This is a genomic window from Dongia sp. agr-C8, from assembly GCF_054658695.1.
The window spans coordinates 829,945-887,161 of the sequence record NZ_BAAGHZ010000003.1; the positions used below are offsets into that span (position 1 = coordinate 829,945).

Below are 57,217 nucleotides of genomic sequence, written 5' to 3' on the forward strand. Positions count from 1 at the left end.
CCAGTACCAGGTCAGCGACCTCAAGATGCCGGGCGAGTTTGCGCTCAACGGCTTGGACGGCAAACCGGAAGCCAACGTCAAGTTCACGACCACCGCCTTCACCGCGACCTGGTCGAAGCCGCTGCAGAACTTCCTCAAGTTCGACTGGCAGGCGAAGGATATCGCCGTCAATTCGGCGACCGATCCCAGGGAGACCTTCACCGTCGCCAGCGCCACGATCACCGGCGACGGCAAGGAGAACGGCAAGGGCCTGCTGGACCAGGTCTCCACGATCACCCTGAACGCCTTGGCCGGCACCGATCCGGCGGACGGCACCACGGTGAAGCTCGACAAGCTGCTCGGCACCGTCACCGTCGCGCAACTCGACTTCCCCGCCTATCGCCAGATGATGGCGAAGATCAACGAATTCTCGGCGAAATACGCGCCGGCCGGCGAGCCGGCGCCGGACGCCGCCTTGAGCGATGAGGACCGCAAGGCATTGGCCGACCTGGTGCGCGGCTTCCCGAAACTGATGGCGGCCTACGGCTATGACTTCAGCGGCGAAGGCCTGACCGTGACCGATGCCAAGGGCGCGGTCACCGTGCAGCTCGCCCGCGGCGGGATGGCGTTGGGCTTGAAGGGCATCAACACCGATCAGGCGCAGGCGAACTTCAGCATCAGTCATGACGGCCTTGCCGTGAATGACCCCGCGTTCCAGGATCCGATCGCCAAGGCGGTGCTGCCGAAGAAGGGCAACCTCTCCCTGCTCGCGACCGACATCCCGGTGCCGAGCCTGGTCGAGGGCGTCGCCAAGGCCCTGCCCGAGATGACCTCCGGCGACCCGCAGGTCGCCCAGGGCGGCCAGTTCATGATGATGGGGGCGCTGATGTCGGCGCTCTCCCAATCGACCCTGAAGCTCACCATCGAGCCCTCGGGCCTCGAGACGGAGAAGGCCAAGCTCTCGGCCGACGGCGCGCTGAAGCTCGCGCTGGAGACGCCGCAGAAGGCGGTGGGCGTCGTCAACTTCGCGCTGCTCGGGCTCGACGACCTGATCGCGCTGGCCCAGGGCATGGCCGGGCAAAGCCCGGATGCGCAGCAGGCGATGGGCGTGCTCTCGATGCTGCAGGCCCTGGCGCAGCGCGAGACCGGCGCCGACGGCAAGCCGGTGGACAAGTACAAGGTCGATCTCACCGAGAGCGGCCAGGTCCTGGTCAACGGCAAGCCCCTGGATGGCATCGCGCCCTGAGACGGTCGCGGTGTCGGTAGCAATTAGCCTGCATTTGCAACAACATGATCCGGTTCGGTGCTAACGCCTTCTTCACTTCTCGGGCGTGGAATTGATCTCAATCAGCGGGTGCTCCCGCATGGAGGTTGAGATGTTGCGGCGTTCCAGGATGGCCTTCATCCGCATCGTGTTGCTTGCAGCCTGGACGACGCTGCTTGCCGGCTGCGGCGATCCGGTGAAGGAAGCAAAGACCGCGGCGCAGCTGCGCGGCCAGATCGAGAAGGCGCTCACGCGACTGGAGGCGACCGGCGCGGTGCCGGGCCTCGCGCATCGCCATGTCACCGTCGATCCGGATTCGGACGTCGATGGCTTCGCGATCAAGATCTACGACCTGAAGCTCGGCACGCCGGAGATCGGCTTCCAGGCATTCAGCGCCATGACCTTCAGCCTGTCGCGCAGCGGCGAGACGCATTTCATGGCATCGAACTTCAAGCTGATGCCGCCGCCGGTCGCCAATGGCCCGAAGACCAGCGCCGAGGCGCTGATCGAGAACCTGAAGAACGAGACGGCGATCCTCAAGGCCAACTAGCGCGTCCCGGCCGATCGCGCATGCCTCCGAAGCCTCGGAAAGGCCGTTTCCGCACCCGCCCTTCGCAAAAGGCAACGATCTCTCGTTCTGGCCAGGTCGGCGGCGCTTGACATAAGTGTATATACGCCTATATAAGCGTATATACACTTATGTCGGACCCGCAGAATGACACCTGAAGCCGCGATGAAGTTTGAGCAGTGCAATTGCCTGGCGATTCGCCAGGCAGCTCGCTACCTCACGCAATTTTACGATCAGTTTCTTGCGCCATCAGGGCTCCGCTCCACCCAATTCTCGATCCTCGGCAAGTTGAGAGGATATGGCCCCCTTTCGATCAACGCGCTGGCGAAGGAACTGGTAATGGATCGCACGACCTTGGGCCGGAACATGCTGCCCCTTCAGCGCGAAGGCCTGATCGAGATCGTTCCAGGCACTGCGGACCGTCGCACCAAGGAATTGCGGCTCACGGAAGCCGGCATTGAACGGCTGCGCGCCGCGACCCCTGGATGGAATGAGGCTCAATCGCGGTTCGAGCAAGCATTCGGGCGCAAGCGATCGTCGGAACTTCGCGCTCTGCTGGACGACGTCGTGGCCTCCGAGCTCTGAGCCGGGCCGTCCCTTCATCGAAGTCTCTGTGCGGCAGCAGCCAGAAACCCTGGCCTTGGAGAAAACCATGAACGCATATTCGGATAAAACGGCGATCGTTACCGGCGCCTCCGGCGGCATCGGCCGCGCCAGCGCCGAAGCTCTGGTGCGCGCCGGATTCACGGTGTTCGGCACCAGCCGCCGGAAACTGGACGACGGCCCCCGCGGGGTCTCCATGCTGACATGCGATGTCACCGACGCGGCGGCGGTCGCTGCACTGGTCTCGACGGTGCTCGCGCGGACCGGACAAATCGATGTTCTGGTCAACAATGCCGGGATGGGCCTGCTCGGCGGCGCCGAGGAATCCTCGATCAGCCAGGTTCAAGCGCTGTTCGACGTCAATCTGTTCGGCGCCATCCGCGTGACGAACGCGGTGCTGCCGTCGATGCGACAGCGCGGCCAGGGCCGGATCATCAACATCAGCTCGATCCTCGGCCGCATCCCCGCGCCCTATGCCGCGCATTATTCGGCGACCAAGCACGCCCTCGAAGGCTACTCGGAATCGCTCGATCACGAGACCCGCGCCTTCAATGTCCGCGTCTCGCTCATCGAGCCGGCTTATACCCGCGGCGTCTTCGAACAGAACGCGCTCGGGCCGGATTCGACGATGCCGGACTACGATGAGGCACGGGTCCGCGCCCGCAAGAATGAGCGGAACGCGGCGGCGACGGCCGAGCCCCCCGAGGTGGTGGCGGAAAAGGTCGTCCTGGCTGCCACCGCCGCGCGTCCCCGGTCGCGCTATGCCGCCGGCAAGCTGGCGCGGAAAGTCAGCATGCTGCGCCGCTTCGTGCCCGCCGACGCCTTCGACAAGAGCCTGCGCAAGCAGATGGGCTTGCCTGTCTGAGCCGCGACGCGATCGACGCAAAACCCGCCGAGGACTCTGCATTGACCTGTTCTGCCAAGCGCGCGCTTCTGACGCTGGGTGCCGTATCCGCCCTGTTTGTGGCCGGCTGCGACCAGCCGCTATCGGCACAGAAGACGCCCGAAACCCTGGTGCGAATCGTCTCGGTGGCGCCGGCCGCGGCCGCGGCAACGGCCTTCACCGGAACGGTCGCGGCCCGGGTGCAAAGCAACTTGGGATTCCGGATCAGCGGCAAGATCATCGAGCGTCTGGTCGATGCCGGTCAGGTGGTTCAGGCCGGGACTCCGCTCTATCGGATCGATCCGACCGACTACGATCATGCGATCGCCGCCCAGCTCGGCAATGTCGCGGCGGCCAAGGCGCGGCTCATTCAGGCCACGGCGGATGAAAAGCGCTATCGCAACCTGCTGCCGACCCGCGCTGTCTCGGCCTCGGACTACGATGCGGCCAAGGCGGCGATGGACAGCGCCCGCGCCCTGCTGGACGCGGCGCAAGCGCAGCTGCAGGTCGCGCAGGACGACCGACGCTACACCACTCTCGTCGCCGATGCGGATGGCACCCTGGTGGAGACGCTGGCCGAGCCGGGCCAGGTGGTCAGCGCCGGGCAGATCGTTGCGCGCATCGCGCATACCGGCCCGCGCGAGGCTTCCATAAGCCTGCCCGAAACCATGCGCCCCGCCATCGGCTCGGCAGCGCAGGCTCGGCTCTATGGCAGCGAGGGCCGATGGCCGGCGCATTTGCGGCAGCTCTCGGATTCGGCCGATCCGCAGACCCGGACCTTTGAGGCGCGCTATGTCCTCGAAGGCGATGCGGCGGCAGCGCCCTTAGGGGCCACCGTGACCATCTTTCTCCCCAACGGCGCGTCGGCTCAGCAGACATCCGTGCCGCTGGGCGCCCTGACCGACGAAGGAAAGGGGCCCGGGGTCTGGGTCTTCGACGGAAAGACGTCCACTGTGGCCTTCCGGCCGGTGCGGATCGATCAGCTCGGCGCCGAGACCGCCGTCCTTGATGGCGGGCTTTCAGTCGGCGAGTCGATCGTGGCACTCGGCGCGCATCTGCTGCAGGACGGGCAACGCGTCCGCACGGACCCGACGACCGGCGAAGCCCAGGCGAGCCTGCCGTGAGCCGGTTCAATCTCTCGGCCCTGGCGGTTCGGGAAGGCGCGATCACGCTGTTCCTCTTGATCGCCATCAGTGCCGCCGGCGCCTTCGCCTTCCTGCAGCTCGGCCGCGCCGAGGATCCCGCCTTTACGATCAAAGTGCTGACCGTGACCGCCGCCTGGCCGGGCGCCACCGCCGAAGAGATGCAGAATCTGGTCGCGGAGCCGATGGAGAAGCGGCTCCAGGAGCTGCGCTGGTATGATCGGGTGGAGACCTTCACCCGGCCCGGCCTCGCCTTCCTGACCCTGTCGCTCCAGGACAAGACCCCGCCGGCCGCGGTCGAAAGCGAGTTCTATCAGGCCCGCAAGAAGCTCGGTGACGAGGCACGCAATCTGCCCACCGGCGTGCTGGGGCCGTTCATCAATGACGAGTATTCTGACGTACAGTTCGCGCTCTATGCGCTCAAAGCCCAGGGCATGCCGCCGCGGCAGTTGACCCGGGAAGCGGAGTCCTTGCGCCAGCGCCTGCTCCATGTTCCCGGTGTGAAGAAGGTCGATCTCTTCGGCGAACGGCCGGAACGGATCTTCGTCGAGTTCTCCTATGCCCGGCTGGCCAACCTCGGCGTCAGCGCGCAGGAGATCTTCGATGGGTTGCAGCGCCAGAACCTGGTGACGCCCGCAGGCTCGATCGATACCAAGGGGCCGCAAGTCTTCATTCGTGTCGATGGCGCCTATGACGATCTGCGGAAAATCGCCGACACGCCCATCGTTGCCGCCGGACGGACGCTCAAGCTGTCGGATATCGCCGACGTGCGGCGCGGCTATGAGGATCCGGCAACCTTCCTGATCCGGCATGAAAGCGAGCCGGCGATGGCTCTCGGCGTCGTCATGAAGGAAGGGTGGAACGCCCTCGACCTCGGGAAGGCGCTCGATGCGGAGGAGGGCAACATCGCGGCAGAGCTGCCGGCGGGCCTTTCGTTCACCAAGATCAGCGACCAGGCGGTGAACGTCACCGAAGCGGTTGACGAGTTCATGCTCAAGTTCTTCGTCGCCTTGGGCGTGATCATGGTGGTGAGCCTGATCAGCCTCGGTTGGCGGGTCGGCATCGTGGTGGCGGCTGCCGTGCCGCTGACGTTGGCCGCCGTGTTCGTGATCATGCTGATCACCGACCGGGTGTTCGACCGCATCACCCTCGGCGCCCTCATCATCGCGCTCGGGCTCCTGGTCGATGACGCCATCATCGCCATCGAGGTGATGGTGGTGAAAATGGAAGAAGGGTGGGACCGGATCAAGGCCGCCGCCTATGCCTGGAGCCATACCGCAGCACCCATGCTTTCCGGCACCCTGGTCACCATCATCGGCTTCCTGCCGGTCGGTTTCGCGCGCTCGACCGCGGGCGAATATGCCGGCAACATCTTCTGGATCGTCGGCTTTGCCCTGATCGCCTCCTGGGTCGTGGCCGTGGTCTTCACGCCCTATCTGGGCGTGAAGCTGCTGCCCAATATCAAACCCGTTGCGGGCGGCCATGAGGCCATCTATGCGACGCCCCGGTATGAAAGGTTCCGGCGGGTGGTGACCTGGGCGGTCAATCACAAATTCCTGGTCGCCGGCGCCGTCATCGTCGCCTTCATGGCGGCCGGCGCGGGCATGGGACTGGTGAAGCAGCAATTCTTCCCGGCCTCGGACCGGCCGGAAGTGCTGGTCGAAGTGCAGATGCCCGAAGGGACCGGCATCGAGGCGACGATCGCCGCGGCGAAGAAGGTGGAGGACTGGCTGAAGCAGCAGCCGGAAGCGGAGATCGTCACCGCCTATATCGGCCAGGGCGCGCCGCGCTTCTTCTTCTCCTACAATCCCGAGCTCCCCGACGCGTCGTTTGCCAAGCTGATCGTGCTCACCCCGGATGCCGCGGCGCGCGAGCGCCTGAAGCTCCGGCTGCGGGCCGCCGGGGCGGAAGGCCTGGTCCCGGAAGGGCGGCTCCGGGTTACGCAGCTGGTGTTCGGGCCCTATTCACACTTTCCGGTCACCTTCCGGGTGATGGGAGCGGATCCGGCCAAGCTGCGCACCATCGCCAACCAGGTGCAGGCGGTGATGCGCGCCAACCCCAACACCCGCCAGGTCAATCAGGATTGGGGCGAGCGGGCGCCCACCGCGCGCTTCGTGCTCGACCAGGACCGGCTGCGCGCGATCGGCCTCAGCTCCACGGATGTGGCGCAGCAGCTTCAGTTCCTGCTGACCGGCGTGCCGGTCACCCAGATGCGCGAGGACATCCGCACCGTCGAGATCATGGCGCGGAGCTCCGGTCCGGAACGGCTCGATCCCGCCCGGCTCGGCGATCTCACCCTGACCAGCCAGGATGGCCGGATCATTCCTCTGAGCCAGATCGGCCACATCGAGGTCCAGCCGGAGGACCCTGTCCTCAGGCGGCGGGATCGCACGCCCACCATCACCGTCCAGTCGGACATCGACGAACGGCTGCAGCCGCCGGAAGTCTCGCAGGAGATCGAGGCGGCCCTGAAGCCGATCATCGATCGCCTGCCGGCTGGCTATCGCATCGAGATGGGCGGCAATATCGAGGACGCCGGCAAGGCGAACAGTGCGCTCGCTCCGGTCTTCCCCGTCATGATCGCCCTCACGCTGCTGGTCCTGGTCATTCAGGTCCGGTCGCTGTCCGCGATGATGATGGTCTTCCTGACGGCACCGCTCGGCTTGATTGGGACGGTGCCGATCCTGCTGCTGTTCCACCAGCCGTTCGGCTTCAACGCCATTCTCGGCCTGATCGGATTGTCGGGCATCCTGATGCGCAACACCTTGATCCTGATCGGGCAGATCCAAACCAATCGTGAGGAGGGTCTCGATCCTTATCGCGCGGTTATCGAGGCTACCGTGCAGCGCGCCCGCCCCGTCGGCCTGACGGCGCTGGCCGCCGTGCTTGCCTTCATGCCGCTGACCCAGTCCGTGTTCTGGGGCTCGATGGCCTACACGCTGATCGGCGGAACCGCCATTGGCACGATCCTGATCCTGCTCTTCCTGCCGGCGCTCTACGCCATCTGGTTCCGGATTCGCCCTGTCGTCGCGGATTCTTCTGGCGGGACAACGGGCGAGCTTCGCGCCGTCGCCCAGGTGTAGACTTTCCTCAACAAGGACCAGCGACGGTCGCTCGCCGAACCTTCGGTTTCGCTATCGGCGCCGCTCCGTTGACCGCTTCGACCTGCGAGCCAAGATCGGCTTTGCCTCGCCCCTCGATCGACTGATCGACCTGCCCCGCGATAGGTCTTCAACTACAGAGCAGATCGACTGCGGCGCCGACCTGTTGCACCCGTTCTGTTGCGCCAATGACTCACGCGCCGCCGTTTCGAGTCGGATCGGAAAGCGTTTGTTAACTTCGCAATGGATAAAAATAAAAAAATATGTTCACATCTGCGCAATATGCATATTGACCGAGTCGCAACGCTGCATTCCCTCGGACCGCTGGTCGCTTCAATGACGACGGAAGACGGACCGCTCGCCGCCTATCGCGCCTTGAAGTCGAGTGGTCGTCTGGAACATGACGCGGCGCAGGAGCTCGCGGCTGAGAAGCTGCAGTCGGTTGCCAATGCGCTGAAGGATTATCAGCCGAGCGGCAACGGCAACTGGCTGGAGCGCTGGGGCGCCCGTCTCGGCATCGGCCGCCGCCGCGACGATGTCGAGGGCGATCTGCCGAGCCAGGGCCTCTACATCTACGGCGCGGTCGGCCGCGGCAAGTCGATGCTGATGGATATCTTCTTCTCGACCGCTCCAGTCGAAAGGAAGCGCCGGGTCCATTTCCACGCCTTCATGCTGGAGGTGCACGAGAACCTGCACCGCTGGCGCCAGGAGAGGGCCAAGGATCTCGACCTCATTCCGGCTCTGGCCGACAAGATCGCCGGCGAGACCTGGCTGCTGTGCTTCGACGAATTCCATGTCACCAACATCGCCGACGCGATGATCCTGGGGCGGCTCTTCACCGAGCTGTTCGAGCGCGGCGTCGTCGTGGTCGCGACCTCGAACTGGGCGCCGGACGAACTCTATTCAGGCGGCTTGCAGCGCGACCGCTTCCTGCCCTTCATCGATCTTCTGAAGCAAAAGCTCGACGTGCTGGAATTGGACGGCGCCCGCGACTACCGGCTGGCGCGCCTGAAGGATCTCTCGCTCTATCACTCATCCCTCGGCGCGATGTCGGATGACAAGATGCGGGCGGCCTTCACCCGACTCTCCGGCGGCCTGGTGCCCGAGCCCGGTTCGTTGACCGTTCAGGGGCGTCGACTCGACGTGCCGCGGCAGGCGGGACCCGTCGCCTGGTTCGATTTCGAGGAGCTTTGCGCAAGGCCGCTGGGTGCCGCCGACTATATGGCGCTCGCCACCCATTATCCGGTGATCCTGATCGACCGCGTCCCGCGACTTTCGCCCGAGCTTCGGGACCAGGCGCGGCGCTTCATGACCTTGATCGACGAACTCTACGAACATCGCGTGACAGCCGTGATTTCAGCGGCTGATCGGCCGGAGCGGCTCTATCCGGAAGGCGATGGTTCGATCGAATTCCAGCGCACGGTTTCGCGCCTCAATGAGATGCAGTCTGCCGACTATCTGAGCCGACCGCATTTGACGTGACGAACGCCGTTGACGGTAGGTCGATGGCGGGATTGGAACAGACTCCGTTAATATGTCTTGTGCTTGTGGTGAAATGAGAGTATCTACTCTAGATCTAGGGTCATCTAATATGGGGCGATGTGCCTTGCCGTTTTGGGGATACGGCAATGCGTAAGCTGATCGGAATCAAACCCTAATGGCACGTAAGAAAATAGCGCTCATCGGCGCCGGACAAATCGGCGGCACCCTGGCGCTCCTCGCTGGCTTGAAGGAACTGGGCGACATCGTCCTCTTCGACGTTGTCGACGGTGTCCCCCAGGGCAAGGCGCTGGACATCGCCGAGGCTTCGCCGGTCGAAGGCTTCGACGCGGTCTATTCGGGCGGCAGCAACTACGCCGGTATCAAGGGTGCCGACGTGGTGATCGTCACCGCCGGCATTCCGCGCAAGCCGGGCATGAGCCGCGACGATCTCATTGCCACCAACGCGAAGGTGATGGATGCCGTCGGCGCGGCGATCAAGAAGCATTGCCCGAAGGCCTTCGTCATCTGCATCACCAATCCGCTCGACGTCATGGTCTATGTGTTGCAGCAGGCCTCCGGCCTGCCGACCAACCGTGTCGTCGGCATGGCGGGCGTGCTTGATTCCGCGCGCTTCCGCTACTTCCTCGCCGAGGAATTCAAGGTCTCCGTCGAAGACGTCACCGCCTTCGTGATGGGCGGGCATGGCGACACGATGGTGCCCTTGACGCGCTATTCCACGGTCGCCGGCATCCCGGTCCCCGATCTGGTGAAGATGGGCTGGACCACCAAGGAAAAGCTGGATGCGATCGTGCAGCGGACCCGCGACGGCGGGGCCGAGATCGTCAATCTCCTGAAGACGGGTTCGGCCTTCTACGCGCCGGCGGCGTCGGCGATCCAGATGGCCGAATCCTATCTGAAGGACAAGAGACGCGTGCTTCCCTGTGCCGCCTGGCTCGATGGCGAATACGGGGTGAAGGGACTCTATGTCGGCGTGCCGGTCGTGATCGGCGCTGGCGGCGTAGAGCGTGTGGTCGAAATCGACCTGAACAAGGCTGAGAAGGCCATGTTCGACAAGTCGGTTGCGGCCGTTAGGGGCCTCATCGATGTGGTGAGGAAGCTTCAAAGAGGAGAGAAGTAACATGGCAAAGTTGATGGAACTGGCGGCGAAGAAGGCTGCCAAGAAGTCGGGCAAGAAGGTGGCGAAGAAGGCTGCCAAGAAGTCCGCGAAGAAGAAGAAGAAGTAGTTCAGACGCGACGCCCCCCGCGAACGTAGGTCCGCTTACGTAAGGGGATAGGGCGTCGCACCTGCTTCGCGACGGCGACAGCCCTGCTATCCAAGAGGGCGGGTTCAAGTTCAATTGGCTTGAACCCGTCGGTCAAGGTGGTAGAGTGCGGCTTGCTGCACCACAGCATTCCGCCGGTTGTCGCCGTCGTTTGCTTTTGGGGCGACCCAGTTTGGGGAACGTGTCCCGCACGTCCCAAGGGGCACGTCCCCAGGGCACATCCTCGGCGGCAGTCCATCTCCGCTTCTCGGGAACCCGCACCGCATGAATATTCACGAGTATCAGGCCAAGGCCCTGATCAGTAAGTATGGCGTCGCGACGCCTCCGGGTCATGTCGCCTACACACCGGAAGAGGCGGTCCAGGCCGCCGAGAAGCTCGGCGGCAAAGTCTGGGTGGTGAAGGCCCAGATCCACGCCGGTGGCCGCGGCAAGGCGGGCGGCGTCAAGGTCGTGAAATCCGTCGCCGACGTCAAAGATGCCGCCCAGAAAATGCTCGGCATGACCCTGGTCACCCACCAGACCGGCCCGGCCGGCAAGGTGGTGAAGCGGATCTATGTCGAGGGCGGTTGCGACATCAAGCGCGAACTCTATCTCGGCATGCTGGTCGATCGCGCCACCTCGCGCATCACCATCATGGCCTCGGCCGAAGGCGGCGTGGAGATCGAAGAGGTCGCCGCCAAGACGCCGGAGAAGATCCTGAAAGTCGCGGTCGATCCCGCGACCGGCATCCAGCCGTTCCACACCCGCAAGATCGCGTTCTTCCTCGGCCTCGAAGGCAACCAGATCGCCTCGGCCGCGAAGTTCATCACCGCGATGTACAACGCCTTCAACGCGCTCGACTGCTCGATTGTCGAGATCAACCCGCTGGTCGTGACCGGGGCCGGCGACGTGCTGGCCTTGGACGCCAAGGTGAACTTCGACGACAACGCGCTGTTCCGCCACAAGGACGTCGAGGAGCTGCGTGATCCCGACGAAGAGGATCCGGCCGAGCTCGAGGCCGCCAAGCACAGCCTCAACTACATCAAATTGGACGGCTCGATCGGCTGCATGGTGAACGGCGCCGGCCTCGCCATGGCGACCATGGACATCATCAAGCTCTACGGCGGTGCTCCGGCCAACTTCCTCGACGTCGGCGGCGGCGCCACCAAGGAGCGCGTCACCGCGGCCTTCAAGATCATCCTCTCGGATTCCAACGTCGAAGGTATCCTGGTGAACATCTTCGGCGGCATCATGCGCTGCGACGTGATCGCCGAGGGCGTGGTCGCCGCGGCCCGAGAAGTCTCGCTGCACGTGCCGCTGGTCGTCCGCCTGGAAGGCACCAATGTAGAATTGGGCAAGAAGATCCTGGCGCAGTCCGGCTTGAAGATTCTCTCCGCCGACAACCTGGCGGACGCCGCTGAGAAAGTGGTCAAAGCGGTGAAGGAGGCCTAACGAATGTCGGTTCTGGTCGACAAGAATACCAAGGTCATCTGCCAGGGTTTCACCGGCGCGCAGGGCACCTTCCATTCCGAGCAGGCCATCGCCTACGGCACCAAGATGGTCGGCGGCGTCACCCCCGGCAAAGGCGGCACCAAACATCTCGACCTGCCGGTCTTCGACACCGTGGGCGAGGCGGTCGCCATGACCGGCGCCAATGCCAGCGTTATCTATGTTCCGCCGCCGTTCGCGGCCGACGCCATCCTCGAGGCGATCGACGCCAGGATCCCCCTGGTGGTCTGCATCACCGAGGGCATCCCGGTCCTCGACATGATCCGAGTGAAGCGGGCGCTCGGCAATTCCGGCACCCGCCTGATCGGCCCGAACTGCCCCGGCATCATCACGCCGGAAGAATGCAAGATCGGCATCATGCCCGGCCATATCCACAAGAAGGGCAAGATCGGCATCGTCTCCCGCTCCGGCACCCTCACCTATGAGGCGGTCGCCCAGACCACGGCCGCCGGCTTGGGGCAAAGCACCTGCATCGGCATCGGCGGCGATCCGGTGAACGGCACCAACTTCGTCGATTGCCTCGACCTGTTCCTCGGTGACCCTGAGACCCAGGGTATCGTCATGATCGGCGAGATCGGCGGCAGCGCCGAGGAGGAGGCCGCCGAGTTCCTAAAGTCGTCCAAGGTGAAGAAGCCGGTGGTCGGCTTCATCGCCGGCGTGACCGCCCCCCCGGGCCGGCGCATGGGCCATGCCGGGGCGATCATCTCCGGCGGCAAGGGCGGGGCCGGCGACAAGATCGCCGCCATGAAGTCGGCCGGCATCAGCGTCGCGGAAAGCCCCGCCTCGCTGGGCAGCGCCATGCTGAAGGCGCTCGGCAAGTAGCTCTGCCAAGCCCTCCCCATCCTTGGGGGAGGGTGGGGTGGGGGGCCGCAAGCTCGATGCGAGCAATCCGGGCTAATATCCCTCAGGACTGTCGAAAAACCGTCGCGATTTACCTATATTTAATCAAACCGCCGTCTTGTGACGTGCAGGGGTTGCATAGCTGTACGACCATTGGACCGATTGTCGGCCGGACCCCGACTGGCAATAAACGGGCCCGGCCATAACCGGTCTCCGACCGGAACTCACTGCCAACGCACGAGTGTCCTCATGAGCAACATTCCCGCCTCCTTCCTGTCCGGCCCCAACGCCCCCTTCATCGAAGAGCTATACGCCAAATATCTGGAGAACCCGAACACGGTCGATCCCAGCTGGCGCAAGTTCTTTGCCGAGCTTGAGGATGACAGCGCGATCGTCCTGCAGGACATCCGAGGCGCGTCCTGGGCGCCGCGCGAGCGCGACATCGAGATCGGCAACGGCCATGACGAGGACCTCGCCCCCAGCGACCGCCGCACCCAGCCGGCGCCCGCGGTCAAGGATCTGACCCGCGCCGCCCGCGATTCCCTCCGCGCCATGATGCTGATCCGTGCCTACCGCGTGCGCGGCCATCTGGAAGCCAATCTCGATCCCTTGGAATTGAAGCCGCGGCACAAGCATTCGGAACTGGATCCGCGCAGCTATGGATTCTCCGACGCCGACATGGACCGCGAGATCTACATCGACAACGTGTTCGGCTACCAGCACGCCACCCTGCGCCAGATCGTCCACGCCGTGCGCGAGACCTATTGCGGCTCGATCGGCGTGGAATACATGCATATCGAGAATCCCGAGCAGAAGAAGTGGCTGCAGCAGCGCATCGAGGGCACGCGCAACCAGCGCGAATTCACCCCGCGCGGCAAGCAGGCCATTCTCGAGCGTCTGACCGCGGCCGAGATGTTCGAAAAATTCCTCGACAAGAAATACACCGGCACCAAGCGCTTCGGCCTCGACGGCGGCGAGACCATGATTCCGGCGCTGGAGCAGATCATCAAGCGCGGCAGCCAGCTCGGCATCAAGGAAGTCGTCATCGGCATGGCGCATCGCGGGCGCCTGAACGTGCTCGCGAACTTCATGAACAAGCGCTTCGCCGCGATCTTCTCCGAGTTCCAGGGCAATGCCGCGAACCCCGAGGACGTCCAGGGCTCGGCCGACGTGAAGTATCATCTCGGCACCTCGGCCGACCGCGAGTTCGACGGCCGCGTGGTGCATCTCTCGCTGACCGCCAATCCCTCTCATCTGGAATGCGTGAACACGGTGGTGCTCGGCAAGGTCCGCGCCAAGCAGGAGCAGCGCAAGGACAGGAATCGCCAGGAGGTCATGGGCCTGCTGCTGCACGGCGACGCCTCTTTCGCCGGCCAGGGCCTGGTGCCCGAGAGCCTCGATCTCTCCGAGCTCGACGGCTACAAGACCGGCGGTACCATCCATTTCATCGTCAACAACCAGATCGGCTTCACCACCAACCCGGTGGCCTCGCGCTCCGGCCCCTATTGCTCGGACATCGCCAAGGGCGTGCAGGCGCCGATATTCCATGTGAACGCCGACGATCCGGAAGCGGTGCTGTTCTGCTCGGGCCTTGCCATGGAGTTCCGCCAGGAATTCCAGCGCGACGTGGTGATCGATCTCTTCTGCTACCGCCGCTTCGGCCATAACGAGAGCGACGAGCCGGCCTTCACCCAGCCGCTGATGTACCAGAAGATCGCCACCCACCCGACCACGCGGCAGATCTACGCCCAGCGCCTGCTGGAAGAGGGCTCGATCTCCCAGGAAGAGGCGGACAAGATCATCCAGGATTTTCAGGCACGCCTGGATTCCGAGCTCGAAGTCTCGCAGAGCTTCAAGCCGAACAAGGCCGACTGGCTGGAAGGCGCCTGGAGCGGCATGGAGATCGCGTCGGGCGATGATCGCCGCGGCGCCACCTCCGCCGAGACCGACAAGCTGGAGCTGGTCGGCAAGGCGCTGACCACGGTTCCCGCGACCTTCAACGCCAACCGCAAGATCGCCCGTCAGCTCGCCCAGAAGGAAGAGGCGCTGAAGAAGGGCGAGGGCATCGACTGGGCGACGGCGGAGGCGCTGGCTTTCGGCACTCTGCTCGACGAAGGCTACGCGGTGCGGCTCTCCGGCCAGGACTGCAAGCGCGGCACCTTCAGCCAGCGCCATGCGGTGCTGGTCGATCAGGAGACCGAGGACGAATACATCCCGCTGAACAACATCCGCGACGGCCAGGCGCAGCTCGAGATTATCAACTCGCCGCTCTCGGAAGCCGGCGTGCTCGGCTTCGAATACGGCTTCAGCCTCGCCGAGCCGAAGGCGCTGGTGCTCTGGGAAGCGCAGTTCGGCGACTTCGCCAACGGCGCCCAGGTGATCATCGACCAGTTCATCTCGTCGGGCGAAAGCAAGTGGCTGCGGATGAGCGGTCTCGTGATGCTGCTCCCGCACGGCTACGAAGGCCAGGGTCCGGAGCATTCCTCCGCCCGGCTCGAGCGCTATCTGCAGCTCTGCGCCGAGGACAACATGCAGGTGGTCAACGCGACCACCCCGGCCAACTATTTCCACGTGCTGCGGCGCCAGCTCCACCGCGCCTTCCGTAAGCCGCTGATCATGATGACGCCGAAATCCCTGCTGCGGCACAAGAGCGCCGTCAGCAAGCTCTCGGAGATGGGGCCGAACACCAGCTTCCACCGCGTGCTCTGGGACGACCGTGCGGGACTGGACGAGAAGCGCATCCGCCGCGTCGTGCTTTGCTCCGGCAAGGTCTATTACGACCTGCTGGCCGAAGCCGAGACTCGCGAGCAGGATCAGGTCTATCTCATGCGCGTGGAGCAGCTCTATCCCTTCCCGGCCAAGGCGCTGGCGGCCGAGCTCGCGCGCTTCCCCGGTGCCGAGATCGTCTGGTGCCAGGAAGAGCCGAAGAACATGGGGGCTTGGACTCACGTCATGCCCGAGATCGAATCCGTGATGGAGAGCCTGGGCTCGAAGCAGTCCCGCGTGCGCTATGTCGGCCGCCCCGCCGCCGCCTCGCCGGCGACCGGCCTCTTCAAGCGCCACGTCAAGGAACAGAACAAGCTGGTCAACGAAGCATTGACGCTGAGCTGATGCAGACCGATGGCCGAGGCCTTGCAGATTGTTGTTCCGGACCCGGGCGGCTCAGTCACCCGGGTGCAAATCCGCCGCTGGCTGAAGCAGGTCGGGGAGCCGATATTGGCCTTCGAGCCGTTGTTCGAGTTCGAAACCGCTCACCGAACAATGGAGTTCAGGTCGCCATCGGTCGGAACTCTGTCATCCGTAACGGCTCGACCGGGCGACTTCGTGCCGGTTGGGGCGGTAGTGGGGACCATAGCGCCGGGATCCGCGGACACAAAATGGACTGTGTATCGCGAAGCGAGTTGGAGAAACGATTTCCCGCTCTTGTCGCAGATAGCGGCTTGGTTGGGATGGAAGAGGTGATTCGATGAGCGTTCAGATCGTGGTGCCCGCCTTGGGCGAATCCGTCACCGAAGCGACGGTCTCCAAGTGGATGAAGAAGGTCGGCGACGCCGTGAAGGCCGACGAACCCTTGCTCGAGCTCGAGACCGACAAGGTGACCCAGGAGGTCTACGCGCCTTCCGCCGGCACGCTCGGCGCCATCAATGCCGAGACCGGAGCTGTCGTCCCGATCGGCGCGGTGCTCGGCGTTATCAGCGACGGTGGTGCTGCCGCAGCCGCGCCGGCGGCCGGTCGCAGCACCACCACCGTCTCGCCGGAAACCCCCGGCGCCACCGAGATCGCGAAGAAAGCGGCACCCGAGCCCGCCGAGCCGCCGGCGCCGCCGGCCGCGGTCGCACCGGCTGCGAACGACGACCGCAACGGCCCGGCCGTGCGCAAGATAACCGCCGAGGCCGGCATCAACCCGGCCGACGTGCCCGGCACCGGCAAGGACGGCCGCGTCACCAAGGCCGACGTGATCGACTTCAAGGCCAAGCCCGCGGCGCCGGTAGCACCGGCGCCCGCCGCGCGTCCCGCCGCCCCGGCTGCACCCGCCGAGCCCCATGTCCCGCGCCCGCTGGCCGAGCGCGAGGAACGGGTGCCGATGTCGCGGCTCCGCCGCCGCATCGCCGAGCGCCTGAAGCACGCCCAGAACACCGCCGCCATGCTCACCACCTTCAACGAGGTGGACATGGGTGCCGTCATGGCCTTGCGCGACAAGTACAAGGACAGCTTCGAGAAGCGCCACAAGGTGAAGCTCGGCTTCATGGGCTTCTTCGTGAAGGCCTGCCTTCAGGCCTTGAAGGAGATCCCGGCGGTCAACGGCGAGATCGACGGCAACGACATCATCTTCAAGAACCACTATGACATCGGCGTCGCGGTCGGCACCGAGCAGGGTCTTGTGGTCCCGGTGGTGCGCGATGTGGATCATCTGTCCCTGGCCGAGATCGAAGGCAAGATCGCCGAACTGGGCCGCCGCGCCCGCGAAGGCAAGCTCTCGATCGACGAGCTGACCGGCGGCACCTTCACCATCACCAATGGCGGCGTGTTCGGCTCGCTCATGTCGACGCCGATCCTCAACCCGCCGCAGTCGGGCATCCTCGGCATGCACAAGATCCAGCAGCGGCCGATGGCGGTCGATGGCAAGGTCGAGATCCGCCCGATGATGTACCTGGCGCTCTCCTACGATCACCGCATCATCGACGGCCGCGAAGCGGTCACCTTCCTCGTGCGAGTCAAGGAATGCCTCGAAGATCCGCAACGCCTGCTGCTCGAACTCTGAAATCAAAAGGCGCGACGCTTGTGGCTGGGGTCACCGGTCGCAAGCTCCCGTACTACAACCAGAGCACCGATTTCACCTGCGGGCCCTCGTCGCTGATGATGGCGATGACCGCGCTCGACAAGTCGCAGCCGATCGACCGCGCCCATGAGCTGCAATTGTGGCGCGAGGCCAACACCGTCTTCATGGGCCAGGGCCATCCTGGCTCCAGCCCCTATGGTCTGGCCTTGGCCGGCTGGCGGCGCGGTTTCCAGATCACGCTCTGGCTCAGCAAGCGCGGCCCCTATCTGCTGAAATACCAGAAGCTCGCCGAGCGCCGGAAGGTCTCGGACCTGATGCAGCGCGAGGACGAGAAGCTGGTGAAGGCGGCGCGGATCCCGATGCTGCTGAAGAAATGGACGATCGCCGACCTGAAGGCCGCGATCGAGGCGGGCGCTGTGCCGCTGGTCCTGGTCTCGACCAATGTCTTCCACGGCGACAACGGCCCGCATTGGGTCGCGATCGCCGGCGTCGATGACGAACACGTCTATATCAACGACCCCTGGATCACCCGCAAGAAGCGCCAGACCGCGAAGTCGCAGACCGCGCGCCCGGCGAGTCACACCGATTTCCTGAAGATGGCGATCTACGACGGCGAACGCGCCGTCGTGCTGGTTTCGAATTAGCAATGAACCGGGTGTCTCGCACCCCCACCCCAGCCCTCCCCCGAATCGGGGGAGGAGACTCTCTTCTCCCTCCCCCCGATTCGGGGGGAGGGTCGGGGAGGGGGGTGCGAATCACTCTCTCCAACACGGAACACTGAAATGGCCGAACAATCCTTCGACGTGGTGATCATCGGTGGCGGCCCGGGCGGCTATGTCTGCGCCATCAAGGCGGCGCAGCTCGGCCTCAAGACCGCCTGCATCGAGAATCGCGGCACATTGGGCGGCACCTGCCTCAACGTGGGCTGCATTCCCTCGAAGGCGCTGCTTTCCTCCTCGGAGGAATTCGACAAGGTCTCGCACCATCTTGCGGCCCATGGCATCACCGCCGAGAAGATCGGCCTCGACCTTGCGAAGATGATCGGCCGCAAGGACAAGGTCGTCGCCGATTTCACCAAGGGCGTCGAGTTCCTGTTCAAGAAATACAAGGTGACCTACCTCAAGGGCACCGGCCGCCTCCTGGGCGGCGGCCGCGTCGAGATCCTGTCGGCGCCGGGCCAAGCCGAGCAGGTCTCGGCCAAGCATATCGTCATCGCCACCGGCTCCGAGCCGACCCCGCTTCCCGGCATCGAGATCGACGAGAAGAAGATCGTCTCCTCGACCGGCGCGCTCACGCTGGAGAAGGTGCCGAACCACCTGGTGGTGATCGGCGCCGGCGTCATCGGACTGGAGCTGGGCTCGGTCTGGCGGCGCCTCGGCGCCAAGGTGACGGTGGTCGAGTTTCTCGACCGCATCACGCCCACCATGGACCTCGAGATCGGCGCGCAGTTCCAGAAGGTGCTGACCAAGCAGGGCCTCGCCTTCAAGCTCTCGACCAAGGTCACCGGCGTCAAACCGAACGGCGATACACTCGACGTCACGATCGAGCCGGCCAAAGGCGGCGCGCCTGAGACCCTGCAGGCCGATGTCGTGCTGGTCGCGATCGGTCGCCGCCCCTATGTCATGGGCGTCGGCCTGGAAATGGCCGGGGTCCAGCGCGACGACAAGGGCCGGGTGAAGACCGACGGCCATTTCCGCACCAACATCGACGGCATCTACGCGATCGGCGACGTGATCGCCGGCCCGATGCTGGCACACAAGGCCGAGGAGGAGGGCGTCGCCCTGGCCGAGATGCTGGCGGGTCAGGCGGGCCATGTGAACTACGACACCTGCCCCAACATCGTCTACACCGCGCCGGAACTCGCCTCGGTCGGCAAGACCGAGGAGGAGCTCAAAGCCGCCGGGATCGAATACAAGATCGGCAAGTTCCCCTTCATCGCCAACGGCCGCGCCAAGGCCGCGGGCGAGACCGACGGTTTGGTGAAACTCCTCGCCGACGCCAAGACCGACCGCCTGCTGGGCGCGCATATCCTCGGCCCCAATGCCGGCACGATGATCCACGAATGCGTCATGGCGATGGAATTCATGGGCTCCGCCGAGGACGTCGCGCGGGCCTTCCACGGCCACCCCACCCACAGCGAAGCCATCAAGGAAGCCGCGCTGGCGATCACCAGCTCGACGATTCATTTGTAGAGACCGAGCGACCCTCACCCCAGCCCTTTCCCGCACGCAAGGGGAGAGGGAGACTTCATCCGCGCTGCGCGCGTAAGAGTGTGATTCCGTCTCTCCCAGCGGCGAACAAAAACCCCCTCTCCCCTTGCGGGAGAGGGCGGGGTGAGGGGTCGAAGACTCTCACGGACTGCGCTACCATCGCCGCAGCATGCGCATCGCCACCTACAACATCAACGGCATCACCGCGCGCCTCGACAACCTGCTCGGCTGGTTGAAAGAGACCCAGCCGGACATCGCCTGCCTGCAGGAGCTGAAATGCCCGGACGACCGCTTCCCTGAGGCCGCGCTGAAGAAGGCCGGCTATGGCGCGGTCTGGCACGGCCAGAAGTCTTGGAACGGCGTCGCCATCCTCGCGCGCGGGCAGCACCCCGTTGAAATCCGCCGCGGCCTCCCCGGCGATCCACGCGACACCCACAGCCGCTATCTCGAAGCCAAGGTCAGCGGCCTCACCATTGCCTGCCTCTATCTGCCGAACGGCAATCCGGCGCCGGGCCCGAAATTCGACTACAAACTCATGTGGTTCGCCCGGCTGATCGTCCATGCCAAGGCACTGCTGAAGAGCAGGCAGCCGGTCGTTCTCGCAGGCGACTTCAACGTGATGCCGACCGATCTCGACGTCTACAAGCCGGAGAACTGGGAGGGCGACGCGCTGTTCCGCCCCGAGGTCCGCGAAGCCTACCGGCTGCTGCTGAAACAGGGCTGGACCGACTCCCTGCGCAAGAAGCACCCGAAGGAGCGCATCTACACCTTCTGGAAATACTGGCGGAATTCCTTCGCCCGCGACGCGGGCCTCCGCATCGACCATCTGCTGCTCACCCCGGACCTCGCGAAGAAGCTGAAAGCCGCCGGCGTCGACAGGGCGACCCGCGGCAAGCCGCACAGCAGCGACCACGCGCCCGCCTGGATCGAGCTCGGCGTGACGTCAAAGAAGGCGGCGCCTCGAGCGAAGAAGAAATCCGCGAAGGCGCCGGGCCGGAAGCGGGCGAAGCAGCGCTGATGCTCGACTTTCGGAACAAATCCGGTGCAATTTTCTCTATCGAGCAGAACTCATATTGCGCCGCAGCGCAGACAGGACGCAGACAGAGCAAAAAATCTGGACGCAGAAAAACAGGCCAAGCAGGCGTCTGTGTAGCCGGCATCTTGAGCGTCACAACACCTGCGCCAGATAGCCCGCCGTCCGGCTCCCCTTGGCGGCCGCCACCCTCGTCGGCGGACCGGCCGCCACCAGCTTGCCGCCTTCGTCGCCCGAGCCCGGGCCGATATCGATCACCCAGTCCGCCGCGGCGACCAGGCTCATGTCATGCTCGACCACGACCACCGTGTTGCCCGCGTCGACCAGTCGGCGCAGTTGCTCGATCAGCCGCACCACGTCCGAAGGGTGCAGCCCCGTGGTCGGCTCATCGAGCACATAGAGCGTGTTGCCGTGCTGGATCCGCTGTAGTTCGGTCGCGAGCTTGATGCGCTGCGCCTCGCCGCCGGAAAGCTCGGTCGCCGGCTGCCCCAGCCTGAGATAGCCGAGCCCGACCTCCTGCACGACGGCCAGCGCCCGGGCAAGCGTCGGCTCCGCGGCGAAGAAGGTCGCCGCTTCATCGACCCGCATGCCGAGGACCTCGGCGATGTTCTTGTTCCGGTATTGGATCTCGAGCGTCTGCTTGTTGTAGCGCGTGCCCGCGCAGACCGGGCAGGGCGCGTAGACGCTGGGCAGGAACAAGAGCTCCACCATCACCCAGCCCTCCCCCTTGCAATTCTCGCAGCGACCCTTGGCGACGTTGAACGAGAACCGCCCGGCATCGTAGCGCCTGGCCTTCGCCGCCTTGGTCGCGGCGAACAGCTTGCGCACATGGTCGAACAGGCCGGTATAGGTCGCCAGATTGGAGCGCGGCGTGCGCCCGATCGGCTTCTGGTCGACGACCACCAGCCGCTTCACCCGCTCGAGATCGCCGCCGATCCTGCCCTCGGTCGGGATCGTGGTCTCCCGCTCCAGCAGGTCGCCTTCCTCCTCTTCCGTCGCATGGCCAAGCCTGGCCGCCACCAGTTCCACCATCGCCTGGCTCACCAGGCTCGACTTGCCCGAGCCGGAAATGCCGGTCACCGCGGTCAGCACGCCGATAGGCACATCGACATCCAGTTTCTTGAGATTGTTCCGGGTGATGCCTTGCAGCTTCAGCCATTGCTGAGGCGCGATTGGCGCGCGGCCTTGCGGCACCCTCCCGGCGAACAGATAGCGCCGGGTCTGCGAAGCCTCGATCGCCTTCAACCCCTCAAGCGGCCCGCTGAAGAGAATCCGCCCGCCTTTCTCGCCCGCACCCGGCCCGACATCGACGATCCAGTCGGCGGCGCGCATGACATCGACCTCATGCTCGACCACGAACAGCGAATTGCCGGCGGCCTTCAGCTTGCCCAGCGCGCGGAGCAGCGATTCCGTATCGGCCGGATGTAGCCCGGCCGAGGGCTCGTCCAGCACATAGACCACGCCGAAGAGATTGGACTTCACCTGGGTTGCCAGCCGCAGCCGCTGCAGCTCGCCGGGCGAGAGGGTCGGCGTGCTGCGCTCCAGCGTGAGATAGCCGAGGCCGAGATCCAGGATGACGCCGACCCGCCCAACCAGGTCCTCGGCGATGCGCTGGACCACGGTCGCCTGTTCCGGATGGTCGTGCTGCATCTTGGGCACCGTCTTGCCCTCGGCATAGGGCGCGAACAGGGCAGCGACCCGCTTCAGTGGCAGCCGAGACATCTCGGTGATGTCGAGCCCGGCGAAAGTCACCGACAGCGCCTCGCGCTTCAGGCGCCTGCCGTGGCAGAGCTTGCATTCGCTGTTGATCATGTATTGCATCGCCCGCTTCTTCATCATCGGGCTTTCGGTATTGCTGAAGCTCCCCAGCACATGGCGCCGCGCGCTGGTGAAGGTGCCCATGTAGCTCGGCTCCTCCTTGCGCTTCAGTGCGCGCCGGGTCTCGGCCGGTGTGTATCCGGCATAGACCGGCACCACAGGCTGCTCGTCGGAGAACAGGAGGAAGTCGCGGTCCTTCTTCGGCAGGTCGCGCCAGGGAATATCGACGTCGATCCCCATGGTGACCGCGATATCGCGCTGATTCTGCCCGCCCCAGGCCAAGGGCCAGGCGGCGATCGCGCGCTCGCGGATGGTCTTCGAGGGATCCGGCACCATCGACTGCTCGGTGACGTCGTAGATCCGCCCCAGCCCATGGCATTTCGGGCAGGCGCCTTCCGCCGTGTTGGGCGAGAAACCCTCGGCATAGATCAGCGCCTGGCCCTTCGGATAATCGCCGGCCCGCGAATAGAGCATGCGCAAGAGATTGGACAGCGTGGTCACGCTGCCGACCGAGGAACGCGTGGTCGGCGAGCCGCGCTGCTGCTGCAGGGCGACGGCTGGCGGCAGCCCGTCGATCTCGTCCACCTCCGGCACCGACATCTGGTGGAACAGCCGCCGCGCATAGGGCGAAACCGATTCCAGATAGCGCCGCTGCGCCTCGGCATAGAGCGTCGAGAAGGCGAGCGACGACTTGCCCGAGCCCGAGACCCCGGTGAAGACCACCAGCTTCTCGCGCGGGATCTCGACGTCGATGTTTTTCAGATTGTGCTGCCGCGCGCCGCGCACGCGCACCATTCCGTGGTCCGACATTCGGGTCCTCTTATGCCCAGGATGAACGCCATTCCACCCGGGTCGTTGCCGTTGCGCGCTTTGCATAAGGCAAACCGCGCCGCTCCGACTAGTCTCTTGGACAAAGAAGGGGAGGATTTGCGTGCAAACGACACACAATCTGGAGCCGGCGCTGAAGACCCGGCCCGACCGCGCCGAATACGGGGCGCTCCGCATGACCGAGCTGCCGACCTGGGGCGCCGGCCTGCATTGGCCCCAGGCAATGCCTTCGCCGGGATTCCGATCGTGAATGCCGGGCCGTGGGGCCGCGACGATCACACCGTGCTCGAAAGGTTGCACGCGCCCTATGCCTTCACGATTCTCCCGGATCTCATCGGCGAGATCGTCATCGGGGTGCTGCGCGGCAAAAGGTAAGATCGCGATCCGATCATGGATTGCCTGAAATCGACGGCTGACGCTACGCTGCGCGTGACCGGCGCGCAACTTTTGGTATCGACACGCCACCACCTCTGATGGTATATTAAATAGAAGTCATCCCGCCGTCGAGGCCGCCACGGCGGATAAAATGTTGAAAAAATGAAATATTGCGGCAGTTTGGTCTCTCTCGACTCAACTCTTGGCGGTTGGAGGCAATGGCTCAAACAAGTTTGACGCCTGAAAGCCGGGCAGCGCTCGCGCGGGTCTTGGGTCCCCAATCTGATCGGATTGCGACCGCCAAGGCCCAGCCCTTCACCCTGCGGGTCGCGCGCGATGCATATTCCAGATTCATGTCCTGGAACGAAATTGCTCTAGAGGTGACCGCTGCGGATCATGCGCGCGGACCCGTTGATGGCTACGACCAGCTTGGCCCCCACAGGGCCAGTCGTGCCATGGCGATTGTCCATCTCGCGATGTATGACGCGGTAAACTCAATATCCAGGAAGTATCGCCTCTACTCTGCGGTGCCGGACGCCGACCCCGACGCTTGCTTGGACGCCGCCATATCGGAAGCGGCGCGCAACAGCTTGCTGGCCATGTTCCCGCGCGAGACGGCACGAATCAACGACGCCTATGACCGCGACGCGCCCTGGGCGACCGCTGCCTGCAATTCGGTTCGACTGAAGGTCGACAAAGGCAAAGCGGCGGGCGCCGCTGCGGCTAAGGCGATCCTGGACCTGCGGATCAACGACGGTTCGAAATTCGATGAAAGAGACGCAGGGACCGAGCAACAGGCGAAAGATCAGCCGGATAAGTACATCTTCTTCCCGGCAGGTCTCGGCAAATGGCAGCCCGACCCTGTCAGTAAGATCCCTGTCGCTCTAGGGTACGACTGGGGCAAGGTAAAGCCCTTCGTCATCACCGCTGTGGATGGGTATCTGCCGGGGCCCCGGGACATCGGCTCGCCGGAATACGCCGCACAGTTTCGCGAAGTGGAATCCCTCGGGGCGGCCAATTCCATGACGCGCAAAGAGTCCGAGACATTCTCCGGCATATTCTGGGCCTACGATGGCACTCCCGCGCTTTGTGCGCCGCCACGGCTCTACAATCAGTTCGCGCTCCAGGTGGTCGAGCAGAACCAGCTTCCCGCATCGCCGATCGCCGACGTGAGCGACCTCGCCCGCTTCCTTGCGCTCCTGAATGTGGCAATGGCGGATGCGGGGATTGCCGCGTGGAAGGCGAAGTGGGATTACTCGTTTTGGCGACCGATCACCGCAATCACCTATGCTGGCGACGATGGCAACCCGGGAACGACACCGCGCGCCGACTTCGTCCCGCTGGGCGCACCGGCGACCAACGGCCGTGGCCCGAACTTCACGCCGCCGTTTCCGGCATACCCGTCGGGTCACGCGGTGTTCGGGGGCGCGGTATTCGAGGTGCTGCGGGCGTTCTTTCCGGAGAACACCTCGGTCAAGTTCGTGTCCGACGAGTTCAATGGACTCAACAAGGACCCCATCACGGGGATCTCCCGAGATTACCGGCCCAAGGATTACTTCAACTTCAGCCAGGCCGAATGGGAAAATGCCCGCAGTCGTATCTGGCTTGGGATCCACTGGCAGATGGACGCGGACGACGGTGTGGCTATGGGAAACAAGATCGCCCAGGCCGTATTGAAAGGCGCCTTGTTGCCCCGTTAGGGCGCCTTCCCGCGGCGGTCACATTCGATCCTGCCGAGCTCGAAGGCGAAAACCTGCTGTGACGGCCGCCGATCACGGGCGGACTCGTTCTACAGTCCGGATCAGCGGAACTTCTCCGGCATCAAGCGGTTTCCCCTAGGCCGCCGCGCCGCAAGAGCGCGCCACCCACTGGGAGAATCGCCATGCTGCGCACCGCTTCGCTGCTCGCCGCTTCCCTTGCGCTCTCCGCCGCCCTCATCCACCCCGCGCAGGCCAAGGTCACCGTCTCGATCTCCTGCTCTTCGCTCGGCATCGAGATGGAGCTATGCCGTGACGGTGCGCAGGCCTGGGCGAAGCAGACCGGCAACGAAGTGAAGCTGGTCTCGACTCCCGCCGACGCGCAGGAGAGGCTGGCGCTCTACCAGAGCCTGCTGGCGGCGAAATCCGACAAGGTCGACGTGTTCCAGATCGACGTGGTCTGGCCCGGCATCCTCGCCAACCAGTTCCTCGATCTGAACCAGTTCATCGAGCCTGCCAAGCTCGACGGCTATTTCCAGACCCTGATCGCCAACAACACGGTCGACGGCAAGCTGGTCGCGGTCCCCTGGTTAGTCGATGCCGGCATGCTCTACTACCGCAAGGACCTGCTCGACAAATACGGCTTGGAGGCGCCGGAGACCTGGGCCGAGCTTGAGGCGGCCGCGAAGAAAGTGATGGAGAGCGAGAAGGGCATCCAGGGCTATGTCTTCCAGGGCCGCTCCTATGAGGGCCTGGTCTGCAACGCGCTGGAATGGATCGTGAGCAACGGCGGCGGCAGCCTGCTGGACAACAGCGGGCAGGCGAGCTTCAACAACCCGCAGGCCACGGCGGCGATCGACCGCGCCAGGACTTGGATCGGCACCATCGCGCCGCAGGGTGTGCTCGGTTATGACGAGGAGCAGGCCCGCGGCGCCTTCCAGTCCGGCAAGGCGGTCTTCATGCGCAACTGGCCCTATGCCTGGGCGCTGGTGAATGCGGCCGACTCTCCGGTCAAGGACAAGGTCGGCGTGGTGCCGCTGCCGAAGGGCGACGGAGACAACGCGGTGCATACCGGCACGCTGGGCGGCCAGTCGCTCGCGGTTTCGAAGTATTCGACGCATCCGAAGGAGGCGGTGGACCTGGTCCTCTACCTCACCGGCGCCGAGGAGGAGAAGCGACGGGCGGTGAAGGGCGCCTTCAATCCCTCGCTGAAGAGCGTCTACAACGAGCCCGAGCTCAAGGACGATCCCTTCTTCTCGACCTTCAGCAAGATCCTGGAAAGCGTCGCGACTCGTCCCGCCTCCGTGGCCGGCAAGAGCTACAATCAGTTCTCCAGCCAGTTCGTGCGCGCAGTCCATGCGACCCTGCAGGGCCAGGGCACGGCGGCCGACAACTTCGGTAGCATCCGCACCAGCTGGAAGTAGAGCGGATGCGCACGCTCGCACTCAGGCGGGCGCTCACCGCCTGGACGTTCCTGACGCCGATGCTGATCGTGCTGGCGCTGGTCGCCGGCTGGCCGCTCTTGCGCACGATCCTTCTGGGCTTCACCGATGCGGGGCTCGGCGATTTCGCGGAATCGCAGTTCGTCGGCCTCGCCAACTACCGCGGCCTCGCCTCGGATCCCGCCTGGTGGCGTGCCGTTTGGAACACGCTCGGCTTCACGCTGATCTCGGTCGCGAGCGAGACCGTCCTTGGCCTGATCATCGCCCTCACCTTGAACGCCCATATCAAGGGCCGCGGCCTGGTGCGCGCCGCGATGCTGATCCCCTGGGCGATCCCGACCGTGGTCTCGGCGCGGATGTGGGGCTGGATGCTGAACGACCTCTACGGCGTGGTGAACGCGCTGCTGCTGGGCCTGGGCGTGATCGACAGGCCCTGGGCCTGGCTCGCCGACCCCGTGCTTTCGATCGCCTCGGTGATCGCCGTCGATGTCTGGAAGGGCACGCCTTTCATGGCACTCTTGACGCTCGCCGCCCTGCAGGTCCTGCCGCGCGAGATCTACGAGGCGGCCCGGGTGGACGGCGTCAGTCCGGCGAAGGTGTTCTTCCAGGTGACGCTGCCGCTGATCCGCCCCGCCTTGCTGGTGGCGATCCTGTTCCGCAGCCTCGACGCGCTCCGCGTCTTCGACGTGATCTATGTGCTGACCGGAGACAACCCCTCGACCGCCTCGATGTCGGTCTATGCCCGCCAGCAGCTGATCGACTTCCAGCAGGGCGGCATGGGCTCGGCGGCCGCGACATTCCTCTTCCTGATCGTCGCGGTCTTTGCCACCGTCGTTGTCACCGGCGGCCGGCTGCGGATCGGCGGGGTGCCGCGATGAGAATCCTGGGCCGCATCAGCCTCTATCTCCTGGTCGCAGTAATCGTCTTCTACGCGGTTTTTCCCTTCTATTGGGCGATCGTCACCTCGCTGAAGACCGGCAGCGGGCTGTTCACCGCCGATCTCATCCCCGCCGATCCCACTCTAGAGAACTACATTGCCCTGTTCCGCGAGCAGCCGTTCGCCGCCAACATCGTCAACTCCGCGATCGTCGCCGTTGTCACCACCGTGATCTCGCTCGGCCTGGCCGCGACCGCGGCCTATGCGCTGGGTCGCATGGCCTTCCGCGGTCGCACCGCGGTCTCCTTCCTGATCCTCTCCGTCTCGATGTTCCCCCAGATCGCAGTATTGACCGGCATGTTCGAGTTCATCCAGGTCTCCGGCCTCTATGACAGCCTCTCCGGCCTGATCCTGGCCGACCTTATTCTCACCTTGCCGTTCTCGGTCTGGGTGCTGACCGCCTTCATGGGCGATCTCCCGCGCGAGCTGGAGGAGGCCGCGATCATCGACGGCGCGCCGCCTCTGCGCATTCTCACCGACGTCTTTGTGCCCGTCATGGCGCCGGCGCTGGTGGCGACCGGCCTGCTGGCCTTCATCCTGGCCTGGAACGAGTTCCTGTTCGCTTTGACCTTCACCCTCTCGCCGGAGCAGCGCACCGTGCCGGTGGCGATCGCGCTCATCTCTGGTGCAGGCGGCTACGAGATTCCCTGGGGCCGCATCATGGCCGCCTCGGTCATCGTCACCGCGCCGCTGATCCTGCTGGTCCTGGCCTTGCAGCGGCGCATCGTCTCGGGCCTCACCGCGGGTGCGGTGAAGGGATAGCGGCTTCAGGCGCCGAGGACCGACTTCGCGTGCTCGTAGAAGACCTCGCGGGCGTCGAGCCCGTTCTGGCCGCCGTTGATTCGCTCGGTGCAGGTGACGAGATCGCCGCTGTCGGCGAATTTGTTCAGGTTGTGCTTGCGCCAGAACCAGGCGGCGGATTGCGCGGCGAACTCGGCCATCTCCAGCATCGCCGGGCTGCTGACCAGATCCACGTTCAGGGTCTTGGCGCAGTCCTTGTAGTTCTCCTTTCCCGTCACCTGGATCAGGCCGCGGCCGCGATAGCGCCAGCCGTCGCCGCTCGCCTCGTTGCCGTTGCCCAGCCGGTTCGCATAGGCGCGATTGGCGATCTTCTCCGGTTGGCGCTCGTAGGCCTTTGCGGCGGCTTTGTCGAAATACTTCGGGAAGGTCGCGAGCAATCCGGCCGCCGAATAATTCAGGTTCTCGATCAGCCGGTTGAGCTGCGTCGATTCATGCGCGACTTGCGTCAGGAACATCGCCTGGCGCAGCGGTGTGTTGACGTCGACGAAACCCATCGCCGCATTCAACGGCCCGACGAACTCGGCCGCCCGCTTGGTCAGCGGCATGATCGCTTTGATTTGCTCCAGGGTGATCGGCATCGTCTCCTCCTGTGCATTGCCCAGGGAAGAAATCCTAGAGCGGAAATCCCGGCGGAGAACAGGTGGAAACGGCAGCGGCCCTGTGATGGCCGTCTCAAACCCGCGGCAGTCGCGTCCGCGCTTCCAGGTCGTCCAGCACCACGTTGTTTCGCATATAGGCGGTGCCGGCGTCGCGGATCGGCTGGTGGTCCCAGCTCCGGTGCTGGCCTTTGGTGAGCGCCGCGTAGACGATGCGGCGGCGGCGCTGGCTGTCGATCACCTGGTCCTTGAGCTTCGCCAGATCCCAGCGCTGCTTCACCTCCTTGCGGAAAGCCTCGACCGTCCCGGCATGCTTCGGGTCGGCGGCGAGGTTCTGCTTCTCCAGGGGATCGGCCTTCAGGTCATAGAGCTGGTCGGGATCGCTCGGCGTGTGCACGAACTTGAGATTGCCGCGACGGATCATCACCAGGGGAGCGATCGCGCCCTCGCCGCAATATTCGCCGATCGCCTCGTCATGGCCTTTGCCGCCCGAGAGCGCGCCCAGCAGGCTCTTGCCGTCGATCTCGGCCGCGGGCTGGAAGGTGCCGCCTTCGTTGGCGATCTCCGCCAGGGTCGGCAGCAGGTCGAGATGCGAAGCGTTGGTCGTGATGCGGCCCGTCTTGAACTTGCCCGGCGCCGAGACGATCAGCGGAATGCGGCAGGCATTCTCGAACCAGGTCATCTTGTACCAGAGCCCGCGCTCGCCCAGCATGTCGCCGTGATCCGTGGTCAGCATGACCACCGTGTTCTCGGCGAGGCCGGATTCCTTCAGCGCCTTCATGATGATACCGACCTGACGATCGACATAGGAGATCGAGGCGAAATAGGCGCGGCGCGCGCGGCGCACGTCGGCATCGGTGATGGTGTAACTGTCCATGTCCGAGACATGGCGCAGCCGCGCGCTGTGCGGGTCCAAGGGCACGTCGCTCTGCTTCACGCTCGGCATCGGGATGTCTTCGTCGCGATAGAGGTCGAAGAGTTCCGGCAGGTTGGCATAGGGGTCGTGCGGATGGGTCCAGGACACGGTCAGGAAGAACGGCCGGTCCTCGCTGCTGCGGGCGAGATCGTAGATCTGCCGGCGCGCCGTATAGGTGACCTCGTCGTCGAAATCGAGCTGGTTCGAGCGGACACAGGTGCCGCTCTCGGTGACCGAGCCCATGTTGTGGTACCAGCTCGGCCTGATGCCCGGCTGCTCCCAGTCCGGGGTCCAGCCGAAATCGGCCGGGTAGATGTCGGTGGTGAGCCGCTCCTCGAAACCATGCAGCTGGTCCGGCCCGCAGAAATGCATCTTGCCGGCGAGCGCGGTGCGATAGCCCGCCGCCCGCATGTAATGGGCGAAAGTCGGGACCTCCGAGGCGAATTCCGCGGCGTTGTCATAGGCGCCGATCCGCGACACATGGGCGCCGGCCATCATGGTGAAGCGCGACGGCGCGCAGAGCGGGCTCGCGCAATAGAAGCTGTCGAAGGTGACGCCGTTCTCGCTGAGGGCGTCGATATTCGGCGACTTCACCACCTTGTTGCCATAGGCCGGCAGGAAGGCGGCCGCCAGCTGGTCGGCCTGGAGCAGGAGGACGTTCAGGCGCTTTGCCATTGCTTGGGTGGTCCCGTCATGAGTTATGCTCATGATAATATCGGCGCAAATCCAGGCGATCCAGGCATGGCCGGCTCATGAGGGATATGATCAAGGATTATGTCAGGGGCGATTTACCGTCGCTGTCGTCCCTGCTGGCCGTCGTCGCGGCCGGCGAGCGCGGCGGCTTTACCGCGGCCGCCCAGGCGCTCGGCGTCACCCAATCCGCGGTCAGCCGCGAGATCCGGCAGATCGAGCAGCGCCTCGGCTGTGCCTTGTTCCGCCGCAGCCCACGCGGCGTGGAATTGACACCGGAGGGGAAGCAGTTCCTCGAGGCGGCCCAGCAGGGCCTGCAGGTCATCGGCGAGGCGGTGGCGCGCGTCCGGTCACAGGACGCGCCGAGGCAATTGACCATCGGCGCCGACTTCGCCTTCTCGGCGCATTGGCTGGTGCCGCGCCTCCCGCTCTTCACCGCGCGGGAGCCGCAGGTCGATGTCCGCGTCATCACCGCCCAGCATGTCGAACGGGCCATTGCTGATTGTGATATCGCGATCATCTTCGGCGCCGGCGCCTGGCCCGGCATCGAGGTGAAGCGCCTGAACCAGGAGGCGGTCTTCCCAGTCTGCGCGCCGAACTACCCGACCGGTCCCGCCGACGGCAAGCCCGACTGGCTCGCCGAGGCGAACCTGCTGCGCCTGATCGACACCGCCGACGGCAGCGACTGGTTCGACTGGCCCGGCTATTTCAGCGCCGCCGGCGTGACCCCGCCGGAGCGGATCCGCGGTCAGGGCTACAGCAACTATCCGCTGGTGCTGCAGGCCGCCCTGGCGGGGCAGGGCATCGCGCTCTCCTGGTCGCCCTCGATCGACGCGCTGCTGGAAGCGGGCACCCTGAAGCGCGCGCATAGTTTCACCGCCCGCTCGACCCGCGGCTACTTCCTCGCCCGGCCGCAGAATGCCGGGCCCAACCCGATGGTCGAGGCCTTCGAGCGCTGGGTGCTGGCCGAGTTCGGCGCTAGAGCTTGAGCGTCATCCAGTCGAGCTCGGCCGTCTCCTGACCGCCGAGCTTGTCGTAGAACTGGCGCGCGAGCGTGTTCGGCTTGTAGACCGACCAGAGCAGGAAGTCGCCGCCGCGCTGTTTCGCGAGATCGCCGGCAGCACCCATCAGCTTGCGGCCGACCCCGAGGCGCCGGGTCCAGGGCCGCACCCAGAGATCGATCACGAAGATCCCGCGCTGCGCCGTGTCGGCATCATAGGTCGGCGTGTAGAGCAGATAGCCGAGCGGCTGCTCGGCCTCCTCGGCGATGAAGCCGAAGAATGCGGGATCGGCGCCGAAGCCGTCCGCGACGAAGCGCTCTTCCGTGAGCACGGCGCCCCAATGGTCGCCCAGCGAGATCAGGTAGGCGCCGAACTCTCTCTGCATGCCGACGACGGCTTCGGCGTCCTCGCGCCGGATCGGGCGGATGGTGACGGTCATGGCTCTCTCGCTAGCGTGCGCCTATTGGCGTGCGCGGGGATGCGCCGCGTTATAGACGGCGAGAAGCTGTGCCGCGTCAACCTCGGTGTAGCGCTGCGTGGTCGAGAGCGAGGCATGGCCGAGCAATTCCTGGATCGCCCGCAGGTCGCCACCGCCCGCCAGCAGGTGCGTCGCGAAGGAATGGCGCAGGGCATGCGGCGTCGCGGTTTCCGGTAGGTTGAGCTGCATCCGGAGCTTCTGCATCGCCAGTTGCACCAGCCGGGGCGAGAGGCGCTTGCCCTTGGCGCCGAGGAAGAGCGGACCCTCCGGTTCGCAGGGGATCGGCAGGGCCTTCAGATAATCCTGGATCGCCTCGGCGACCACCGGGAGCACCGGCACCACTCGGGTCTTGTTGCCCTTGCCGCGGATTCGCAACGTGCCGTTGGGCCTCGGCGCATCGCGCCGCGCCAGCCCCAGCGCCTCCGAGATGCGCAACCCGCAGCCATAGAGCAGGGTCAGCACCGCGAGATCGCGACGGCCGATCCAGTCGGTGTCGTGGAGATCGGTGACGGCCTCCAGCGCATCGTCGGCCTCGACGGCGTTCAAGGGCTTCGGCACGGAGCGCGGTAGCTTCGGATTTCGGATGGCCGCGAGGGCCGTGTTCTGGCCGAGCCCACGCTTCGCCGCGAAACGGGTGAAGTTCTTGATGGCGCTCAGCGCCCGCGCGGTCGAGGCGGGCTCCAGGCGGCGCTTGTTGCGGTCCGCCATCCAGGCGCGGAAGTCGTTGCGGTCGGCGGCGGTGAAGGCGGCGAGGGTCGGCGTTTCGCCGCGATACTGCTCCAAGAAGCGCAGCAGGTCTTTGAGATCCCGCGCATAGCCATCGACGGTATGCGCGGAGCCGCGGCGCTCATGCGCCAGCCAGCTCAGCCATTGCTCGATTGCGGCGGCAAGGTCCGGGCGCGCCGCGAAACGAAGATCGCGCGCCGCATCCTCTACTATGGTTTGGGTAGGTCCAGCCATGTGCGGATGCCGAACTCGATCACCCGTCCGAGGAAGCTCATAAGTTCCGTGCCCTGACCGGCGTGGAAATAGCCGGGATGCCGCGCGCCGAAGGCGATAAGGCCGGCGGGCGCATGCGAGCTGATGTTGAGGCGCAGCAGCGCGTCGGAACGGACCAGCTCAGCCCCGGCGCCGAAGATCTCCGGATCGCCGACCGCCTCGTCACGCAAGACGACATGCTTGTCCTTGCCGCCGAGCGCGCGATCGACCGCGCCGCGGCCGAGGAACTGGATGCCCTCATGCTTCGGGCGCTTGGCGGTGTGGTCGGAGAGCTCGACGCAGAGACTGACCACGTCCACTTCCAGCAACAGGCCGAGATCGCCGGTGATGATGTCGATGAACTGCTCGAAACTCTCGGCCTCCAGCAGCTCGACCACCGCCTTGTGGATCCGCTCCTGGGTCGAGAGATTGTCGCGGGTGTTGGCGAGGATCTCGTCCTGGTCGTTCCTGAGCTTGTTGATCTCGCCGCGCAGGCGCTCGACCATGAACTGCTGCAGATCGATCACGCCCTTGCCGGATTCGTTATGCCGGCCCGGCGAGAGCTGGAGGTCCAGGAGTTCGGGATGCCGCGCCAGGAAATCGGGATGGCGACGCAGATAGGCGACCACCTGCGCGGCCGTGGCCGTCGTGGTGCCGGTCTTGCTGCGGTCCGCTGCCTGGTCCGCCATCGTGGTCCCCGATCGCTTCGCCACTATAAGAACTGCCCTTACAAAATGGACTGGCCGGTCTTGGCCCAATCCGCGAGGAACGCGGCCAGGCCCTTGTCGGTCAGCGGGTGATGGAACAGCTGGCGCAGCACATTGGGCGGCAGCGTCGCCACATGCGCGCCCATCTTCGCCGATTCAATGATGTGGATCGGGTGACGGACCGAAGCGACCAGCACCTCGGTCTTCAGGTTGTCATAGGCATTGTAGATCTGGACGATGTCCGATATCAGCAACAGGCCTTCCTGGCCGATGTCGTCCAGACGCCCGACGAAGGGCGAGATGAAGGTGGCGCCCGCTTTCGCGGCGAGCAATGCCTGCGCCGCCGAGAAGCACAGGGTGACGTTCACCTTGGTGCCGTTGTCGGAGAGCGCCTTGCAGGTCTTCAACCCATCGACGGTGAGCGGCACCTTCACGCAGACATTCTTCGCGATCTTCGCCAGCTTCTGGCCTTCCTGAAGCATGGTCTTGTGATCGGTCGCGGTCACTTCGGCGCTGACCGGTCCTTCGACCACTTCGCAGATCTGCTTGATCACATCGAGGAACTTGCCGCCCGACTTCGCGACCAGCGAAGGATTGGTGGTGACGCCGTCCACCAGACCGGTGGCGGCGAGGTCTTTGATCTCGTTGATGTCGGCGGTGTCGATGAAGAACTTCATCCGTCTGCTATCCGTGCGTGAGAACTCGAGGTCTGCCCCTTCGCCGCGGCTGCTTTGCAGTCTCGCTTGCCGGGGGGCGCGAATCGGGAAAGATTCTAGACGATGGATTCCGAAACCGCCAGTTCGTTGCCGCGAGAAACCGGAATGTCGGGACGCGTGAGCGTCCTGATCCCGCTCGCCTTGTTCACCGCCTATGACTACGCCATCCCGGACGGTCTCTCACTGGCGCCGGGCGACTTCGTCTCGGTGCCGCTCGGTCGCCGCAGGGTGATGGGCGTGGTCTGGGGTGCGGGCGACGACAGCGTTCCCGCCGAGAAACTGCGCGCGGTCGAAGCGCGGCTCGAGATTCCCGCGATGCCAGAGGTTTCGCGGCGTTTCATCGACTGGGTCGCGAACTACTGCATGGCGCCGATCGGCTCGGTGCTGCGCATGGCGATGAGCGTACCCGAAGCCTTGGAGCCGGAAAAGCCGATCAAGGCTTGGCAGATTGGGAATCCAAATTCGGGGAAAATGACGGAGGCGCGGCAGCGCGTGCTCGGCGTCCTGCAGGATGGACCGCCGATGACCTCAAGCGATCTTGCGCGCGCTGCGGGTTCTTCTCCCGGCGTTGTTGCCGAAATGGCACGGTTGGGCATGCTTCAGGCCGTCGCCTTGCCGGCACGTCGCCCCTTCGGGCGGCCCGATGCGGATCGAGCCGGCCCCACGCTCTCTAAGGCGCAGCAGGATGCGGTCGATGTGCTGCGCCCGCTGACGCCGGGTGTCACGCTGCTGCATGGCGTGACCGGATCGGGAAAGACGGAAGTCTATTTCGAGGCCATCGCCGCCTGTCTGCGCACCGGCAGACAGGCGCTGGTGCTGCTGCCCGAGATCGCCTTGAGCGCGCAATGGCTCAGTCGTTTCGAAGATCGCTTCGGCGCAGCACCCGCGCAATGGCATTCCGAGCTCACGCAGGTCGAGCGGCGCGTGACCTGGCGCGCCGTGCTCGACGGCGAAGCCAAGGTCGTGGTCGGTGCGCGCTCCGCGCTGTTTCTTCCTTATGACGCTCTCGGCTTGATCATCGTCGACGAAGAACATGAATCCGCCTTCAAGCAGGAAGATGGGGTCATCTACCAGGCGCGCGACATGGCGGTGGTGCGCGGACACCTGGCCAAGATCCCGGTTATTCTCGCCTCGGCGACGCCGTCGCTGGAATCCACCGTCAATGCCGAGCAGGGCCGCTATCGATTCCTCGAGCTGCCCGACCGGCACGGCGACGCGGAGCTGCCCGAGGTGACCTTGATCGATCTCCGGCGCGACAAGCCAGAGCGGCAGCAATGGCTCTCGCCCAGCCTGATCCGCGCGGTGAACGAGACCTTGGCCGACCAGGGTCAGGCGATCCTCTTCCTCAACCGGCGCGGCTACGCACCGCTCACCCTCTGCCGCGACTGCGGGCATCGGATGCAATGCCCGAACTGCACCACCTGGCTGGTCGAGCATCGCTATTCGCAGCGGCTGCAATGCCATCACTGCGGCTACCAGATCCAGATGCCGAAGGCCTGCCCCGCCTGCCAGCACGAAGGCACCTTCGCCGCCTGCGGTCCCGGCGTCGAGCGGCTGGCGGAAGAGGCGGCGATGCTTTTCCCCAATGCGCGGCGTCTCATCCTCACCAGCGACACCGTCGGTGGGCCGAAGAAGGCGACCGAGCTGATCCGCATGGTGACCGAGCGCGAGGTCGATCTCATCATCGGGACGCAGATTATCGCCAAGGGGCATCACTTCCCGCACCTGACCCTGGTCGGCGTGGTCGATGCCGATCTCGGCCTCTCCGGCGGCGATCTCCGGGCGGCGGAGCGCACCTACCAGCTCCTGCACCAGGTGGCGGGCCGCGCGGGGAGGGCGGAGCGGGCGGGGCGGGTGCTGGTCCAGACCTATGATCCCGGCCGCCCGGTCATGCAGGCTTTGAAGGACCACGACCAGGCCGCCTTCCTGAAGATCGAGGAGGAGGACCGCCGGATGGCCGGCATGCCGCCCTTCGGCCGCCTCGCCGCACTCATTGTCTCCGGCAGCAATGACGCCGCGGTCGAGGCCCAGGTGCGCGCCCTGGCGGCCCATGCACCCCGGATGGAGGGCGTTTCCGTGCTGGGTCCGGCGCCCGCGCCGCTGGCAATGCTGCGCGGGCGACATCGCCGCCGCTTCCTCATCAAATGCCGCCGCGACGTGGCGCCGCAGGGCTTCATCCGGCAGTGGCTGAGGGGGCTCAAATGGCCCGGCGACCTCCGGCTGCAGATCGACATCGACCCCTATAGCTTTTTATAGAGGGACCGCCGACCAGCGCGGCTTACTGCGGCACCGACTTGGGCCGCCAGCTAGAAGACCGAGCCTGGGCGTTGGTGAGTTGGTCTGGAGTGAGCTGCTTGGCCAAGGCGTCCCTCGCGGTCCTTGCGGCCATTTGGATTTCCATGTCTCGCGCGTTCGCCGCGATGCTCAGCCAAACATAAGCTTCAACCGGGTCCACGGCGGTGCCTCGCCCATCTTGGATCATGCGCCCCAAGCTGAGCTGGGCCGGCGCATACCCTTGGTCGGCTGACCTTCGATACCACTGCGCAGCTTCGGGATAGTCCTGCAGAACGTATTGACCGTCCTCGTAGCCCTGGCCCAACGCAAACTGCGCCGTCGCGTCGCCGTTGTCGGCGCTCTTATGAAAGCGCTCGACCATGAGGCCCATGGTGTCATCAATCGCCAAGTCTTTACGCATCTGACTGGCAAGCTGTTGCGCTTGGATGATCTGACTCATTGTCATCCTGGTAGCCAGCGACCCACGAGCCCGTACGGCAATGGCGCGCTCGTCCTTATTGCCGGCCGTCAGTGCCGCCAAATTGTACCAGGCATGGGCTTGCAAAGGGTCTTGGGCGACGCCGTTGCCGTCTTCATACAGCTTCGCGAGATTGACCTCGGCATCGAAATGGCCGCGCTTGGCAGCGAGGAAGTACCATTTGGCAGCCGCATGATAGCTCTGATCGGTTCCCTTGCCCTGCGCCGCGAGGTCCCCAAGTTCATTTTGCGCGCCCGGAGATCCCTGGTTTGCGGCGAGGGTGAGCCATTTGTGTGCTTCGGCGTAGTCCAGTGGGACGCCTTTGCCATGTGCGTAGAAGTCACCGAGCGCGAGCTGACCGCCGCTATCACCTTGCTCTGCGGCCATCCGCCACCAGCGGGCGGCTTCGCTGTAGTTCGGCGGGCCGAACAGGCCATTGTTTATGAAGCCCATCATCTTCTGGGATTGGAGCGAGCCGTGCTCTGCCGCACGCCGTCTCCATTTCATAGCCTCGTCGTCACTTTGGGGCACTCCATCGCCCCGCTGATACATCGAGGTCAGCATTTCTTCCGCTCGAACGTCGCCCTGTTCGGCCAAAGGCAGCGCCAAGCGGAAGGCTTCGGGAAAGTTGAAGCGTTCATAGGCTGCTACAGCGTCTTCCCATGGGCCGGCGCAAGCGGGTGAGGTCAGGGTACCCAAGGTAAGCGCGGCGGCAGCTATCAATACGGTGAAATTCATACTGTATCGGTCTCAAATCTGGCTTGATGCGCCATCTTAGGGAGAGCGCTCCGCAACTACAGACTACTTATGCGCGCCTACGAGATGAAGGGCCCAATTCTGCATCTAAACTGGCTTTTGCTTTCGTGCCTTCGGCTTTGGGCATTCGATGCCATCAATCCGGTCATGAAGCCAGGCAAAGGCTTCATCGAGCGGAATGCCGATGCCAGCCTTGGTGTCGCGTTGCGCTTCGGCATCCTGGCGTCGGCTCTCCTGTTCCCCGACGAGCGTCTTCCGCCGGACGGCTTCTTGGACCTCTTGAAGCTCCCCAAGTTCCTCGAACATGGAATCGAGGCTGGCGCCTTCGTGCCGGTTCTTCTTCGTCATTTCCTGGGCTCGCGCGCCGACCTATCGACGTTAGAATTGTAGATTAAATCAATCCCTTAGTCACGTTGCCGCAGTGCGTTAAAACTTGCTTACCGCGCGGTTGATTAGCCCCAATCCTTATGTTACACACCGCGCGCCTGACGCGGGGACCCTGCGCCAGGGGGTGAAAATGCGGCCGCGGTGACTCACCGATAAGGCCGCTCCAGACAACGACTTTTTGACCGGGATTGGGGGCAATTTGGCGGCCCAGACATCAGAACAAGGCGGGCTGGCGACGCGGTACGCTGCGGCGCTGTTCGAATTGGCGGATTCCAAGAAGGCGCTCGACGCCGTCGCCGCCGACCTCACGTCGCTGCAGAAGATGATCGCGGATTCCGACGATCTCCGTCGCCTGATGAACTCTCCGATCCTGGGCCGCGATGAGCAGACCAAGGCGATCGGCGCGGTCGCGAAGGCCGCCGGCTTCAACGATCTCACCCAGAAATTCGTCGGCCTGGTGGCGCAGAACCGCCGCCTGTTCACGCTCAGCGCGATGATCAAGGCCTTCCTGAAGCTGCTGGCAGACCGCCGCGGCGAGATGTCGGCGGAAGTGACCGCCGCGCGTCCGCTCAGCGCCGAACAGCAGGCTTCCGTCGCCGAGGCGATCAAGCGCGCCGTCGGCTCCAAGGTTTCGATCGACGTCAAGGTCGATCCCAGCTTGCTCGGCGGGCTCGTCGTTCGGGTCGGCAGCCGCATGATTGATTCTTCGCTCAAGACGAAGCTGCAGAAGCTGCAGCTTGCCATGAAAGGGGTTGCCTAATGGAAATCCGCGCCGCCGAAATCTCTGCCATTCTCAAGCAGCAGATCGAGAATTTCGGCAACGAGGCCGATGTCACCGAGGTGGGCCAGGTCCTCTCGGTCGGCGACGGCGTCGCCCGCGTGCATGGCCTGGACAAGGTCCAGGCCGGTGAGATGGTCGAGTTCCCCGGCGGCATCCGCGGCATGGCGCTCAACCTCGAGAGCGACAATGTCGGCGTGGTGATCTTCGGCGACGACCGCACCATCAAGGAAGGCGACACCGTCAAGCGCACCGGCGCCATCGTGGACGTGCCGGTCGGCAAGGGTCTGCTCGGCCGCGTGGTCGACGGTCTCGGCAACCCGATCGACGGCAAGGGCCCGATCGTCGGCGCCGAGCGCAAGCGCGTCGAGGTGAAGGCCCCCGGCATCATCCCGCGGAAGTCGGTGCATGAGCCGATGCAGACCGGCCTCAAGGCCATCGACTCCCTGGTTCCGGTCGGCCGCGGCCAGCGCGAGCTGATCATCGGCGATCGCCAGACCGGCAAGACCGCCGTCATCATCGACACCATCCTGAACCAAAAGGCGATCAACGCCTCCGGCGACGAGTCGAAGAAGCTCTATTGCATCTACGTCGCGGTCGGGCAGAAGCGTTCGACCGTCGCGCAGATCGTGAAGACCCTGGAGGACCAGGGCGCCATGGAATATTCGGTGGTGGTCGCCGCGACCGCCTCCGAGCCGGCGCCGCTGCAGTTCCTGGCGCCCTACACCGGCTGCACCATCGGCGAGTTCTTCCGCGACAACGGCATGCATGCCGTCATCTTCTACGACGATCTCTCCAAGCAGGCGGTCGCCTACCGCCAGATGTCGCTGCTGCTGCGCCGTCCGCCGGGACGCGAAGCCTATCCGGGCGACGTGTTCTACCTCCACAGCCGCCTGCTCGAGCGCGCGGCGAAGATGAACGACAAGAACGGCGCCGGTTCGCTGACGGCACTCCCGGTGATCGAAACCCAGGCCGGCGACGTCTCGGCCTATATTCCGACCAACGTCATCTCGATCACCGACGGCCAGATCTTCCTCGAGACCGGTCTGTTCTACCGCGGTATCCGTCCGGCGATTAACGTCGGTCTCTCGGTCAGCCGCGTCGGCTCGGCCGCGCAGATCAAGGCGATGAAGCAGGTCGCCGGCCGCATCAAGTTGGAACTCGCGCAGTACCGCGAAATGGCGGCGTTCGCGCAGTTCGCCTCGGACCTCGACGCCTCGACCCAGAAGCTGCTGGCCCGCGGTGCGCGCCTGACCGAGCTCCTGAAGCAGGGCCAGTATCAGCCGATGCCGGTCGAGGAGCAGGTGGTCTCGATCTTCGCCGGCGTCCGTGGCTTCCTCGACACCGTTGCGGTCAACGACGTCAACCGCTTCGAGGCGGCGGCGCTGGAAGAGATCCGCGCCAAGCACGGCGACATCCTGAAGTCGATCCGCGAGGAGCGTGAAATCTCCAAGGCGACCGAGGACAAGCTGACGGCGTTCTACACCGCGTTCACGAAGACCTTCGCCTGATCGGAAGAGAACGGCGAAAGGAAAGGGTGAGGGATGCCCAGCCTTAAGGACCTCAAAGTCCGTATCAACAGCACGAAGAACACGCAGAAGATCACCTCGGCGATGAAGATGGTCTCCGCGGCGAAGCTTCGGCGCGCCCAGGAGCAGGCCGAGGCGGCCCGCCCCTATGCCGAGCGCATGGAACGCGTGTTGGGCCGTCTGGCCGCCGCCGCCGCGGGCAAGGACGGTGCGCCGGCGCTGCTCGCCGGCAACGGCAAGGATCAAACCCATCTGATCGTGGTCATGACCTCCGACCGCGGTTTGTGCGGCGGCTTCAACTCCTCGATCGCTCGCGGCGCGCGCAAGCTCGCCCGCGATCTCAAGGCCGTCGGCAAGACGGTCAAGATCCTCTGCATCGGCCGCAAGGGGCGCGACCAGCTGCGCCGCGAGTTCCCGAACGAGATCATCGGCACCATCGAGGATATCGGCAAGCCGCGCCTCACCTTCACGGCTGCCGAGGCGGTGGCGACCAGGATCCTGGCGATGTTCGAGCACGGCGAGTTCGACGTCTGCGAGCTGGTCTACAACCGTTTCAAGTCGGCGATGACGCAGATCGTGACCATTCAGCAGCTCATCCCGTTCGCGCTGCCGGCGGCCAACGAGAACGACCCGGCGGGTTCCGCCTATTACGAATACGAACCGGACGAGCTGGAGATTCTCTCCTCGCTGCTGCCGAAGAATCTGGGGATGCAGATCTTCCGCGCGCTCCTGGAGAACAACGCCTCCGAGCAGGGCGCGCGCATGACCGCGATGGACAGCGCCACCCGCAACGCCGGCGAGATGATCAACAAGCTCACCATCACCTACAACCGCTCGCGCCAGGCCGCCATCACCAAGGAGCTGATCGAAATCATCTCCGGCGCCGAAGCCCTGTAAGGAAGGACGAACTCTCATGGCTCAGAATCGTGTCGGCAAGGTCACCCAGGTTTTGGGCGCCGTGGTCGACGTTCAGTTCGACGGCGACCTGCCGGCGATCTTGAACGCGCTCACCGTCGAGAACCAGGGCAAGAAGCTGGTGCTCGAAGTGGCGCAGCATCTCGGTGAGAACACCGTCCGCACCATCGCCATGGACACGACCGACGGCATGGTCCGCGGCCAGGAGGCGACCGACACCGGCGCCGCGATCACCGTGCCGGTCGGCCCGGAGACCCTGGGGCGCATCATCAACGTGATCGGCGAGCCGGTCGATGAGCGCGGCCCGGTCACCGCCAAGAAGAGCTACGAGATCCACCGCCCGGCGCCGGCCTTCGTAGATCAGTCCACCGAGCCGCAGGTCCTGGTTACCGGCATTAAGGTCATCGATCTCCTGACCCCGTATCCGAAGGGCGGCAAGATCGGCCTGTTCGGCGGCGCCGGCGTCGGCAAGACCGTGACCATCATGGAGCTCATCAACAACGTCGCGAAGGCCCACGGCGGCGTCTCGGTGTTCGCCGGCGTCGGCGAGCGTACCCGCGAGGGCAACGATCTCTATCACGAGATGATGGAGTCGAAGGTTATCAACCTCGAAGGCGAGTCCAAGGTCGCCCTGGTGTACGGCCAGATGAACGAGCCGCCGGGAGCCCGCGCCCGCGTCGCGCTGACCGGCCTGACCCAGGCCGAGTACTTCCGCGACGAAGAAGGCCAGGACGTGCTGTTCTTCATCGACAACATCTTCCGTTTCACCCAGGCGGGCTCGGAAGTGTCGGCACTGCTCGGCCGTATTCCCTCGGCCGTCGGCTATCAGCCGACCCTCGCGACCGACATGGGCGCGCTGCAGGAGCGCATCACCACCACGAAGAAGGGCTCGATCACCTCGGTGCAGGCGATCTACGTGCCCGCCGACGACTTGACCGATCCGGCGCCGGCGACCTCCTTCGCCCACTTGGACGCGACCACCGTGCTGTCGCGCCAGATCGCCGAGCTCGGCATCTTCCCGGCGGTCGATCCGCTCGACTCGACCTCGCGCATCCTCGACCCGCGCGTGGTCGGCGAGGAGCACTATCAGGTTGCCCGCGACGTGCAGCGCGTGCTGCAGAACTACAAGTCGCTGCAGGACATCATCGCCATTCTGGGCATGGACGAGCTCTCGGAAGAGGACAAGCTCACCGTGGCCCGCGCACGCAAGATCCAGCGCTTCCTGTCGCAGCCGTTCCACGTCGCCGAAGTCTTCACCGGCACGCCGGGCGCGCTGGTGTCGCTCGCCGACACCATCAAGGGCTTTAAGGGCATCGTCAGCGGCCAGTACGACGACCTGCCGGAATCGGCCTTCTACATGGTGGGCACGATCGAGGAAGCGATCGCCAAGGCACAGAAGATGGCTGAGGCGGCCTAAGACGCATGGCCGGGCAACTGCAGTTCGATCTCGTTTCGCCGGAGCGCCTGCTGCTCTCCGAGCCGGTCGATCAGGTGATCGTTCCCGGCGTCGAGGGTGACTTCGCCGCTCTGCCGGAGCACATGAACCTGATCTCGCTGATCCGACCGGGCGTGCTCACCGTCTACAAAGGCGGATCTGCGCCCGAGCGGATCTTCATCGGTGGCGGTTTCGCCGAGGTGACCGCGACGGGCTGCACCGTGCTCGCCGAGCAGGCGCAGCCGGTCGGTGAGATCGACCGCGCGGCGGCCGAGCGGGCGATCGCCGATGCCCGCGAGGACGTCGAGGACGCCAAGGACGAGGTTGCCAAGGCGGTCGCGCAGAACGAGCTCAAGGTCGCCGAGGCACGTCTCGCCGCCGCGGTGGAACCCAGCACCTATTAACGAATTAGTTCGAGTCCCTAAGGTCGCGCGGGAGGCCCGTTCAAGGCGGGTTTCGGCGCGGCCGGCCGTCTTGTCACAATCGGGCCAACCGGTTTAGTCTCTCGCCGGGGTTAACGGAAATTGCCCGACGAATCGGCGACTGTTCGCACCGACCACGGATTCTATAGATGCCGCATTGGACGCTCGAAAGCATAGACTGGGACCGCTTTGATCCGGCCGCAGTCAATCCTGACGTGCTGAAAGCCATCAAAGCATCCGCCATGGTCGAGGCCAATGGCGAGGATTACGGCGAGTATCTCTGCAAGGTTTTCCACGACGATCCGCAATTCCAGGCGGTCGCCCGCGAATGGGCGCTGGAGGAATTGCAGCACGGCCAGGCGCTCGGGCGCTGGGCCGCGCTCGCCGATCCGAGCTTCGACTATGAGGCCAGCTTCAAGCGCTTCACCGACGGCTATCAGATCCCGCTCGACGTCGAGAGGTCAGTGCGCGGCTCCCGCGCCGGGGAGCTGATCGCGCGCTGCATCGTCGAGACCGGGACCTCGACCTATTACACCGCGCTGGCCGATGCGACCGACGAACCGGTGCTGAAAGCAATCTGTCGCAACATCGCCGCCGACGAGTTCCGCCACTACAAGCTCTTCTACTCGCATATGAAGCGCTATCAGGCGCAAGAGAAGCTCGGCGTCTGGGGCCGGCTCCGCGTCGTCCTCGGCCGCATCTTCGAGAGCCATGACGACGAGCTTGCCTACGCCTTCTACGCGGCCAACAACACCGGCGAGGCTTATCGCCGGGCAGACTGCTCGCGCGCCTATGCGCGCTGCGCCTATCCGCTCTACCAGCGGACGCATGTGGAGCGCGGCATTGCCATGGCCCTGAAGGCCTGCGGCTTGACCGCCAATGGACGGCTCAGCCGCTTCCTCTCCAACGCCGCCTGCGGCTTCCTGCGCTTCCACGCCAAGCGTCTCAACGCGGCATCGTAAGCGCTACTTCTTCTCCAGCATATCCAGATAGGTCATCACCGCCGCCTGGCTGCGCGACTGCGTCTGGCGCTTGAACAGGACTGCCACCATCAGCGCCGTCGTGCCGATGAAGGCGTAGGGATGGACGAACCAGGCAAGCCAGGCGACCGCGAAATAGAAGGCGCGGATCCCACCGTTGAAGCTGGTCAGCGCCAGCGACAGCATGCGCGAGGCATGCTCGGCGAAACGGTCGACCTCGGCTTCGGTGGGGTGGGATTCCCGGCCCGGCGCCGCACCGATGAGGGCGCAGAGGAAATTGTATTGCCGGAGCGCCCAGGTGAACTTGTAGAAGGCGATCACGAACAGCCCGATCAGGCCGACGATCTTCATCTGGAAGACGAACTCGGTCGTGGTCTGCGCGAAGCTCAGGCTTTCCAGCACACGGAAGGCACTGCCCGAGCCGCCGAGGGTGCCGACCAGGCCGGCGATCACGATCATCGAGGTCGAGGCGAAAAAGGCGAGCGAGTTGACCGTATGACCGGTCAGGATCACATCGATGACGCGCTCCTCGCGGCGGACCATCTGTTTCATCCACTGCCTGCGGACGCGGTGCATTGCCATGTTGAGGTTGCGCGGGCTGCCCTCGAGCGGCGCGCCCACCGGCGGCAGGCTGTCGGCGAAATAGCCGTAGACGTGCCAGGCGAGGATCAGGAAGGCCAGGGCCACCCAGTCCGCGATCTGGAAATCGGCCAGCATGCGGTGGTGATCAGCGCAGCCGGTTGCGGAAACGCTGGGCGAAGCTGCGCTCGAAGAAATCGTAGATCACAGGACTCATTTCCTCGAAACGCAGGGCGATGGTCCTGTTCTTCTGATCGACGCGGACCACCCGTGTGGCGATCTTCAACGCGTAATCGCCGGTGGTGTCCTTGATCTTGATGTCGAGGTCGATCAGGTCCTCGGGGTTGTGCTGGCCCTCATAACCGGAGATCAGCAGCCCGCCCAGCGACCAGTTGAGCGTATCGCAAACCAGCCCGTCGAGCCGGATGGTGAAGACCGGCAAGGGCATGCGCTTGTCGCGCCGGTTCTCCCGGTTGCCGACCTTGCGGTAGCTCATGGTGAAGGATGACATCGACGGCTTTGCCTCCCGGTGGGCATCTTGGCCCGGAATCCTTAATGACATCCTATCTGAGTCGACCCCGCCTGTCTCTAAACCCTTCGGATTCCGGGCTTCCGGCAGGCTCCGCTCAGAATGTGGAGGCCAGGACAGCGCCCTTGGTGTCGAGCACGGTGCTGGTCGGCCAGATCGCGACCCAGCGGTCGCGGGCGACGCCGCGATAATACGGCAAAGCCGGGAGGTCCAAGGCGCTGCCGTCGAAGCGGGTGACGATGGCGCCGCGCGGATGGGCCTTGGCCCAGTCCAGCGCCTCGCTTTCCGACATCAGCACCTTCGGCGCCGCGGTCAGGCGGCCGTAGAAATCATATTCGCCGCGATAGGGGCCATAGACCGCGATCTCCTGTCCCGCATCCTGCAGCTCGCGCATCTTCGAGCCGACCGGCCTCAAGTCGAAGAAGGCGCCGAGGCTGTTGGGGAACTCGATATTGGCGCAGGTGATCAGCAGCACCGGAACGCAGGCGACCTGCAGGGTGCGCGAGAGCTGCTGTGACGGCGACATCTGCGCCAGGATATAGCCGCCGAAGAACAGCAGGATGCCGGAAGCGAGCCCGCTGCCGCCGAGCCAGATCGGCAAGGCCGCGCCGAAGAACTGCCGCCACAATGCATCGAGATGCGCGGTCGGGATCATGTTCATCAGAAAGAAGAACAGGCCAAGCATCAGCGCGATGAAGCCCGGCACGACGGCGTGGAAGTCCTTCGGCTTGATCGCCTGGTTGGCCAGCAGCCGCGCACCGATCAGCGCCAGGGGTGCCCCGATCGGCAGCATGCCCTGGAGCTGCACGCCGGAGGCGATGCCGGAGACGATCGCCGCAGCGAGGAAGATCAGGCACAGCCGGAAGCCGAAGCCATAGCCGTCGCGGGTCTGGCGCGCGAGCGCCCGCCACAAGGTCTTCCAGACGATCCAGGGATAGAGCAGCAGCGGCGTCAGGATCAGCGTCCAGGGCGCGTTGCGCGTCGCCTCGCTGTTGCTGTTGGTCCAGCCGAAGCCGAAGTTCAGCACGTCACGGACGCCGACCGCATGGCCCTGCGTGGCAAAGGACAGCCAGAGGCAGGCGAGCGCAACGGCAATCGCCGTGCCGCCCAGGGCCGCGATCCGCCATCGCACACGCCGCCAGCCGCGCGGCCGCGCCGCGGGATCGCCGAGCGCGTCGCGGATATGCGGCGCCAGCACCGCGATCGGCGGCAGCAGCAGCAAGGCGGTCCAGCCGATCAGGAAGAGGTCGGCGGTGACGCAGAGCGCGAACAGGACCCAGAGCGCCGCGCCGCGCAGCAGGCCATGGCGATTCTGCCGCAGCATGCAGATCGCCTGGAAGCCGGCGAGTTCGATCGGCAGCGCCACCACTTCCGGCGCGATCATGCTGGCGGTGATGATGAAGCCGCCCAGCCCGGCCATCAGGATGCGCGAGAAGATCTGCGTCGTCGCGCGGTGCGGCCAGAGTGTCCGCGCCGCGGTGCCGACCAGGAACAGCGCCGCCAGCGCGGAAAGCGCGGCGAGCAGCCGCGGCCAGATCTCGCTGACGCCGAAGACCTGCCAGCCGATGAGGATCAGCCAGTCGTGCAGGGGTGGCGTGGCGGCGGCGATCTCGCCGTTCAGCAGCGGGACCCAACTCCCGGTCTGCAGCATGTGCCAGGCGGTGGACAGGGTCTCGAGCTCGATCGGCGCGGTCGGCGGCCGGCTCAGGAAGGCGCCGACGATCACCACCGCCCAGATGGCGAAGGGCCCCACCCGTGCCATCGTGAGGAGCAGCGGTGATGCGCCGCCGGCCTCCTCCACGGCAACGGAGGGGGCGGAAGCGGCAGGGGGGACGGGATTGCTGTCCGCGGCGGTCGCCATGGCGGCCTTCCTAGCATGTTTCCGCCGCCCAGGGCACTGCGGGGAGCTATGCCAAGGCCCATGCCGCCGCTACAATCGCGGCCTTCCAGAACCCGGAAACCCCCGAGAGGATTCCTTGCTCGATCATCTCATCCAGCGCGCCGGCAAAGCCGTGCCGGTGACGCCACTCAGCGAGAAGCGCCTGCCCACCTGGCTGAAGGAGCAATCCGCGCAGCTGCAATCCTGGCTGAAAGCGGCCGGCTTCAAGGCGAAGCCCGGCAGCTGGTGCCTGGTGCCGGATGGGCGCGGCCAGCCGGCGCGGGTGCTGGTCGGCGTCGAGGAGGGGCTCGACCGCTGGTCGGTGGCCGTGCTGCCGGGCGCGCTGCCGCCGGGCACCTATCGGCTGGATGACAGCATTTCCGCCAGCGAGGCGACCGCCTATGCCTTCGCCTGGGCGATGGGCTGCTATCGCTTCGGCCGCTACAAGAGCGACGGCAAGGAGTTTGCGCGGCTGGTCTGGCCGAAGGCCGCCGACCGCGCCGTGGTGGCGCGCCTGGCGAAATCGATGTCCCTGGCGCGCGATCTCATCAACACCCCGGCCGAGGACATGGGACCGCCCGAGCTGGCCGAGGCGGCGAAGAAAGTCGCCCAGGAGTTCAAGGCCAGATTCTCGGTGATCGTCGGCGACGATCTCCTGAAGCAGAACTACCCGACCATTCATGCCGTTGGCCGCGCCGGCCCGAAGCCGCCGCGTCTCATTGAGCTGAAATGGGGGGCGACCGGGCCGAAGCTGGCATTGGTCGGCAAGGGCGTCTGCTTCGATTCCGGCGGGCTCGACCTGAAGCCCTCCAGCGGCATGCTGATGATGAAAAAGGACATGGGCGGGGCCGCGCTGATGCTGGCGCTCGCCCGCGCGATCATGGACGCGAAGCTGCCGCTGCAGCTCCATCTGCTGATTCCCGCGGTGGAGAACAGCGTCTCGGCCAATGCCTTCCGGCCCTGGGACGTGATCAAGACCCGCAAAGGCATCACCGTCGAGATCGGCAACACCGACGCCGAGGGACGCCTGATCCTCTGCGACGCGCTGACCGAGGCCGAGAGCGGGCATCCCGATCTAATCATCGACGCGGCGACCCTGACCGGCGCGGCGCGCGTGGCGCTGGGACCGGAGCTGCCGGCGCTCTTCTCCAACGACGACGACACCGCGGCGGCCCTGCTGCGCCATGGCAAGCTGGAAGGCGATCCGCTCTGGCAGCTGCCGCTGTGGAAGGGCTATCGGCGGATGCTTGACAGCAAGGTCGCCGACATCAACAACGTCTCCGACGGCGGCTTCGCCGGCGCCGTGACGGCGGCGCTCTATCTCGCCGAGTTCGTGGCGCCCACCACCAAGTGGATGCATATCGATACTTATGGCTGGAACGGCCGCGCCCAGCCGGGCCGGCCGGAAGGCGGCGAGGCTCTGGCCTTCCGCGCGTTGCTGGCTTTCGTCGCCGATTGGGCGCGGACCGCGACGCCGGGCCCGAAGATCATCACCAAGAAGCCGGCGCCCCGCGTCGCCCCCCGGCGCCAGGCGCTGGCCCGGCTGCGGCGGCGCTAAGCCCCGCGGCGCATCCGGCCGGAGAGCCGCCCACGCCTTGCTTGCGCGGGCGGACTGACCGCCACCTGCTCGAGGAGCTTGTGCAGCTTCACGATCGGCAGGGCGTCATCCTTGCCGGCCATGCGGGCGGTGTAGCGCGGCAGCAGTTCTTGCGCGGCCATGGCCGGCGGCTGGTCGGCGCCGAGGCTCAGCAGCCAGGACAGCAGCAGGTCCTCGGCCGGTCCGGGGAACTCGTCCTCCATCTCGAAGGCCTGGTCCAGGATCGATTTCGGGTCAAGCGGATTGGCGTTGGCTTGGCTCATGGCGCCATCAAACAAGCCGCGATCGGCAAGGTCCAATGATTTTTGTGCCGACGCGTTTGCTCTCGCGGCGCTTCGCACCCCCAGCCTAACCCGCCCCCGATTCGGGGCGGGGACCTTCTTCTCCCTCCCCCGGATCGGGGGAGGGCCGGGGTGGGGGTACGAGACGCCGTTGATCAATACCCCCGGCTGCGGTCCGCAACATGCTCCAGCGGCTGCCCGGCTTCGGCGCGCTCGATCTGCTGCCGGATGGCGAGGGCCGAGCTCTCGGGATCGACATCGGAGGCGAGATGCGGCGTCACCAGGATCTTGGGATGGTGCCAGAAGGGGTGCTCCGGGGGCAGCGGCTCGCTGTGGAAGACATCGAGGCTGGCGCCGGAAAGCTGCCCGGAATCCAGCGCCCAAAGCAGGTCCGCCTCGTTGAGTTGGGCGCCGCGCCCGACATTGATGAGGCCCGCCCCCGGGGCCAGGCGGCGGAAGACATCGGCATTCAGGATGCCGCGGGTCTCCGGCGTCAGCGGCAGCAGGCAGACCAGGATATCCAGACCGTCCAGGAAGTCCGCGATCTTCTCGCTCCCCGCAAAGACGGCGACGCCCTCGATCGCCTTGGCGCTGCGGCTCCAGCCGCGGGTCGCGAAACCAAAACTTTGGAGCTTGCGCGCCACCGCCTCGCCCAGGGTGCCGAGGCCCATGACACCGACCTTGCGTTCCCAGGGCGCTGGATAGGTCTGGTCGATCCAGCGGACCTCGCGCTGCGCCCGCGCCAGCGCCCGGAAGCCGCGATGCAGCTCCAGCACCTGCCAGAGCACGTAATGCTCCATCGCCTGGGTCAGGCCCGGCTCCGCCATCTTCACGATCTGCACCTTGGGCGGGATCGTCGCATCGCCCACAAAGCGCTCGACCCCGGCGCCGAGCACGAACAGGGCCTCGAGGTCCGGCAGGCGCCCATAGACGCCGGGCAGCGGCTTCCAGGTCATGCAATAGCGGATGCCGCGCAGATCGCGTTCCGGCTCATCGCGCACCAGCACAACGCCGGGTGCGGCCTTGCGGAAGGCACTCTCCCAGGCGGCGAAACTCGCGCCGGTGTCGGAAAGGACCAGGCTGGCGGTCATTGCCGCACCACGCCGCCCTCGGTGGTCTCGAGATTGAGCGCCGCGCGCAGCAGCGCCTGGGTATAGGCCTCGCGCGGCTGCTCGAAGATCTGCTGGACCGGCCCTTCCTCCACCATATGCCCGTCCTTCAGCACGATCACCCGGTCGGCCATGGCGCGGATCACGCGCAGGTCGTGGCTGATGAAGAGATAGGCGAGGTTGTGCTTCGACTGCAGGTCGCGCAACAGGTCGACGATCTGCGCCTGCACCGACATGTCCAGCGCCGAGGTCGGCTCGTCCAGCACGATCAGCTTGGGCTTCAGGATCAATGCCCGTGCAATCGAGATCCGCTGCCGCTGGCCGCCGGAGAACTCATGCGGATAGCGATGCCTTGTTTCGGGATCGAGCCCGACTTCCTTCAGGGCTTCGATCACCGCCTGCTCGCGCTCCGCCGGGTCCTGGGCAAGGTCGTGGACCTCCAGCCCCTCGGCGACGATCTCGCCGACGGAAAGCCGCGGCGAGAGCGAGCCATAGGGATCCTGGAACACGATCTGCATGTCCTCGCGCAGCGGCCGCATCGCGCCGCGGTCGAAGCCGTCGATCCTTTTCCCGTCGAAGCGAATCTCGCCCTTGCTGTCGATCAGGCGCAACAGCGCCAGGCCCAGCGTGGTCTTGCCGGAGCCGGATTCGCCGACCACGCCGACCGTCTCGCCTTCGCGGATATCGACGCTCACATCCTCGAGCGCCCGCACGTGATCGACCACGCGGCGGAACACGCCCGCCTTGATCGGGAACCAGACCTTGAGATTCTTGACCGCGGCCAGCGGCTTCGCATCGGCCCGCGTCGCCACCGCGCGCCCCTTCGGCTGGGCGGCGAGCAGCATCTGGGTATAGGGGTGCTCCGGATGCGCGAACAGCGCTTCCGGCGTCTTGGCCTCGACGATCTTGCCCTTCTGCATCACCGCGACCTGGTCGGCGAATTTCTTGACGATGCCAAGGTCATGGGTGATCAGCAGGATCGCCATGCCCAGTTTCGCCTGCAACTCGCGCAGCAGCTTCAGGATCTGCGCCTGCACAGTGACATCGAGCGCCGTGGTCGGCTCGTCGGCGATGAGAAGATCGGGATCATTCGCCAGCGCCATGGCGATCATCACGCGCTGCCGCTGCCCGCCGGAAAGCTCGTGCGGGAAGGCGGTCAGGCGCTGCTCGGGGTTGTTGATCCCGACCAGCTTCAGCAACTCCAAAGCCCGCTCGCGCGCCACTGTTCGCGGCACGTTGCGGTGCAAAATCATGGCCTCGGTGATCTGCCGTTCGACCCGGTGCAAGGGGTTGAGCGACGTCATCGGCTCCTGGAAGATCATCGATATCCTGGCGCCGCGGATCTTGCGCAGGATCTCGTCCGGCGCATTGACCATCTCCTGGCCGCTGTACGTGATGCTGCCGGAGGGATGGCTCGCCAGCGGGTAGGGTAGCAGCTGCAGCACCGAGAGCGCCGTCACCGACTTGCCGGATCCGGACTCGCCGACGAGCGCATAGGTCTCGCCCTTACGGACGCTGAAGCTCACATGGTCCACCGCCAGCATGCCGTTGAAGGCGACGCTGAGGTCCTTCACCTCCAGGAGCACCGGCCGATCGCTCACTTCATCACCTTCCGCGGGTCGAAGGCGTCGCGGATCGCTTCGCCGATGAAGATCAGCAGGATCAGCATGGTGCCGGTCACGACAAAGCCGGTGATGCCGAGCCAGGGCGCCTGCAAGTTGTTCTTGCCCTGGTTCAGCATTTCTCCGAGCGACGGCGAGCCTGGCGGCAGGCCGAGGCCGAGGAAATCGAGCGAGGTCAGCACCGTCACCGAGCCGCTCAAGGTGAAGGGCAGGAAGGTCAGGGTCGTGACCATCGCGTTCGGCAGGATGTGCTTGGTCATGACCCGCCAGTCGCTCATGCCGAGCGCCTTGGCCGCCCGCACATATTCGAGGTTGCGCACCCGCAGGAACTCGGCACGTACCACGCCGACCGGCCAGGTCCAGCTGAAGATCAGCAGGATGATGAAGAGTGAGATGATGCTGGGCGGAAAGATCGCCGCCAGGATCAGCAGGATATAGAGCGTGGGCAAGCTGCCGAATACTTCCAGGAAGCGCTGGAACAGGAGATCGGTCCAGCCGCCGAAATACCCCTGGATCGCGCCCGCCAGCACGCCGATCACGGTCGTGCAGATGGTGAGCGCGACGCCGAACAGCACCGAGATGCGGAAGCCGTAGATCGCCCGCGCCATCACGTCGCGCGCCTGGTCGTCGGTGCCGAGCCAGTTGATCCCGTCGGGCGGGCTCGGTGCCGGGCCGGGCAGGTCGGTGATGGTGGTGTCGTAGCTGAACGGGATCGGCGGCCATATCATCCAGCCATCGGCCTCGATCTTCTCCCGGATGTAGTTGCCGCGATAGTTCGGTTCGGTCACGAAGCTGCCGCCGAAGGTGGTCTCGGAGTAGGTCTTGAAGGCAGGGAAGTAGAGCGAGCCCTGGTAGCTGACGACGATCGGCTTGTCGTTGGCGATCACCTCGGCAAACAGGCTGACGATCAGCAGCGCCAGGAATATGAACAACGAATAGGTGCCGCGCTGGTTGCGCTTGAAATTCTCGATCCGCCGCGCGGTCAGCTGCGAGATCCTGAAACCGAGAAACTTGTGCTCCAGGCCGGTCGAAGGCGCCGCCGTCATGTCTCGCGCGCCTCGAAGTCGATCCGCGGGTCGATCAGCATGTAGGTGATGTCGCCAATGAGCTGGATCACAAGGCCGAGCAGACCGAAGGCATAGAGCGTCGCGAACACCACCTGGTAGTCGCGGTTGATTGCGGCCTCATAGCCGAGCAGGCCAAGGCCATCCAGCGAGAAGATGATCTCAATCAGCAGCGCGCCGGTAAAGATGATGCCGATGAAGGCCGCCGGGATGCCGGAGATCACCACCAGCATGGCGTTGCGGAAGACATGGCCGTAGAGGATGTGGTTCTCCTTCAGCCCCTTCGCGCGCGCTGTCACGACATATTGCTGGTGGATCTGCTCCAGGAAGGAGTTCTTGGTCAGCATGGTCAATGTCGCGAAGCTGCCGACGGTGAGCGCGGTCAGAGGCAACGCCATGTGCCAGAGGTAGTCGCCGATCTTGCCCCAGAAGGAGAGCCGATCCCAGTCCTCCGAGACGAGGCCGCGCAGCGGAAACCAGTGGAAATACTGGCTGCCGGCGAAGACCACCACCAGCAGGATGGCGAACAGGAAGCCGGGGATCGCCGTCCCGGCGATGATGATCGTGCTGGTTGTGACGTCGAACGGCGTGCCGTCGCGAACCGCCTTGGCGATGCCGAGCGGGATGCAGACCAGGTAGGTGAGCAGGGTGGTCCAAAGACCGAGCGAAATCGAGACCGGCAGCTTCTCGATGATGAGGTCGACCACCGGCCGGCCGCTGGTATAGCTGTTGCCGAAGTCGAAGCGGATGAAGTTCCCCATCATCATCACGAACCGCTCCGGCAGCGGCTTGTCGAAGCCGTAGAGCTTCTCGATCCGCTTGATGGTCTCGGGGTCGATGCCCTGGGCGCCGCGGTAGATCTGGGCGCTGGTGCCGCTGGCGCTCTGCGTCGATTCGGTGCGCGCCGACAGGTTTTCGTTGCCGCCGCCGGAGATCCGGTCGGTGGCGGAAACGCCGGTTCCCTTGATCTTCTGGATCATCTGTTCGACCGGTCCGCCGGGTGCCGCCTGGATGATCAAGAAGTTGATCACCATGATCCCGAACAACGTCGGGATCATCAGCAGCAGGCGGCGGATGACATAGGCCAGCATGGGTCAGATGCGATCCGCCGATTTGCCCATCAGGATTTCCGGCCGCGCCGGCCGAGAGCGAAGGCCAGGACCGCGAGCACGATTCCGCCGATGATATAGGGGATCGGCGTGCTGCCGCGATCGGCCGGCGGTGTTGCTGCGGGTGCAGGCGTTGCCGCCGGTGCGGGAGCGGGCGCTGGAGCTGGAGCCGGGCTCGGCGCCGCGGGCTGCTGGTCGCCGGCCGGCGTTGCGGGTGCCGCTGCGACCTTCTGCTTCAGCGCCGCTTCCTTCTGCGGATCGATCCACCAGGTGTCGAGCGTCAGCCCATATTCCGGATTGGTGCTCGGATGCGCGAACTTGTTCCAATAGGCCAGCCGGTTGGTGTTCGAGTTCCAATGCGGGATGAAATAGAAGCCCCATTGCAGCACCCGATCGAGCGCGCGCGTGGAATAGATGAGATCGTCGCGGTCCTTGGCGGCAATGATCTTCTCGACCAACGCGTCGACCACGGGATCCTTGATGCCGCCCAGGTTCTGGCCGCCATTGGTGTCGGCGCTCTTCGAGCCCCACTGGTCGCGCTGCTCGTTGCCCGGCGACAGCGACTGCGCTACCAGATGAACGGTCATGTCGTAGTCGAACTGGTCCATGCGCTTCTGGTACTGCGCCGGATCGACCGTGCGCATATGCGCCTTCACGCCGATCTGGGCCAAGTTCTGGATGAAGGGCTGGGTGATGCGCTCGAAGGTCTCGGAATCGAGCAGGATCTCGAACTCCAGCTTAACTCCATTCTTCACGCGAACGCCGTTCTCCACCTTCCAGCCATCCTCGTCGAGGATCTTGCTGGCGATCTCCAGGTTCGCGCGGGCGTCACCCGAGCCATCCGTCTTCGGTGGATTGTATTCTGTGGTGAAGACCTCCTCCGGGATCTTGCCCTTGAAGGGCTCCAGGATCTTCAGCTCCTCGGGCGAGGGCAGGCCGGTCGCGCCGAGCTCGGACGGGCCGTAATAGCTGCGGATCCGCTCGTACTGGCCGAAAAATAGGGTCTTGTTGCTCCATTCGAAGTCGAAGGCGTATTGCAGCGCCTCGCGCACCTTGCGGTCCTGGAACATCGGCCGGCGCAGGTTGAAGAGATAGCCCTGCATCAGGTTGCGGCTCTTGGTCGGCAGCACCTCCTTCACGATGCGGCCGTCCTTCACCGCCGGGATGTCGTAGGCGGTGGCCCAGTTCTTGGCGCTGTTCTCCAGCCGGAGATCGAAGGCGCCGCTCTTGAACGCCTCCAGGGCCACGCCGCTGTCCCGGTAGTAGTCGTAGCGGATGGTGTCGAAGTTGTTTTGGCCCTTGTTGATCGGCAGGTTCTCGCCCCAGTAATCCTTGACCCGCTCCAAGGTGATCGAGCGGCCGGCCTGATACTTGGCGATCTTGTAGGGGCCGCTGCCGTCGGGAATGTCGAGCGTCGGTTGGGTGATGTCGCGGTCCTTCCAAAGATGCTGCGGCAGGACCGGCATCTGGCCGACGATCAGGGGCAGCTCGCGGTTGTCGCCCGCACCGAACGTGAACTTGACCTTGAGATCGCCGAGCTTCTCGGCCTTTTCGACGCTGCTGTAATAGCTCTGATAGAAGGGCGGGCCCTTCTCCTTCAGCAGGTTGAAGGAGAACACCACGTCGTCCGCGGTGATCGGCTTGCCGTCATGCCAGCGCGCGATGCTGCGGATATTGAAGACCACCCAGGAACGGTCCTCCGGCACTTCCATGCTTTCGGCGATCAGACCATATTCGCTGAACGCCTCGTCGAGGGTGCTGGTCAGCAAGGTCTCGTAGCTGGCGCCGGGCCCCGGCGTGCCCTGAATAGTATAGGGATTGAAACTGTCGAAGCTGCCGACCGCTGCGTAGACCACGCTGCCGCCCTTGGGCGCGTCGGGGTTCGCATAATCCAGATGGGTGAAGTCCGGTCCGTATTTCGGCTCGCCATGCATGGCGATGCCATGCACCGGCTGGACGTTGGTATCCTGCGCAGTCGCGGGCAGGGCGAAGACGGCGCTCCACGCGAGGAGGGTTGCAAAAGCCAGACCCAGCGTCGAGCGCGTCATGCCGATTCCCTAGTCCCATATGGTCTTATGGTGAGCCGCTTTGGCGCGGCTTTCCGCCATCCTAGCGGAGGTTTCGTCCGCAAGGAAATCCAGGAATGTAACGGGAAACAACGCCGTTCAGGCGGCGAGCGTTGCGACCGCCTGGTCCAGGATGCGCCGGTCGCCGGCCGCGACCACCGCGCCTTCGGACTGCATGGTGAGCGGACGGCCCTGCCAATCGGTGATGCAGCCGCCGGCGCCCTCGATCACCGGAACGAGCGCGAGATAGTCGTAGATCCCGAGGCCGCGCTCGACCACCAGGTCGAGGAAGCCCATGGCCACCATGGCGTATTGGTAGCAATCGCCGCCGAAGGTGGTGGACTTGGCGCCGTCGCGCAGCCGCTCATAAGGGGCGAGATGCTCGCCCTGGAACCAGACCGGCGAGATGGTCGAGAAATAGGCCTCGGCCAGGCTGGCGCAGGCGCGGCTTTTGATGACCTCGCCGTTGAGCGTGCTCTTCTCGCCGGCGACGCCGAGGAAGAGATCGCCGAGGATCGGCATGTCGATCACGCCGAGGATCGGCTTGCCGCCGCGGGTGAGCGCGATCAGTGTGCCGAACAGCGGCCGCCCGGTGATGAAGGAACGCGTGCCGTCCAAGGGATCGAGCACCCAGACATGCTCGGCATCGGCGCGCTCGGCGCCGAACTCCTCGCCGATGATGCCGTGCGACGGGAAGGCCGCGTTGATCTTCTCGCGCAAGGCCGCCTCGCATTCCCGGTCGGCCTTGGTGACCGGGCTCTCGTCGGCCTTGTCGATGATGTCGAGCTTCTT

Annotated in this window: 50 protein-coding genes (2 of these 50 running past the window's edge); 31 read left to right on the plus strand and 19 right to left on the minus strand. The window is 65.1% G+C overall.

From position 1 onward, the window contains the following. The 16 genes from ACYQ4T_RS18175 to ACYQ4T_RS18250 form a co-directional block, all read left to right on the plus strand. Positions 1-1,225: the 3' portion of a YdgA family protein gene (locus tag ACYQ4T_RS18175; protein WP_459857098.1), read on the plus strand. 344 nt of this gene lie to the left of the window's left edge; only the last 1,225 of its 1,569 coding nucleotides appear in the window; its start codon lies off the left edge, out of view; the stop codon is at positions 1,223-1,225. Between the two features lie 130 nt (positions 1,226-1,355). Beyond that, the gene (locus ACYQ4T_RS18180; protein ID WP_459857101.1) at positions 1,356-1,793 is read left to right on the plus strand and encodes a hypothetical protein; all 438 of its coding nucleotides are present in this window, start codon (positions 1,356-1,358) and stop codon (positions 1,791-1,793) included. 165 nt (positions 1,794-1,958) lie between these two features. Beyond that, a complete protein-coding gene (locus ACYQ4T_RS18185) occupies positions 1,959-2,396 on the plus strand; it encodes a MarR family winged helix-turn-helix transcriptional regulator (RefSeq protein WP_459857103.1) in 438 nt (145 codons plus the stop codon). Between the two features lie 67 nt (positions 2,397-2,463). After that, entirely contained in the window at positions 2,464-3,279 is an 816-nt protein-coding gene (locus tag ACYQ4T_RS18190; RefSeq protein WP_459857105.1) for an oxidoreductase, read from the plus strand. Positions 3,280-3,377: 98 nt separating this feature from the next. After that, a complete protein-coding gene (locus ACYQ4T_RS18195) occupies positions 3,378-4,421 on the plus strand; it encodes an efflux RND transporter periplasmic adaptor subunit (protein ID WP_459858061.1) in 1,044 nt (347 codons plus the stop codon). Further along, on the plus strand, positions 4,418-7,522 hold the full coding sequence (locus ACYQ4T_RS18200; RefSeq protein ID WP_459857107.1) for an efflux RND transporter permease subunit: 3,105 nt from the start codon (positions 4,418-4,420) through the stop codon (positions 7,520-7,522). The genes ACYQ4T_RS18195 and ACYQ4T_RS18200 overlap by 4 nt, the downstream gene beginning before the upstream one ends. 354 nt (positions 7,523-7,876) lie before the next feature. Next, positions 7,877-9,022 carry a cell division protein ZapE gene (gene zapE, locus ACYQ4T_RS18205; protein ID WP_459857109.1) on the plus strand — a complete coding sequence of 382 codons (1,146 nt, stop codon included), beginning with the start codon at positions 7,877-7,879 and terminating at the stop codon, positions 9,020-9,022. A 175-nt stretch (positions 9,023-9,197) separates the two neighbouring features. Beyond that, on the plus strand, positions 9,198-10,160 hold the full coding sequence (gene mdh, locus ACYQ4T_RS18210; protein WP_459857111.1) for a malate dehydrogenase: 963 nt from the start codon (positions 9,198-9,200) through the stop codon (positions 10,158-10,160). Positions 10,161-10,569: 409 nt separating this feature from the next. Next, positions 10,570-11,736: an ADP-forming succinate--CoA ligase subunit beta gene (gene sucC, locus ACYQ4T_RS18215; protein ID WP_459857113.1), complete on the plus strand. Its 1,167-nt coding sequence runs from the start codon at positions 10,570-10,572 to the stop codon at positions 11,734-11,736. Between the two features lie 3 nt (positions 11,737-11,739). Beyond that, on the plus strand, positions 11,740-12,615 hold the full coding sequence (gene sucD, locus ACYQ4T_RS18220; RefSeq protein WP_459857115.1) for a succinate--CoA ligase subunit alpha: 876 nt from the start codon (positions 11,740-11,742) through the stop codon (positions 12,613-12,615). Positions 12,616-12,882: 267 nt separating this feature from the next. Further along, positions 12,883-15,744 (plus strand): 2-oxoglutarate dehydrogenase E1 component, encoded by a 2,862-nt coding sequence (locus tag ACYQ4T_RS18225; protein WP_459857117.1) that lies wholly within the window; start codon positions 12,883-12,885, stop codon positions 15,742-15,744. A 9-nt stretch (positions 15,745-15,753) separates the two neighbouring features. Next, positions 15,754-16,095: a lipoyl domain-containing protein gene (locus tag ACYQ4T_RS18230; RefSeq protein WP_459857119.1), complete on the plus strand. Its 342-nt coding sequence runs from the start codon at positions 15,754-15,756 to the stop codon at positions 16,093-16,095. A 4-nt stretch (positions 16,096-16,099) separates the two neighbouring features. Next, positions 16,100-17,395, plus strand: a complete 1,296-nt coding sequence (gene odhB / locus ACYQ4T_RS18235; RefSeq protein ID WP_459857121.1) for a 2-oxoglutarate dehydrogenase complex dihydrolipoyllysine-residue succinyltransferase — start codon at positions 16,100-16,102, stop codon at positions 17,393-17,395. 20 nt (positions 17,396-17,415) lie between these two features. Then, a complete protein-coding gene (locus ACYQ4T_RS18240) occupies positions 17,416-18,057 on the plus strand; it encodes a peptidase C39 family protein (RefSeq protein WP_459857123.1) in 642 nt (213 codons plus the stop codon). 138 nt (positions 18,058-18,195) lie between these two features. Next, entirely contained in the window at positions 18,196-19,605 is a 1,410-nt protein-coding gene (gene lpdA / locus ACYQ4T_RS18245; protein WP_459857125.1) for a dihydrolipoyl dehydrogenase, read from the plus strand. A 187-nt stretch (positions 19,606-19,792) separates the two neighbouring features. Next, positions 19,793-20,641, plus strand: coding sequence for an exodeoxyribonuclease III (locus ACYQ4T_RS18250; RefSeq protein WP_459857127.1), 849 nt, complete (start codon positions 19,793-19,795; stop codon positions 20,639-20,641). Positions 20,642-20,791: 150 nt separating this feature from the next. Here ACYQ4T_RS18250 and ACYQ4T_RS18255 read toward each other — a convergent pair whose 3' ends face one another. Then, positions 20,792-23,284 (minus strand): excinuclease ABC subunit UvrA, encoded by a 2,493-nt coding sequence (locus ACYQ4T_RS18255; protein WP_459857129.1) that lies wholly within the window; start codon positions 23,282-23,284, stop codon positions 20,792-20,794. Positions 23,285-23,405: 121 nt separating this feature from the next. Here ACYQ4T_RS18255 and ACYQ4T_RS18260 point away from each other — a divergent pair, with 121 nt between their 5' ends. The 6 genes from ACYQ4T_RS18260 to ACYQ4T_RS18285 all read left to right on the plus strand — a co-directional run bounded on the left by ACYQ4T_RS18260 (position 23,406) and on the right by ACYQ4T_RS18285 (position 28,515). Next, positions 23,406-23,552, plus strand: a complete 147-nt coding sequence (locus tag ACYQ4T_RS18260; RefSeq protein ID WP_459857131.1) for a hypothetical protein — start codon at positions 23,406-23,408, stop codon at positions 23,550-23,552. Continuing rightward, a complete protein-coding gene (locus ACYQ4T_RS18265; RefSeq protein ID WP_459857133.1) occupies positions 23,549-23,677 on the plus strand; it encodes a hypothetical protein in 129 nt (42 codons plus the stop codon). The genes ACYQ4T_RS18260 and ACYQ4T_RS18265 overlap by 4 nt, the downstream gene beginning before the upstream one ends. Before the next feature lie 218 nt (positions 23,678-23,895). Next, the gene (locus tag ACYQ4T_RS18270) at positions 23,896-25,377 is read left to right on the plus strand and encodes a vanadium-dependent haloperoxidase (RefSeq protein ID WP_459857135.1); all 1,482 of its coding nucleotides are present in this window, start codon (positions 23,896-23,898) and stop codon (positions 25,375-25,377) included. A gap of 182 nt (positions 25,378-25,559) precedes the next feature. Continuing rightward, positions 25,560-26,798 carry an ABC transporter substrate-binding protein gene (locus tag ACYQ4T_RS18275; RefSeq protein ID WP_459857137.1) on the plus strand — a complete coding sequence of 413 codons (1,239 nt, stop codon included), beginning with the start codon at positions 25,560-25,562 and terminating at the stop codon, positions 26,796-26,798. Between the two features lie 5 nt (positions 26,799-26,803). Beyond that, a complete protein-coding gene (locus ACYQ4T_RS18280; protein WP_459857139.1) occupies positions 26,804-27,694 on the plus strand; it encodes a carbohydrate ABC transporter permease in 891 nt (296 codons plus the stop codon). Further along, positions 27,691-28,515 (plus strand): carbohydrate ABC transporter permease, encoded by an 825-nt coding sequence (locus ACYQ4T_RS18285; protein WP_459857142.1) that lies wholly within the window; start codon positions 27,691-27,693, stop codon positions 28,513-28,515. Before ACYQ4T_RS18280 ends, ACYQ4T_RS18285 begins: the two co-directional genes overlap by 4 nt. A gap of 5 nt (positions 28,516-28,520) precedes the next feature. Here ACYQ4T_RS18285 and ACYQ4T_RS18290 read toward each other — a convergent pair whose 3' ends face one another. Both ACYQ4T_RS18290 and betC read right to left on the minus strand, forming a co-directional pair. Then, on the minus strand, positions 28,521-29,132 hold the full coding sequence (locus ACYQ4T_RS18290; protein ID WP_459857144.1) for a glycoside hydrolase family 19 protein: 612 nt from the start codon (positions 29,130-29,132) through the stop codon (positions 28,521-28,523). Positions 29,133-29,226: 94 nt separating this feature from the next. After that, on the minus strand, positions 29,227-30,741 hold the full coding sequence (betC, locus tag ACYQ4T_RS18295) for a choline-sulfatase (RefSeq protein ID WP_459857147.1): 1,515 nt from the start codon (positions 30,739-30,741) through the stop codon (positions 29,227-29,229). Positions 30,742-30,827: 86 nt separating this feature from the next. Here betC and ACYQ4T_RS18300 point away from each other — a divergent pair, with 86 nt between their 5' ends. Next, entirely contained in the window at positions 30,828-31,745 is a 918-nt protein-coding gene (locus ACYQ4T_RS18300) for a LysR substrate-binding domain-containing protein (RefSeq protein ID WP_459857152.1), read from the plus strand. On the opposite strand, the gene ACYQ4T_RS18305 is transcribed toward ACYQ4T_RS18300, so the two are convergent. The 4 genes from ACYQ4T_RS18305 to fsa are packed head-to-tail and all read right to left on the minus strand — an operon-like array spanning position 31,735 to position 34,597. Continuing rightward, a complete protein-coding gene (locus tag ACYQ4T_RS18305) occupies positions 31,735-32,196 on the minus strand; it encodes an N-acetyltransferase family protein (RefSeq protein WP_459857155.1) in 462 nt (153 codons plus the stop codon). The genes ACYQ4T_RS18300 and ACYQ4T_RS18305 overlap by 11 nt on opposite strands. A gap of 21 nt (positions 32,197-32,217) precedes the next feature. Beyond that, positions 32,218-33,195: a tyrosine recombinase XerC gene (locus tag ACYQ4T_RS18310; protein WP_459857157.1), complete on the minus strand. Its 978-nt coding sequence runs from the start codon at positions 33,193-33,195 to the stop codon at positions 32,218-32,220. Further along, complete coding sequence (locus ACYQ4T_RS18315) at positions 33,171-33,902, minus strand: DUF484 family protein (RefSeq protein WP_459857159.1); 732 nt, start codon at positions 33,900-33,902, stop codon at positions 33,171-33,173. The genes ACYQ4T_RS18310 and ACYQ4T_RS18315 overlap by 25 nt, the downstream gene beginning before the upstream one ends. Positions 33,903-33,940: 38 nt before the next feature. Continuing rightward, positions 33,941-34,597, minus strand: a complete 657-nt coding sequence (gene fsa / locus ACYQ4T_RS18320; RefSeq protein WP_459857162.1) for a fructose-6-phosphate aldolase — start codon at positions 34,595-34,597, stop codon at positions 33,941-33,943. 144 nt (positions 34,598-34,741) lie between these two features. On the opposite strand from fsa, the gene ACYQ4T_RS18325 reads away from it, so the two are divergent. After that, the gene (locus tag ACYQ4T_RS18325; protein WP_459857165.1) at positions 34,742-36,892 is read left to right on the plus strand and encodes a primosomal protein N'; all 2,151 of its coding nucleotides are present in this window, start codon (positions 34,742-34,744) and stop codon (positions 36,890-36,892) included. A 22-nt stretch (positions 36,893-36,914) separates the two neighbouring features. On the opposite strand, the gene ACYQ4T_RS18330 is transcribed toward ACYQ4T_RS18325, so the two are convergent. Next, entirely contained in the window at positions 36,915-38,126 is a 1,212-nt protein-coding gene (locus ACYQ4T_RS18330; protein WP_459857169.1) for an SEL1-like repeat protein, read from the minus strand. Positions 38,127-38,231: 105 nt separating this feature from the next. Continuing rightward, a complete protein-coding gene (locus ACYQ4T_RS18335; RefSeq protein WP_459857171.1) occupies positions 38,232-38,492 on the minus strand; it encodes a hypothetical protein in 261 nt (86 codons plus the stop codon). 238 nt (positions 38,493-38,730) lie between these two features. On the opposite strand from ACYQ4T_RS18335, the gene ACYQ4T_RS18340 reads away from it, so the two are divergent. From ACYQ4T_RS18340 to ACYQ4T_RS18365, 6 genes are all read left to right on the plus strand, one after another. Further along, complete coding sequence (locus ACYQ4T_RS18340) at positions 38,731-39,291, plus strand: F0F1 ATP synthase subunit delta (protein ID WP_459857173.1); 561 nt, start codon at positions 38,731-38,733, stop codon at positions 39,289-39,291. Continuing rightward, positions 39,291-40,820, plus strand: a complete 1,530-nt coding sequence (gene atpA, locus ACYQ4T_RS18345; protein WP_459857175.1) for a F0F1 ATP synthase subunit alpha — start codon at positions 39,291-39,293, stop codon at positions 40,818-40,820. The genes ACYQ4T_RS18340 and atpA overlap by 1 nt, the downstream gene beginning before the upstream one ends. A gap of 33 nt (positions 40,821-40,853) precedes the next feature. Further along, a complete protein-coding gene (locus tag ACYQ4T_RS18350; RefSeq protein ID WP_459857177.1) occupies positions 40,854-41,735 on the plus strand; it encodes a F0F1 ATP synthase subunit gamma in 882 nt (293 codons plus the stop codon). A 16-nt stretch (positions 41,736-41,751) separates the two neighbouring features. Next, entirely contained in the window at positions 41,752-43,170 is a 1,419-nt protein-coding gene (gene atpD / locus ACYQ4T_RS18355; RefSeq protein WP_459857180.1) for a F0F1 ATP synthase subunit beta, read from the plus strand. A 5-nt stretch (positions 43,171-43,175) separates the two neighbouring features. Beyond that, positions 43,176-43,592, plus strand: coding sequence for a F0F1 ATP synthase subunit epsilon (locus ACYQ4T_RS18360; RefSeq protein ID WP_459857183.1), 417 nt, complete (start codon positions 43,176-43,178; stop codon positions 43,590-43,592). 167 nt (positions 43,593-43,759) lie between these two features. Then, positions 43,760-44,572: a ferritin family protein gene (locus ACYQ4T_RS18365; protein ID WP_459857186.1), complete on the plus strand. Its 813-nt coding sequence runs from the start codon at positions 43,760-43,762 to the stop codon at positions 44,570-44,572. 3 nt (positions 44,573-44,575) lie between these two features. Here ACYQ4T_RS18365 and ACYQ4T_RS18370 read toward each other — a convergent pair whose 3' ends face one another. The 3 genes from ACYQ4T_RS18370 to ACYQ4T_RS18380 all read right to left on the minus strand — a co-directional run bounded on the left by ACYQ4T_RS18370 (position 44,576) and on the right by ACYQ4T_RS18380 (position 47,559). Continuing rightward, positions 44,576-45,307, minus strand: a complete 732-nt coding sequence (locus ACYQ4T_RS18370; protein WP_459857189.1) for a DUF599 domain-containing protein — start codon at positions 45,305-45,307, stop codon at positions 44,576-44,578. Positions 45,308-45,317: 10 nt separating this feature from the next. Further along, complete coding sequence (locus tag ACYQ4T_RS18375; RefSeq protein ID WP_459857192.1) at positions 45,318-45,680, minus strand: PilZ domain-containing protein; 363 nt, start codon at positions 45,678-45,680, stop codon at positions 45,318-45,320. 115 nt (positions 45,681-45,795) lie between these two features. Next, positions 45,796-47,559, minus strand: a complete 1,764-nt coding sequence (locus ACYQ4T_RS18380) for an ArnT family glycosyltransferase (RefSeq protein WP_459857194.1) — start codon at positions 47,557-47,559, stop codon at positions 45,796-45,798. A 115-nt stretch (positions 47,560-47,674) separates the two neighbouring features. Between ACYQ4T_RS18380 and ACYQ4T_RS18385 the strand changes: the two genes are divergently transcribed. Next, positions 47,675-49,135, plus strand: a complete 1,461-nt coding sequence (locus tag ACYQ4T_RS18385) for a leucyl aminopeptidase family protein (RefSeq protein ID WP_459857196.1) — start codon at positions 47,675-47,677, stop codon at positions 49,133-49,135. Here ACYQ4T_RS18385 and ACYQ4T_RS18390 read toward each other — a convergent pair. From ACYQ4T_RS18390 to hisN, 7 genes are all read right to left on the minus strand, one after another. Beyond that, positions 49,132-49,437: a hypothetical protein gene (locus ACYQ4T_RS18390; protein WP_459857198.1), complete on the minus strand. Its 306-nt coding sequence runs from the start codon at positions 49,435-49,437 to the stop codon at positions 49,132-49,134. The genes ACYQ4T_RS18385 and ACYQ4T_RS18390 overlap by 4 nt on opposite strands. A 173-nt stretch (positions 49,438-49,610) precedes the next feature. Further along, complete coding sequence (locus ACYQ4T_RS18395) at positions 49,611-50,546, minus strand: 2-hydroxyacid dehydrogenase (RefSeq protein ID WP_459857200.1); 936 nt, start codon at positions 50,544-50,546, stop codon at positions 49,611-49,613. After that, complete coding sequence (locus ACYQ4T_RS18400; RefSeq protein WP_459857202.1) at positions 50,543-52,165, minus strand: ABC transporter ATP-binding protein; 1,623 nt, start codon at positions 52,163-52,165, stop codon at positions 50,543-50,545. The genes ACYQ4T_RS18395 and ACYQ4T_RS18400 overlap by 4 nt, the downstream gene beginning before the upstream one ends. After that, positions 52,162-53,232 (minus strand): ABC transporter permease, encoded by a 1,071-nt coding sequence (locus tag ACYQ4T_RS18405; protein WP_459857204.1) that lies wholly within the window; start codon positions 53,230-53,232, stop codon positions 52,162-52,164. The genes ACYQ4T_RS18400 and ACYQ4T_RS18405 overlap by 4 nt, the downstream gene beginning before the upstream one ends. Further along, positions 53,229-54,341: a microcin C ABC transporter permease YejB gene (locus tag ACYQ4T_RS18410; protein ID WP_459857206.1), complete on the minus strand. Its 1,113-nt coding sequence runs from the start codon at positions 54,339-54,341 to the stop codon at positions 53,229-53,231. Before ACYQ4T_RS18410 ends, ACYQ4T_RS18405 begins: the two co-directional genes overlap by 4 nt. 29 nt (positions 54,342-54,370) lie before the next feature. Next, on the minus strand, positions 54,371-56,407 hold the full coding sequence (locus ACYQ4T_RS18415) for an extracellular solute-binding protein (protein ID WP_459857208.1): 2,037 nt from the start codon (positions 56,405-56,407) through the stop codon (positions 54,371-54,373). Between the two features lie 117 nt (positions 56,408-56,524). After that, positions 56,525-57,217 carry the 3' portion of a histidinol-phosphatase gene (hisN, locus tag ACYQ4T_RS18420; protein WP_459857210.1) on the minus strand. The gene runs 60 nt beyond the window's last position, so only the last 693 of its 753 coding nucleotides appear in the window; its start codon lies off the right edge, out of view; its stop codon occupies positions 56,525-56,527.

Coding starts and splice junctions, on each gene's coding strand:
- ACYQ4T_RS18180 (WP_459857101.1), top strand. CDS start 1,356: ATGTTGCGGCGTTCCAGGATGGCCTTCATCCGCATCGTGTTGCTTGCA.
- ACYQ4T_RS18185 (WP_459857103.1), top strand. CDS start 1,959: ATGACACCTGAAGCCGCGATGAAGTTTGAGCAGTGCAATTGCCTGGCG.
- ACYQ4T_RS18190 (WP_459857105.1), top strand. CDS start 2,464: ATGAACGCATATTCGGATAAAACGGCGATCGTTACCGGCGCCTCCGGC.
- zapE (WP_459857109.1), top strand. CDS start 7,877: ATGACGACGGAAGACGGACCGCTCGCCGCCTATCGCGCCTTGAAGTCG.
- mdh (WP_459857111.1), top strand. CDS start 9,198: ATGGCACGTAAGAAAATAGCGCTCATCGGCGCCGGACAAATCGGCGGC.
- sucC (WP_459857113.1), top strand. CDS start 10,570: ATGAATATTCACGAGTATCAGGCCAAGGCCCTGATCAGTAAGTATGGC.
- sucD (WP_459857115.1), top strand. CDS start 11,740: ATGTCGGTTCTGGTCGACAAGAATACCAAGGTCATCTGCCAGGGTTTC.
- ACYQ4T_RS18225 (WP_459857117.1), top strand. CDS start 12,883: ATGAGCAACATTCCCGCCTCCTTCCTGTCCGGCCCCAACGCCCCCTTC.
- ACYQ4T_RS18230 (WP_459857119.1), top strand. CDS start 15,754: ATGGCCGAGGCCTTGCAGATTGTTGTTCCGGACCCGGGCGGCTCAGTC.
- odhB (WP_459857121.1), top strand. CDS start 16,100: ATGAGCGTTCAGATCGTGGTGCCCGCCTTGGGCGAATCCGTCACCGAA.
- lpdA (WP_459857125.1), top strand. CDS start 18,196: ATGGCCGAACAATCCTTCGACGTGGTGATCATCGGTGGCGGCCCGGGC.
- ACYQ4T_RS18250 (WP_459857127.1), top strand. CDS start 19,793: ATGCGCATCGCCACCTACAACATCAACGGCATCACCGCGCGCCTCGAC.
- ACYQ4T_RS18255 (WP_459857129.1), bottom strand. CDS start 23,284: ATGTCGGACCACGGAATGGTGCGCGTGCGCGGCGCGCGGCAGCACAAT.
- ACYQ4T_RS18270 (WP_459857135.1), top strand. CDS start 23,896: ATGGCTCAAACAAGTTTGACGCCTGAAAGCCGGGCAGCGCTCGCGCGG.
- ACYQ4T_RS18275 (WP_459857137.1), top strand. CDS start 25,560: ATGCTGCGCACCGCTTCGCTGCTCGCCGCTTCCCTTGCGCTCTCCGCC.
- ACYQ4T_RS18280 (WP_459857139.1), top strand. CDS start 26,804: ATGCGCACGCTCGCACTCAGGCGGGCGCTCACCGCCTGGACGTTCCTG.
- ACYQ4T_RS18285 (WP_459857142.1), top strand. CDS start 27,691: ATGAGAATCCTGGGCCGCATCAGCCTCTATCTCCTGGTCGCAGTAATC.
- ACYQ4T_RS18290 (WP_459857144.1), bottom strand. CDS start 29,132: ATGCCGATCACCCTGGAGCAAATCAAAGCGATCATGCCGCTGACCAAG.
- betC (WP_459857147.1), bottom strand. CDS start 30,741: ATGGCAAAGCGCCTGAACGTCCTCCTGCTCCAGGCCGACCAGCTGGCG.
- ACYQ4T_RS18300 (WP_459857152.1), top strand. CDS start 30,828: ATGATCAAGGATTATGTCAGGGGCGATTTACCGTCGCTGTCGTCCCTG.
- ACYQ4T_RS18305 (WP_459857155.1), bottom strand. CDS start 32,196: ATGACCGTCACCATCCGCCCGATCCGGCGCGAGGACGCCGAAGCCGTC.
- ACYQ4T_RS18310 (WP_459857157.1), bottom strand. CDS start 33,195: ATGGCTGGACCTACCCAAACCATAGTAGAGGATGCGGCGCGCGATCTT.
- ACYQ4T_RS18315 (WP_459857159.1), bottom strand. CDS start 33,902: ATGGCGGACCAGGCAGCGGACCGCAGCAAGACCGGCACCACGACGGCC.
- fsa (WP_459857162.1), bottom strand. CDS start 34,597: ATGAAGTTCTTCATCGACACCGCCGACATCAACGAGATCAAAGACCTC.
- ACYQ4T_RS18325 (WP_459857165.1), top strand. CDS start 34,742: ATGTCGGGACGCGTGAGCGTCCTGATCCCGCTCGCCTTGTTCACCGCC.
- ACYQ4T_RS18330 (WP_459857169.1), bottom strand. CDS start 38,126: ATGAATTTCACCGTATTGATAGCTGCCGCCGCGCTTACCTTGGGTACC.
- ACYQ4T_RS18335 (WP_459857171.1), bottom strand. CDS start 38,492: ATGACGAAGAAGAACCGGCACGAAGGCGCCAGCCTCGATTCCATGTTC.
- atpA (WP_459857175.1), top strand. CDS start 39,291: ATGGAAATCCGCGCCGCCGAAATCTCTGCCATTCTCAAGCAGCAGATC.
- ACYQ4T_RS18350 (WP_459857177.1), top strand. CDS start 40,854: ATGCCCAGCCTTAAGGACCTCAAAGTCCGTATCAACAGCACGAAGAAC.
- atpD (WP_459857180.1), top strand. CDS start 41,752: ATGGCTCAGAATCGTGTCGGCAAGGTCACCCAGGTTTTGGGCGCCGTG.
- ACYQ4T_RS18360 (WP_459857183.1), top strand. CDS start 43,176: ATGGCCGGGCAACTGCAGTTCGATCTCGTTTCGCCGGAGCGCCTGCTG.
- ACYQ4T_RS18365 (WP_459857186.1), top strand. CDS start 43,760: ATGCCGCATTGGACGCTCGAAAGCATAGACTGGGACCGCTTTGATCCG.
- ACYQ4T_RS18370 (WP_459857189.1), bottom strand. CDS start 45,307: ATGCTGGCCGATTTCCAGATCGCGGACTGGGTGGCCCTGGCCTTCCTG.
- ACYQ4T_RS18375 (WP_459857192.1), bottom strand. CDS start 45,680: ATGTCATCCTTCACCATGAGCTACCGCAAGGTCGGCAACCGGGAGAAC.
- ACYQ4T_RS18380 (WP_459857194.1), bottom strand. CDS start 47,559: ATGGCGACCGCCGCGGACAGCAATCCCGTCCCCCCTGCCGCTTCCGCC.
- ACYQ4T_RS18390 (WP_459857198.1), bottom strand. CDS start 49,437: ATGAGCCAAGCCAACGCCAATCCGCTTGACCCGAAATCGATCCTGGAC.
- ACYQ4T_RS18395 (WP_459857200.1), bottom strand. CDS start 50,546: ATGACCGCCAGCCTGGTCCTTTCCGACACCGGCGCGAGTTTCGCCGCC.
- ACYQ4T_RS18405 (WP_459857204.1), bottom strand. CDS start 53,232: ATGACGGCGGCGCCTTCGACCGGCCTGGAGCACAAGTTTCTCGGTTTC.
- ACYQ4T_RS18410 (WP_459857206.1), bottom strand. CDS start 54,341: ATGCTGGCCTATGTCATCCGCCGCCTGCTGCTGATGATCCCGACGTTG.
- ACYQ4T_RS18415 (WP_459857208.1), bottom strand. CDS start 56,407: ATGACGCGCTCGACGCTGGGTCTGGCTTTTGCAACCCTCCTCGCGTGG.